The sequence below is a fragment of the Streptomyces curacoi genome, assembly GCF_001513975.1.
GTDB lineage: Bacteria > Actinomycetota > Actinomycetes > Streptomycetales > Streptomycetaceae > Streptomyces > Streptomyces curacoi.
In genome coordinates this window covers 455,359-511,743 of record NZ_KQ947988.1, presented here as the reverse complement: position 1 = coordinate 511,743, position 56,385 = coordinate 455,359, and the positions used below count along the sequence as shown (strand labels likewise).

Annotated in this window: 53 protein-coding genes (2 of these 53 cut by a window edge); 38 read left to right on the top strand and 15 right to left on the bottom strand. The window is 71.4% G+C overall.

The window, feature by feature from the left end:
- The 3 genes in view from AQI70_RS18965 to AQI70_RS18955 are tightly spaced (at most 30 nt apart) and all read left to right on the top strand, a layout consistent with a single transcriptional unit that may run on beyond the window.
- Positions 1-299 carry the final stretch of a glycosyltransferase family 39 protein gene (locus tag AQI70_RS18965; RefSeq protein WP_062151321.1) on the top strand. The gene continues 1,510 nt to the left of window position 1, outside the view, so 299 of the gene's 1,809 nt are visible here — the last part of the coding sequence; the start codon falls outside the window, past its left edge; its stop codon occupies positions 297-299.
- Positions 300-315: 16 nt separating this feature from the next.
- Positions 316-1,626 carry a UDP-glucose dehydrogenase family protein gene (locus AQI70_RS18960; protein WP_062151318.1) on the top strand — a complete coding sequence of 437 codons (1,311 nt, stop codon included), beginning with the start codon at positions 316-318 and terminating at the stop codon, positions 1,624-1,626.
- Positions 1,627-1,656: 30 nt separating this feature from the next.
- Positions 1,657-2,430, top strand: a complete 774-nt coding sequence (locus tag AQI70_RS18955) for a polyprenol monophosphomannose synthase (protein ID WP_062151315.1) — start codon at positions 1,657-1,659, stop codon at positions 2,428-2,430.
- A 19-nt stretch (positions 2,431-2,449) separates the two neighbouring features.
- Here AQI70_RS18955 and AQI70_RS18950 read toward each other — a convergent pair whose 3' ends face one another.
- Positions 2,450-3,340, bottom strand: coding sequence for a hypothetical protein (locus AQI70_RS18950; protein WP_062151312.1), 891 nt, complete (start codon positions 3,338-3,340; stop codon positions 2,450-2,452).
- A 70-nt stretch (positions 3,341-3,410) separates the two neighbouring features.
- On the opposite strand from AQI70_RS18950, the gene AQI70_RS18945 reads away from it, so the two are divergent.
- From AQI70_RS18945 to AQI70_RS18925, 5 genes are all read left to right on the top strand, one after another.
- Positions 3,411-4,778: a glycosyltransferase family 87 protein gene (locus AQI70_RS18945; protein ID WP_244181716.1), complete on the top strand. Its 1,368-nt coding sequence runs from the start codon at positions 3,411-3,413 to the stop codon at positions 4,776-4,778.
- A gap of 231 nt (positions 4,779-5,009) precedes the next feature.
- Positions 5,010-5,453 (top strand): 50S ribosomal protein L13, encoded by a 444-nt coding sequence (gene rplM / locus AQI70_RS18940; protein WP_003998796.1) that lies wholly within the window; start codon positions 5,010-5,012, stop codon positions 5,451-5,453.
- A gap of 42 nt (positions 5,454-5,495) precedes the next feature.
- Positions 5,496-6,008 (top strand): 30S ribosomal protein S9, encoded by a 513-nt coding sequence (rpsI, locus tag AQI70_RS18935; RefSeq protein WP_003998795.1) that lies wholly within the window; start codon positions 5,496-5,498, stop codon positions 6,006-6,008.
- A 196-nt stretch (positions 6,009-6,204) separates the two neighbouring features.
- On the top strand, positions 6,205-7,563 hold the full coding sequence (glmM, locus tag AQI70_RS18930; protein ID WP_062151309.1) for a phosphoglucosamine mutase: 1,359 nt from the start codon (positions 6,205-6,207) through the stop codon (positions 7,561-7,563).
- 255 nt (positions 7,564-7,818) lie between these two features.
- Positions 7,819-8,154 carry an SH3 domain-containing protein gene (locus AQI70_RS18925; RefSeq protein WP_244181715.1) on the top strand — a complete coding sequence of 112 codons (336 nt, stop codon included), beginning with the start codon at positions 7,819-7,821 and terminating at the stop codon, positions 8,152-8,154.
- 85 nt (positions 8,155-8,239) lie between these two features.
- Here AQI70_RS18925 and AQI70_RS18920 read toward each other — a convergent pair whose 3' ends face one another.
- Positions 8,240-9,178 carry a DUF389 domain-containing protein gene (locus tag AQI70_RS18920; RefSeq protein ID WP_062151303.1) on the bottom strand — a complete coding sequence of 313 codons (939 nt, stop codon included), beginning with the start codon at positions 9,176-9,178 and terminating at the stop codon, positions 8,240-8,242.
- Between the two features lie 65 nt (positions 9,179-9,243).
- Positions 9,244-10,212 carry a type I pantothenate kinase gene (gene coaA, locus AQI70_RS18915; protein WP_062151300.1) on the bottom strand — a complete coding sequence of 323 codons (969 nt, stop codon included), beginning with the start codon at positions 10,210-10,212 and terminating at the stop codon, positions 9,244-9,246.
- A gap of 180 nt (positions 10,213-10,392) precedes the next feature.
- Between coaA and AQI70_RS18910 the strand changes: the two genes are divergently transcribed.
- The 3 genes from AQI70_RS18910 to glmS all read left to right on the top strand — a co-directional run bounded on the left by AQI70_RS18910 (position 10,393) and on the right by glmS (position 14,302).
- The gene (locus AQI70_RS18910) at positions 10,393-11,424 is read left to right on the top strand and encodes an ATP-binding cassette domain-containing protein (protein ID WP_062151297.1); all 1,032 of its coding nucleotides are present in this window, start codon (positions 10,393-10,395) and stop codon (positions 11,422-11,424) included.
- Positions 11,421-12,236, top strand: a complete 816-nt coding sequence (locus tag AQI70_RS18905) for an ABC transporter permease (protein WP_062151294.1) — start codon at positions 11,421-11,423, stop codon at positions 12,234-12,236. The genes AQI70_RS18910 and AQI70_RS18905 overlap by 4 nt, the downstream gene beginning before the upstream one ends.
- Positions 12,237-12,454: 218 nt before the next feature.
- Positions 12,455-14,302, top strand: coding sequence for a glutamine--fructose-6-phosphate transaminase (isomerizing) (glmS, locus tag AQI70_RS18900; RefSeq protein WP_062151291.1), 1,848 nt, complete (start codon positions 12,455-12,457; stop codon positions 14,300-14,302).
- A gap of 28 nt (positions 14,303-14,330) precedes the next feature.
- Here the strand turns inward: glmS and AQI70_RS18895 are convergent, their stop codons facing one another.
- Together AQI70_RS18895 and AQI70_RS18890 are read right to left on the bottom strand one after the other, a co-directional pair.
- Positions 14,331-15,512, bottom strand: a complete 1,182-nt coding sequence (locus AQI70_RS18895; RefSeq protein WP_062151288.1) for an FAD-dependent monooxygenase — start codon at positions 15,510-15,512, stop codon at positions 14,331-14,333.
- A 177-nt stretch (positions 15,513-15,689) separates the two neighbouring features.
- Positions 15,690-17,126: a bifunctional ADP-dependent NAD(P)H-hydrate dehydratase/NAD(P)H-hydrate epimerase gene (locus AQI70_RS18890; protein ID WP_062151285.1), complete on the bottom strand. Its 1,437-nt coding sequence runs from the start codon at positions 17,124-17,126 to the stop codon at positions 15,690-15,692.
- Between the two features lie 214 nt (positions 17,127-17,340).
- On the opposite strand from AQI70_RS18890, the gene AQI70_RS18885 reads away from it, so the two are divergent.
- Positions 17,341-18,486, top strand: a complete 1,146-nt coding sequence (locus AQI70_RS18885; protein WP_107117040.1) for a hypothetical protein — start codon at positions 17,341-17,343, stop codon at positions 18,484-18,486.
- Positions 18,487-18,533: 47 nt separating this feature from the next.
- Here AQI70_RS18885 and AQI70_RS18880 read toward each other — a convergent pair whose 3' ends face one another.
- On the bottom strand, positions 18,534-18,905 hold the full coding sequence (locus AQI70_RS18880; RefSeq protein WP_037887003.1) for a holo-ACP synthase: 372 nt from the start codon (positions 18,903-18,905) through the stop codon (positions 18,534-18,536).
- A gap of 137 nt (positions 18,906-19,042) precedes the next feature.
- On the opposite strand from AQI70_RS18880, the gene AQI70_RS40800 reads away from it, so the two are divergent.
- From AQI70_RS40800 to AQI70_RS18855, 5 genes are all read left to right on the top strand, one after another.
- Positions 19,043-20,230 (top strand): L,D-transpeptidase family protein, encoded by a 1,188-nt coding sequence (locus tag AQI70_RS40800; protein WP_341845959.1) that lies wholly within the window; start codon positions 19,043-19,045, stop codon positions 20,228-20,230.
- An 83-nt stretch (positions 20,231-20,313) separates the two neighbouring features.
- Positions 20,314-21,519, top strand: coding sequence for an alanine racemase (alr, locus tag AQI70_RS18870; protein ID WP_062151281.1), 1,206 nt, complete (start codon positions 20,314-20,316; stop codon positions 21,517-21,519).
- A 239-nt stretch (positions 21,520-21,758) separates the two neighbouring features.
- Positions 21,759-23,000, top strand: coding sequence for an alpha/beta fold hydrolase (locus AQI70_RS18865; RefSeq protein ID WP_062151279.1), 1,242 nt, complete (start codon positions 21,759-21,761; stop codon positions 22,998-23,000).
- Entirely contained in the window at positions 22,966-23,478 is a 513-nt protein-coding gene (tsaE, locus tag AQI70_RS18860) for a tRNA (adenosine(37)-N6)-threonylcarbamoyltransferase complex ATPase subunit type 1 TsaE (protein WP_062151262.1), read from the top strand. Before AQI70_RS18865 ends, tsaE begins: the two co-directional genes overlap by 35 nt.
- 137 nt (positions 23,479-23,615) lie before the next feature.
- A complete protein-coding gene (locus tag AQI70_RS18855) occupies positions 23,616-23,804 on the top strand; it encodes a hypothetical protein (protein ID WP_062151259.1) in 189 nt (62 codons plus the stop codon).
- A 94-nt stretch (positions 23,805-23,898) separates the two neighbouring features.
- Here the strand turns inward: AQI70_RS18855 and AQI70_RS18850 are convergent, their stop codons facing one another.
- On the bottom strand, positions 23,899-24,453 hold the full coding sequence (locus AQI70_RS18850; RefSeq protein WP_062151978.1) for a hypothetical protein: 555 nt from the start codon (positions 24,451-24,453) through the stop codon (positions 23,899-23,901).
- A gap of 113 nt (positions 24,454-24,566) precedes the next feature.
- On the opposite strand from AQI70_RS18850, the gene tsaB reads away from it, so the two are divergent.
- From tsaB to AQI70_RS18830, 4 genes are read left to right on the top strand one after another with little or no spacing between them, the layout of a single operon-like run.
- A complete protein-coding gene (tsaB, locus tag AQI70_RS18845; RefSeq protein WP_062151257.1) occupies positions 24,567-25,223 on the top strand; it encodes a tRNA (adenosine(37)-N6)-threonylcarbamoyltransferase complex dimerization subunit type 1 TsaB in 657 nt (218 codons plus the stop codon).
- Positions 25,224-25,279: 56 nt separating this feature from the next.
- Positions 25,280-25,768, top strand: a complete 489-nt coding sequence (gene rimI / locus AQI70_RS18840; protein ID WP_062151976.1) for a ribosomal protein S18-alanine N-acetyltransferase — start codon at positions 25,280-25,282, stop codon at positions 25,766-25,768.
- Positions 25,761-26,858, top strand: a complete 1,098-nt coding sequence (gene tsaD, locus AQI70_RS18835) for a tRNA (adenosine(37)-N6)-threonylcarbamoyltransferase complex transferase subunit TsaD (protein WP_062151254.1) — start codon at positions 25,761-25,763, stop codon at positions 26,856-26,858. Before rimI ends, tsaD begins: the two co-directional genes overlap by 8 nt.
- Entirely contained in the window at positions 26,855-27,112 is a 258-nt protein-coding gene (locus tag AQI70_RS18830) for a hypothetical protein (RefSeq protein ID WP_062151239.1), read from the top strand. Before tsaD ends, AQI70_RS18830 begins: the two co-directional genes overlap by 4 nt.
- A gap of 65 nt (positions 27,113-27,177) precedes the next feature.
- Here the strand turns inward: AQI70_RS18830 and AQI70_RS18825 are convergent, their stop codons facing one another.
- Positions 27,178-29,484: a beta-xylosidase/alpha-l-arabinosidase gene (locus tag AQI70_RS18825; RefSeq protein ID WP_062151237.1), complete on the bottom strand. Its 2,307-nt coding sequence runs from the start codon at positions 29,482-29,484 to the stop codon at positions 27,178-27,180.
- Between the two features lie 121 nt (positions 29,485-29,605).
- Here AQI70_RS18825 and AQI70_RS18820 point away from each other — a divergent pair, with 121 nt between their 5' ends.
- The 4 genes from AQI70_RS18820 to AQI70_RS18805 all read left to right on the top strand — a co-directional run bounded on the left by AQI70_RS18820 (position 29,606) and on the right by AQI70_RS18805 (position 34,820).
- Complete coding sequence (locus AQI70_RS18820; protein WP_062151234.1) at positions 29,606-30,721, top strand: LacI family DNA-binding transcriptional regulator; 1,116 nt, start codon at positions 29,606-29,608, stop codon at positions 30,719-30,721.
- A gap of 108 nt (positions 30,722-30,829) precedes the next feature.
- A complete protein-coding gene (locus AQI70_RS18815) occupies positions 30,830-32,197 on the top strand; it encodes a glycoside hydrolase family 10 protein (RefSeq protein ID WP_062151231.1) in 1,368 nt (455 codons plus the stop codon).
- 97 nt (positions 32,198-32,294) lie between these two features.
- Positions 32,295-33,350, top strand: coding sequence for an LCP family protein (locus AQI70_RS18810; RefSeq protein WP_062151228.1), 1,056 nt, complete (start codon positions 32,295-32,297; stop codon positions 33,348-33,350).
- A 75-nt stretch (positions 33,351-33,425) separates the two neighbouring features.
- Entirely contained in the window at positions 33,426-34,820 is a 1,395-nt protein-coding gene (locus AQI70_RS18805) for an FG-GAP-like repeat-containing protein (protein ID WP_062151224.1), read from the top strand.
- A gap of 87 nt (positions 34,821-34,907) precedes the next feature.
- Here AQI70_RS18805 and AQI70_RS18800 read toward each other — a convergent pair whose 3' ends face one another.
- Positions 34,908-35,600 (bottom strand): helix-turn-helix domain-containing protein, encoded by a 693-nt coding sequence (locus tag AQI70_RS18800; protein ID WP_062151221.1) that lies wholly within the window; start codon positions 35,598-35,600, stop codon positions 34,908-34,910.
- Positions 35,601-35,684: 84 nt separating this feature from the next.
- Here AQI70_RS18800 and AQI70_RS18795 point away from each other — a divergent pair, with 84 nt between their 5' ends.
- From AQI70_RS18795 to AQI70_RS18780, 4 genes are all read left to right on the top strand, one after another.
- Entirely contained in the window at positions 35,685-37,193 is a 1,509-nt protein-coding gene (locus AQI70_RS18795) for an MFS transporter (protein ID WP_062151218.1), read from the top strand.
- 41 nt (positions 37,194-37,234) lie between these two features.
- Complete coding sequence (locus AQI70_RS18790; RefSeq protein WP_062151214.1) at positions 37,235-37,591, top strand: YciI family protein; 357 nt, start codon at positions 37,235-37,237, stop codon at positions 37,589-37,591.
- A 47-nt stretch (positions 37,592-37,638) separates the two neighbouring features.
- Positions 37,639-38,904: an RNA polymerase sigma factor gene (locus AQI70_RS18785; protein ID WP_062151211.1), complete on the top strand. Its 1,266-nt coding sequence runs from the start codon at positions 37,639-37,641 to the stop codon at positions 38,902-38,904.
- 119 nt (positions 38,905-39,023) lie between these two features.
- Positions 39,024-41,039, top strand: a complete 2,016-nt coding sequence (locus AQI70_RS18780; RefSeq protein WP_079051362.1) for a cell wall-binding repeat-containing protein — start codon at positions 39,024-39,026, stop codon at positions 41,037-41,039.
- Here AQI70_RS18780 and AQI70_RS18775 read toward each other — a convergent pair.
- Positions 41,029-42,207 carry a class I SAM-dependent methyltransferase gene (locus AQI70_RS18775; protein WP_062151205.1) on the bottom strand — a complete coding sequence of 393 codons (1,179 nt, stop codon included), beginning with the start codon at positions 42,205-42,207 and terminating at the stop codon, positions 41,029-41,031. The two genes, AQI70_RS18780 and AQI70_RS18775, sit on opposite strands and share 11 nt — an antisense overlap.
- Before the next feature lie 120 nt (positions 42,208-42,327).
- On the opposite strand from AQI70_RS18775, the gene AQI70_RS18770 reads away from it, so the two are divergent.
- The 4 genes from AQI70_RS18770 to groL all read left to right on the top strand — a co-directional run bounded on the left by AQI70_RS18770 (position 42,328) and on the right by groL (position 46,429).
- A complete protein-coding gene (locus AQI70_RS18770; protein WP_244181713.1) occupies positions 42,328-43,305 on the top strand; it encodes a polysaccharide deacetylase family protein in 978 nt (325 codons plus the stop codon).
- Complete coding sequence (locus AQI70_RS18765; RefSeq protein ID WP_062151196.1) at positions 43,302-44,135, top strand: polysaccharide deacetylase family protein; 834 nt, start codon at positions 43,302-43,304, stop codon at positions 44,133-44,135. The genes AQI70_RS18770 and AQI70_RS18765 overlap by 4 nt, the downstream gene beginning before the upstream one ends.
- A 237-nt stretch (positions 44,136-44,372) precedes the next feature.
- Entirely contained in the window at positions 44,373-44,681 is a 309-nt protein-coding gene (gene groES, locus AQI70_RS18760) for a co-chaperone GroES (RefSeq protein WP_003998759.1), read from the top strand.
- A gap of 122 nt (positions 44,682-44,803) precedes the next feature.
- On the top strand, positions 44,804-46,429 hold the full coding sequence (groL, locus tag AQI70_RS18755) for a chaperonin GroEL (RefSeq protein ID WP_062151193.1): 1,626 nt from the start codon (positions 44,804-44,806) through the stop codon (positions 46,427-46,429).
- 63 nt (positions 46,430-46,492) lie between these two features.
- On the opposite strand, the gene AQI70_RS18750 is transcribed toward groL, so the two are convergent.
- From AQI70_RS18750 to AQI70_RS18735, 4 genes are all read right to left on the bottom strand, one after another.
- Positions 46,493-47,185 (bottom strand): ester cyclase, encoded by a 693-nt coding sequence (locus tag AQI70_RS18750; RefSeq protein ID WP_062151190.1) that lies wholly within the window; start codon positions 47,183-47,185, stop codon positions 46,493-46,495.
- A gap of 650 nt (positions 47,186-47,835) precedes the next feature.
- A complete protein-coding gene (locus AQI70_RS18745; protein ID WP_062151187.1) occupies positions 47,836-48,609 on the bottom strand; it encodes an SDR family NAD(P)-dependent oxidoreductase in 774 nt (257 codons plus the stop codon).
- 43 nt (positions 48,610-48,652) lie between these two features.
- On the bottom strand, positions 48,653-50,176 hold the full coding sequence (locus tag AQI70_RS18740) for a multicopper oxidase family protein (RefSeq protein ID WP_062151184.1): 1,524 nt from the start codon (positions 50,174-50,176) through the stop codon (positions 48,653-48,655).
- 171 nt (positions 50,177-50,347) lie between these two features.
- Positions 50,348-51,016: an MOSC domain-containing protein gene (locus AQI70_RS18735; RefSeq protein ID WP_062151181.1), complete on the bottom strand. Its 669-nt coding sequence runs from the start codon at positions 51,014-51,016 to the stop codon at positions 50,348-50,350.
- A gap of 80 nt (positions 51,017-51,096) precedes the next feature.
- Here AQI70_RS18735 and AQI70_RS18730 point away from each other — a divergent pair, with 80 nt between their 5' ends.
- Positions 51,097-52,002, top strand: a complete 906-nt coding sequence (locus AQI70_RS18730; RefSeq protein ID WP_062151178.1) for a LysR family transcriptional regulator — start codon at positions 51,097-51,099, stop codon at positions 52,000-52,002.
- Between the two features lie 69 nt (positions 52,003-52,071).
- Here AQI70_RS18730 and AQI70_RS18725 read toward each other — a convergent pair whose 3' ends face one another.
- On the bottom strand, positions 52,072-52,401 hold the full coding sequence (locus AQI70_RS18725) for a WhiB family transcriptional regulator (protein WP_037886981.1): 330 nt from the start codon (positions 52,399-52,401) through the stop codon (positions 52,072-52,074).
- A 381-nt stretch (positions 52,402-52,782) separates the two neighbouring features.
- Here AQI70_RS18725 and AQI70_RS18720 point away from each other — a divergent pair, with 381 nt between their 5' ends.
- From AQI70_RS18720 to AQI70_RS18705, 4 genes are all read left to right on the top strand, one after another.
- Positions 52,783-53,394 (top strand): response regulator transcription factor, encoded by a 612-nt coding sequence (locus AQI70_RS18720; RefSeq protein ID WP_003948568.1) that lies wholly within the window; start codon positions 52,783-52,785, stop codon positions 53,392-53,394.
- 304 nt (positions 53,395-53,698) lie between these two features.
- Entirely contained in the window at positions 53,699-54,286 is a 588-nt protein-coding gene (locus tag AQI70_RS18715) for a sigma-70 family RNA polymerase sigma factor (protein ID WP_003998749.1), read from the top strand.
- A gap of 153 nt (positions 54,287-54,439) precedes the next feature.
- Positions 54,440-55,942, top strand: a complete 1,503-nt coding sequence (gene guaB, locus AQI70_RS18710) for an IMP dehydrogenase (RefSeq protein ID WP_062151175.1) — start codon at positions 54,440-54,442, stop codon at positions 55,940-55,942.
- 116 nt (positions 55,943-56,058) lie between these two features.
- On the top strand, positions 56,059-56,385 hold the beginning of the coding sequence (locus AQI70_RS18705; protein WP_062151172.1) for a GuaB3 family IMP dehydrogenase-related protein. Its footprint extends 798 nt past the window's final position; the window shows 327 of its 1,125 coding nt (coding positions 1-327); it begins with the start codon at positions 56,059-56,061; its stop codon lies off the right edge, out of view.

Sequence of the window (56,385 nt, the reverse complement as noted above, 5' to 3'; positions counted from 1 at the left end):
CCGAGGTGCCCGTGTACTACCTGCGGGACAGGACCACCCACCGCCAGTGGCAGGGCGTCTTCGGCATGGAGTACACGGACGAGAAGGGCAAGTACCGCACCGGCGACGACGCCTACCGCGCGGCGCTGCGCGAGGGCGAGTTCGACCTGATCGTCCTTGACGGGCTCACCAACCCGCGCGCCGACGACGTCATCGCAGCCGCCGTCAAGGGCAACCCGCACTACCGGCTCCTCGGCGAGGTGCCGTTCCGCAACTCCAGCGGCACGGGCACCTACCGCATCTGGATCAAGACCTCCTGAGAAAGGAGCCGTACCCATGCGGCTCACCGTCATCGGCACCGGCTACCTGGGTGCCACCCACGCCGCCTGCATGGCGGAACTCGGCCACGAGGTGCTCGGGGTCGACGTGGACCCGGACAAGGTGGCCGCGCTCCGGGCGGGCCGCGTGCCATTCCACGAGCCCGGGCTGCCCGAGCTGATCGCGCAGCACACGGCGAGCGGGCGGCTCCGGTTCACGGGCGACTACGAGGAGGCCGGGGCCTTCGCCGACGTGCACTTCGTGTGCGTCGGCACGCCCCAGCTCAAGGGCTCCGAGGGCGCGGATCTGACGTACGTCGACGCGGCCTTCGCGGCGATCGCGGAGCACGCCGGGCCGGACGCGCTGCTGGTCGGCAAGTCGACGGTGCCGGTGGGGACGGCGGGGCGGCTCGCGGACACGCACACCGGTGCCGAGGTCGCCTGGAACCCGGAGTTCCTGCGGGAGGGCTTCGCCGTCGAGGACACGCTGCGGCCGGACCGGCTGGTGTTCGGGGTGCGGTCGAAGCGGGCCGAAACGATCCTGCGGGCGGTGTACGCCCCCGTTCTCGCCGCCGGCACCCCGCTCGTCACCGCCGACCTCCCGACCGCCGAGCTGGTCAAGACGGCCGCCAACGCCTTCCTCGCCACCAAGATCTCCTTCATCAACGCGATGGCCGAGATGTGCGAGGTGGCCGGCGGCGACGTCGGCGTGCTCGCCGAGGCCATCGGCCACGACGACCGGATCGGCCGCAAGTTCCTGCGCGCCGGGATCGGCTTCGGCGGCGGCTGTCTGCCCAAGGACATCCGCGCCTTCGCGCACCGCGCCGACGAACTGGGCGTCTCGCTGGCCTTCCTGCGCGAGGTCGACGCCATCAACATGCGGCGCCGCGACAAGGTGGTCGAACTGGCCCGGGAGCTGTGCGGAGGATCCGTACTGGGCGCCCGGATCGCCGTACTCGGCGCCGCCTTCAAACCGGACTCCGACGACATCCGTGACTCACCGGCCCTCAACGTCGCCGCCCGCCTGCGCCTGGACGGCGCCGACGTCACGGTCCACGACCCCGAGGCGATGGACAACGCCCGCAAGGTGTTCCCGCTCCTCGGGTACGCGCTGTCGGCCGAGGAGGCGCTGCAACGTGCCGATCTCGTGCTGCATCTGACCGAGTGGCCGCAGTACCGGGAGATCGACCCGGTGCGGGCCCGGTCGACGGTTTCCCGTCCCCGGATCGTGGACGGGCGGGGGGTGCTCGACGCGGACCGCTGGACCGCGGCGGGCTGGCAGTTCCGGGCACTGGGGAGGCCCGGATCCGTAGGGGAGGAGCTCCGGTAGGGGCTTTTCAGGGGAGGGAAAGAGAAAGCCATGACGGAACGCGACAGCCACGACGGACACGCCGGTCCACCGGTCACCGTGGTGATGCCGACGTACAACGAGGCCGCGAACCTGCCGCGGATGGCGGAGCTGGTGCTCGGCCTGCCGGTCGACGGGCTGCATCTGAAGGTCGTCGACGACTCCAGCCCGGACGGCACCGGGCGGCTCGCCGAGGAGCTCGCCGAGAAGTACAACGCCGACCAGCCCGCCGGGCGGCGCCGGATGAGCGTGCTGCACCGCACCGAGAAGGACGGCCTGGGGCGGGCGTACGTCGCGGGCATGACCGCCGCGCTGGCGGAGGGCGCCGGGTACGTCGTCCAGATGGACGCCGACGGCAGCCATCCGGTGGAGGCGGTGCCGCGGATGCTGGACGCGGCGGTGGCCCGCGGAGCGGGCCTGGTCGTCGGCAGCCGGTACGTGGAGGGCGGCTCGCTCGACGAGGACTGGGGCCTGCACCGGGTGCTGCTGTCCCGGTTCGCCAACCGCTACGCCCGTGCCGTGCTCGGCACCGAGATCCGGGACATCACGGCCGGCTTCAACCTGTGGTCGGCGGCCACCCTGCGCGAGCTCGACCTGGCCACCCTGGACAGCGCGGGCTACAGCTTCCAGGTCGAGCTGAAGTACAAGGCCGTGCGGGCCGGGCACCGCGCCGTCGAGATCCCGATCCGCTTCGGGGAGCGGACGGAGGGCGTGTCGAAGATGACGCTGAGGACCCAGCTGGAGTCGGCCGTCGTACCGATCAGGCTGCGCCTGAAGCACAGGTGAGCCCGCGGGCGGCGGCCGACTACTCGTTGGCCGCCGCGGACGCCTGTGCCTCGCCCCGCCGGTGGATCTGGTCGAACGTGAACTTGGCCAGGTTGTTGCTCATCCGGAGGACCGGTGTGTCCTTGTTCGTGACGTCCTTGCCGTTGGTGAAGCCGGCGATGGTGAAGTAGGCGTAGCGGCCGTAGGAGTTGGCGTACGACTGGCAGACGGCGGCGTTGCAGAACTCCTTGACGCCCTTGCCGTAGAGCGGGTCGACGTGGTCCTGCTGGGTGTTGACCTGGCTCTTGACCTTGGTGGCCTGCGCCGCGGTGTCGAAGACCGCCACGCCGACCGTCACCGCGACACCGTCCTTGGTGTAGCTGACGCGTATGAAGCGGGTGCAGTCGTTGGCGGTGAGGATCTTCGGGAGGCCGCCCTTGGTGGCCGCGGAGCAGTTCTTCGTGTCGTCCGTCGCGCCCTTTTTGTAGACCGTCTCCTCACTCACGGTCAGCTGCGTGCCCCGGAAGAGGATCTCGGCGCTGAGCGGAGCGGTGTCCTTGCTCTTGCTGGAGATGAAGTCCTTGGGGTCCAGCGGCGGCGGCGCGCTCGTCGGCTCGAACGACGGCTCCGCGGCCTTGGACTCGCCCGGCAGACCCGCTGTCCCGGAGAGCTCGGAAGTCGGCTTGTTCGAGGCGGAGTTGCTGTCGTTCGCCGAGACCACCGCCGCGGCGACGGCGGCACCGATCGCGACGGTGGCGAGCGCGCCGCCGCCGATGAACAGCAGCCGACGCCGCTTGTTGCGGGTCTCCGAGGCCTCGGCGAGCGCGGCCCAGTCCGGGGTCCCGTCGTCGCCGCTGTTCCACGGCTGCTGGGAATGCGGTTTCCAGGGATCCCACTGGGACTGGGGTCCCCCCTGCTGCCCAAAGCTCATGGGGCGCATCTTAGACGGGCCGAGGGCGTGCCGGTCCGCCTCAAGAGACCCACGGGCACCTAGCGTTCACATGGTGAGCGAGCACAAAAGCGACATCTCCGGGTGGTTGGTGCGACGTGCCACCTGGCATCTGTGGGTGGTGCTCGGGGCCGTGCTGGGAGCCCTCGTGGCCCGTACGGCGCGTGTGACCTCGGACGGAGGGATGGACAACGCCATCGTCGTGCGGGCGGCACGGGTGTGGCTGGCCGGGGGGTCGCCGTATGACGACTCCCACTTCCTCTATTTGCCGAGCGCGGTACTGGCGGCGGCTCCGCAGGTGCTGATTCCGCGGAGTGTGCTGAGCGTGCTGGTGCCGGTGGTGGTGACCGGGTGTCTGGTGGGGGGCTGGGTCTGCGCGCTACGGCTGCACGGTGTCGCACTGCGCAGCCGCTTCGCGGCGCTCGGCCTGACCGGCCTGGCGGTCGGGTTCGCCCCGTTCGCCCACCTGGTCCTGCTGGGCAACTGGACGGCGGCGGCGGTGCTCGCCCTGCCGCTGGGGTTGTTGCTGGCCGGGCGGGGGCGGTGGGTGGCGGCCGGGCTGGTGATCGGGGCGGCGGTCGCGGTGAAGCCGTTGCTGGCGCCGGTGGGGCTGCTGTTCGTCTTCGCGGGGCGGTGGCGGGGGCTGGCGGTGATGGCCGCAGTGCCGGTGGTGATGTCCGCGGCGGCGGCGCTGGTGCTGCCGGATCCCGCGGGGTTCTTCACGCGCACCCTGCCGTTTCTGCTGCGCGGCGGCGACAGCTTTGTACGGCTCTATGAGGCGTCGCCGGCCGCGGTGCTGCCGAGGGTCGGGGTGCCGGGCGTGGTGGCCGGGGGGATCGCGGTGGCGGCGGCCGGGGCGGGGGTGGGGTGTGCGTATCGGCGCTGGCGGTGTGGGGATCGCGGGCCGCTGCGGCTCGCGGAGACGGCGGGGATGCTGATGCTCTCGGCGTTCCTGGCCTCCAGGCCGTCGTACGACCACTATCTGCTGGTCGTCGTGCCGGTGCTGCTCGCTGGGCTGCCGTACGAGGGGGCGGTCGTGCGGGGGGTGTGGTTCTGGCTGGCACTGGTTCCGCAGGTTCCGGGGGTGACCTGGCCTTATCTGGAGACGGGGCAGCGGCGGGCCTTCCGGGATGCGGTCACGTTGGGTGGTCTGGCGATGACGCTGGCTGCCCACTGCTTGCGGTTCGGCCGGGTTTCCCCGCCCCCGCCGCCCCTGCCCGTCCCATCCTCCAGGGGCGCTGCCCCTTCGACCCCGCCGGGGGCTGCGCCTCTGGACGGGAGTGAGCGGTCACTTTCTGGCGCCGGTCAGGCAATCTCAGCCCGTCCGGCGTTTGAGGACGAGGCCCCTTCAGGGCCGAAGCGGGGGTCCGGGGGCGGCAGCCCCCAGGGCGGGGCGGCTACGCTGGGTGCTGAACAGTAGGCGTCGCACGAGGCAACCCGTTTTGACCCGGCTATGGCGCCGCAGGTATCCTGCATGTTCGTTGTGTATTGGCTTGCTCATTCTCACGGGACGGGCCCTTACACCGGTCCACCGGGCCGATGACCAGCGACCCCACGTACGCGGTTTGCGTCGCCGCCGTGCGGTCAAGGCTGTCGTGATCGTTTCGGTGACCTGTTCAGGACCATTCACTCGAAGCGAAGGCTACGAACCGTGCGTACGTACAGCCCCAAGCCCGGCGATGTGACGCGCCAGTGGCACGTCATTGACGCTCAGGACGTTGTCCTGGGCCGTCTCGCCACCACTGCCGCCACCCTTCTCCGGGGCAAGCACAAGCCGATCTACGCGCCGCACGTCGACGCTGGTGACTTCGTCATCATCATCAACGCCGACAAGGTGCACCTGTCCGGCAACAAGCGGACGCAGAAGATGGCGTACCGCCACTCCGGCTACCCGGGTGGTCTGCGTTCCGTCCGTTACGACGAGCTGCTCGACAAGAACCCCGAGAAGGCCATCGAGAAGGCCGTCAAGGGCATGCTCCCCAAGAACTCCCTGGGCCGTCAGATGCTCTCGAAGCTGAAGGTCTACAAGGGTGACCAGCACCCGCACGGCGCGCAGCAGCCGCAGCCGTACGAGATCACCCAGGTCGCGCAGTAAGTCCGGCCACCCCCTAAGACTGAAGAGAATCTGAGGAGAATCGTGGCCGAGACCACTGCCGAGCAGCCGCTCGAAGAGCTTGACATCGACAGCTACACCACCGAGTCCGAGGTTCCGGTGGAGGGTGAGTACACCTCCGAGTCCCTCGCCTCGCGCTTCGGTGAGCCCCAGCCGGCCGCCGGCCTGGGCCGCCGTAAGAACGCCATCGCCCGTGTCCGGATCGTTCCGGGCACCGGCAAGTGGAAGATCAACGGTCGCACCCTTGAGGACTACTTCCCGAACAAGGTGCACCAGCAGGAAGTCAACGAGCCGTTCAAGGTTCTCGAGCTCGAGGGCCGTTACGACGTCATCGCCCGCATCGCCGGTGGCGGTGTCTCCGGCCAGGCCGGTGCGCTGCGTCTCGGTGTCGCCCGCGCGCTGAACGAGGCCGACGTCGACAACAACCGCGGCCCGCTGAAGAAGGCCGGCTTCCTCCGCCGCGACGACCGTGCGGTCGAGCGCAAGAAGGCCGGTCTGAAGAAGGCCCGCAAGGCTCCGCAGTACAGCAAGCGCTAACCTTCGCTGCCTGTACGTCCGAACGCCCCGGCGGCACGCCACAGTGCCGTCGGGGCGTTCGTTTTAGCACAGCCTTGGGCGTATAACGGCACAAGGCGCTCAAAGGATCGTGTGCTCGTGTGCTCGGGTGACTGGTTCCCCGGCTCCTTGGCCGATCGGCCGGTCTTCGACAACTGACGCTTCCTCAGGAGGACAAGTGGGACGACTCTTCGGCACGGACGGCGTGCGTGGCGTCGCCAACGCGGATCTGACGGCCGAGATGGCGCTTGGTCTGTCCGTGGCGGCGGCGCACGTACTGGCCGAGGCGGGCACCTTCGAGGGCCACCGGCCGACGGCAGTGGTCGGACGGGATCCGCGCGCGTCCGGGGAGTTCCTGGAGGCCGCCGTGGTCGCGGGCCTCGCGAGCGCCGGTGTGGACGTCCTGCGCGTCGGTGTGCTGCCGACGCCCGCGGTGGCGTATCTCACGGGCTCGCTCGGCGCCGACCTCGGTGTCATGCTCTCCGCCAGCCACAACGCCATGCCCGACAACGGCATCAAGTTCTTCGCCCGCGGCGGCCACAAGCTCGCCGACGAGCTGGAGGACCGTATCGAGGCGGTCTACGACGAGCACCGGCACGGTGAGCCGTGGGAGCGGCCGACCGGCGCGGCCGTCGGGCGGGTGCGGTCGTACGACGAGGGGTTCGAGGAGTACGTCGCCCACCTCCTCGGCGTGCTGCCCAACCGGCTGGACGGGCTGAGGATCGTCCTCGACGAGGCGCACGGCGCCGCCGCGGGGGTCTCGCCGGAGGCGTTCGCGCGGGCCGGGGCCGAGGTCGTCACCATCGGGGCCGAGCCGGACGGGCTCAACATCAACGACGGCTGCGGGTCCACCCATCTGGAGAAGCTGAAGGCCGCCGTCGCCGAGCACGGCGCCGACCTCGGTATCGCGCACGACGGGGACGCCGACCGCTGCCTCGCCGTGGACCACACCGGTGAGGAGGTGGACGGCGACCAGATCCTGGCCGTGCTCGCGCTGGCCATGCGGGAACGCTCCGCGCTGCGTGCCGACACCGTCGTGGCGACCGTCATGTCCAACCTGGGCTTCAAGCTGGCCATGGAGCGCGAGGGCATCGCGCTGGTGCAGACCGCGGTCGGTGACCGCTATGTGCTGGAGGAGATGAAGGAGCACGGGTACGCCCTTGGCGGCGAGCAGTCCGGGCATGTCATCATCCTCGATCACGCCACGACCGGTGACGGGACGCTGACCGGGTTGCTGCTGGCCGCTCGGGTCGCGGAGACCGGTCGTACGCTGCGGGATCTCGCCGCCGTGATGGAGCGGCTGCCACAGGTGCTGATCAATGTGCCGGACGTGGACCGGTCGCGGGTCGGGGAGTCGGCCGAGCTGGCTGCCGCCGTTGCCGAGGCGGAGCGGGAACTCGGCTCTACGGGTCGGGTTCTGCTGCGGCCGTCCGGGACCGAGCCGTTGGTGCGCGTGATGGTCGAGGCGGCGGACATCGAGCAGGCTCGCTCTGTGGCGGGGCGGTTGGCCGATGCCGTGAAGTCCGCGCTTGGGTAGATGCGTCCGCATCCGCTTCGGAAAGCCGTCTCCGGCTGAGTGTTCTCCTGCCTGAGGTCGGGCCCCCGGCCCGCCAAGGCCGCTGAGTCGAAAGGGAGTTGGGCGAAGGGCCTTCTCCATGATCGGGTAGGGTCTGCTTTGCGCCAGCGAGAACCATGCCTGGCGCAACCTCATACCTTCTGGCGGCCAGATGGATTCCGTCCCGAATGGTGTTGAGGACTTTTTCAGAGTCTGACCAACTCAAGGAGACGAGAAGTGCGAATCGCCCGGCGCATAGCAGCGGCTGCCGTATCCGGTGCCGTAATCCTCGGGGGCGCCGTGCTCACCGCCCCGACCGCCTCGGCGGCGTCCCTGCCGAGAGCGTGCAACCTGATCCTCACGCAGACCAAGGACGTTTCGGATGCCGTGCACCTGCGCAGCGGCCCCGGCACGAGCTACACCTCCCTTGGAGTCCTGTACAACGGTGCCGGGTTCACCGAGTACTGCACCAAGGATTACAAGTGGAGCTACGGCAAGGTCACCAGCGGGGCCAACAAGGGGAAAAAGGGCTGGGTGAAGTACGCCCACCTCAACCCCGTCGAAAAGGGCTGACCCGCGCTCCACATCATTCTCGCCGGCCAGAACTGTCCGGCTTCACTGCCCGCCTGCTTCATGATCTGCAGGCGGGCAGTGCTTTTCAGGTTTGCCGCCGCTGACGGCGCTGGGTCGACCAGAACCATTTCTGTGCCAGCAGCGTCAGTGTCCCGGCCAGGACGATGCCCAGGAGGTTCAGCAGCAGCTGGCCCGTCGAGAGCCAGGTCTGCTTGGCATCGTCGTAGATCAGGGCCACGGCCGCGTTGGCGGCGGCCGGGACGGTCGTCACGGAGATGGCGACGCCGACCAGGGCGCCGGACTTGGCGGAGGTCAGGGAGAGGGTGCCGGCGGCGCCGGCGAGTACCGCCACGACGAACGAGAACCAGTCCGGGGCGTAGATGAAGCCGGTGTTGGGCCGGTCGCCCTCCAGCCTGGCCTCGGTGAACAGGCCGACGGCGTCCATGAAGAGGCTGAAGCCCACCGTCACCGCCATCGCCACGGCGAAGCCCACCAGCAGGGCGATCAGCGAGCGCAGCGCGAGGCGGGGTGCCCGCTGCACCACCGCCGTGCAGATGCCCGCCAGCGGCCCGAACTCCGGGCCGACCGCCATCGCGCCCACGATCAGGATCGCGTTGTCCAGCACCACACCGCAGGCCGCGATCATCGTGGCCAGCGTGATGAAGGCGACGTAGGTGATGGAGAGGGTCGACTCCTCGTGCGTGGCGTCCGCGAGGTGCTCCCACAGCACCGCGTCCGCCCCCTCGCCCGGTGCTTCCTCCTTGGCCTTGTCGGCCCGCTCGGACAGCGACAGGTCGATCTTCTCGACGGCGATCGAACCGGCCTGGTCCAGGTCCAACTGCCGGAGCGCGCCGATGAGTTCGTCGCCCGCCTCGCGCGCCACGTCACACTGGACGACGTCCCCGGACGGGTTGCGGGCGACGCCCGGCAGCACGACGAGGTGGGTGGCGCCGACCGTGTTCTCGATCAGGCGGACCACGTCGTCGGTCCGGTCGGCCGGGGTGATCAGACGCAGATGCAGCATGACGTCTTTCTAACAGGCCCGCAGGAGGGTGAGGGTGCCGGCTCCGGCAGGCCGGTGCCGCGGCTCTACAGCTTGCGCAGGCTCAGCCGCTGCACCTTGTGGTCCGGGCCCTTGCGCAGGACGAGGGTGGCGCGGCCGCGGGTGGGGGCGATGTTCTCCACCAGGTTGGGCTTGTTGATGGTGCGCCACATCGTGCGGGCGTAGGCGAGGGCCTCCTCCTCGGAGACCTGCGTGTACTTGCGGAAGTACGAGGAGGGGTTCTGGAAGGCGGTCTCGCGCAGCCTCTTGAACCGGTTGAGGTACCAGTGCTCGATGTCCTCGGTGCGGGCGTCGACGTACACGCTGAAGTCGAAGTAGTCGGCGAGGCCGACCCGGGTGCGGCCGTCCTTGCCGGGGAGGGCGGGCTGCAGGACGTTCAGGCCCTCCACGATCAGGATGTCGGGGCGGCGGACCGAGAGCCTCTGGTCGGGGACGATGTCGTAGATCAGGTGGGAGTAGACGGGGGCCGTGACCTCGCCCTTGCCCGCCTTGATGTCGGCGACGAACCGGGTGAGCGCGCGACGGTCGTAGGACTCGGGAAAACCTTTCCGCGACATCAGGCCGCGGGCCTCCAGCTCCCGGGTGGGAAGGAGGAACCCGTCGGTGGTGACCAGCTCGACGCGCGGGTGCTCGGGCCAGCGGGAGAGCAGGGCCTGCAGGAGGCGGGCGACCGTGGACTTGCCCACGGCGACCGAGCCGGCGACCCCTATGACGAACGGGGTGCCGGACTGGGAGCCCTGCTCGCCGAGGAAGGTGTTCAGCGCGCCTCTCAGGCCGTCGGTGGCGCCGACGTAGAGGTTGAGGAGGCGGGAGAGCGGGAGGTAGATGTCCCGCACCTCGTCGAGGTCGATGACATCGCCGAGGCCGCGCAGCTTCTCGACCTCCTCCGCGGTGAGCGGCAGCGGGGTCTTGTCGCGCAGCGCGCTCCACTCCGAGCGGGTGAGGTCGACGTAGGGAGTCGCCTCCGGCCTGGGCCGGTGGGCGCTCCGGGGCATCGAGGGGACCGGAGAGATCACAGTCCATTGTTACGGGCGGACGAACGGACTGTGGCGTGGGATCCGTCACCCCGCAGCTTTCGGGAGGAATCGGGGCAAACGCGGAATGTCAGTGCCGTGCGTCACAGTTGTGGGAGAGGTGGGCCCAGGCCGGGGCCACCGACCCCGAGGGGGTGACCCATGACATATGCGATCGAGGCGGAAGGCCTGGTCAAGCGGTTCAAGGAGACCGAGGCGCTGGCAGGGGTCGACCTGGGGGCCCGCAGGGGCTCGGTCCTCGGGCTGCTCGGTCCCAACGGCGCGGGGAAGACGACCGCGGTGCGGATCTTCGCGACGCTGCTCAGGCCCGATGCCGGCAGGGCCCGGGTGGCCGGGCACGACGTCGTCCGGGAGGCCGGGGTCGTACGCGCCATGGTCGGGCTGACCGGGCAGTACGCGGCGGTGGACGAGAACCTGACCGGCACGGAGAACCTGCTGCTCATCGGCCGGCTGCTGGGTCTGCCGAGGCGGGCGGCCCGGGCGCGGGCGGCCGAGCTGCTGGACCGGTTTCAGCTGTCGGAGGCGGCCGGGCGGGCCGTCAAGACCTTCTCGGGCGGTATGCGCAGGCGCCTGGACCTGGCCGCGAGCCTGGTGGGCCGGCCGAGCATCCTCTTCCTCGACGAGCCGACCACGGGGCTGGACCCGCACAGCCGCGGTGAGCTGTGGGACCTGCTGCGGGGCTTGGTCGCGGACGGCGCGACGGCCCTGCTGACCACGCAGTACCTGAACGAGGCCGATGTGCTCGCCGACGACATCGTGGTGATCGACAAGGGCCGGGTGATCGCCGAGGGCACCCCGGACCAGCTGAAGTCGCAGGTCGGCGGGCAGGTGCTGGAGCTGCGGCCGGTGCTGGCGCAGGACCTGGCGCGGGCGCACACGGTGGTGGCCGGGGCCGCCGGTCCGCAGGCCCGGATCGAGGGCGAGACGATCACCGCCCCGGTGAAGGACCCCGAGCTGATGCCGGCCGTCGTGCGCACGCTCGACCGCGAGGGGATAGCCGTGGGCGAGCTCGCCCTGCGCCGTTCGTCGCTCGACGAGGTCTTCCTGGCCCTGACCGGTCACCGAGCCGAACCCGGCGCACCCGAGGGCAACGGCGGCGCGTCCGTCCGGGACGACGAGAGCGAGCCGCGGAACGCCGACGGCGAGCTGCGGAAGGCGGTGACCGGGCCATGACCGCCACCACCACGACCATCACCGCCCCGATCGGCAAGTCGGGGCGGGTGCGGCCGCTCGACGGGCTGCGGCAGACCTTCACGATGGCCTGGCGAAGCCTGGTCGCGGTCAAGCACAACCCGTTGGAGCTGGTCGACTACAGCATCACGCCCATCATGTTCGTGTTCCTCTTCACGTACGTACTGGGCGGGCAGATGGCCGGGTCGCCGGAGGCGTATCTGAAGTACGCGCTGCCCGGGATCATCGTGCAGAACACCCTGTTCATGACGATGTACACGGCGATGGCCCTCAACACCGACCTCACCAAGGGCGTCTTCGACCGGCTGCGCAGCCTGCCGATAGCCCGCTCCGCACCGCTCATCGGCCGGATCACCGCGGACCTCGCCAAGCATGTCTGGGCGATGCTGCTGATGATCGGCCTCGGCCTGCTGCTCGGCTTCCGGATCACCGGGGGACCGGAGGGGTTCCTGCTCGGGGCGGTGCTGCTGGTGGTGTTCGCGGCGGCGGTGTCGTGGTGCGCGGTGCTGATCGGCATGCTGGCGGGGGACGTGGAGAAAGTGCAGGCGTTCGCGTTCACGCTCATCTTCCCGATCACCTTCACCAGCAGCGCGTTCGTCAGGGTGGAGACCATGCCGGGGTGGCTGCAGGCGTGGAGCGACGTCAATCCGGTGACCCATCTGTCCGACGCGTTCCGCGGGCTGCTGCTGGGCGGGCCGGTGGCGGAGCCGGTGGTGTGGTCGCTGGTGTGGGCTGCGGGGATAGCGGTGGTGTTCTATCCGTTGGCCATGCGGGCTTATCGGGCGAAGACGTGACTCGGGCGAAGACGTGACTCGGGCGAGGACGTGACTCGGGTGAAGACGTGACTCGGGCGAGGACGTGACTCGGGTGAAGACGTGACTCGGGCGTTGTGCGCGGCTGCCCGTCCGGGCGGGAAGCGACGCCGTCGGAGCGTTCGTACCGGGGCGGGAATTTCCGAAATCGGGCACGCGGAGGCCGTTTCGGACGCCGAATCGGTCGTAGGCTGCCCCGCATGTGCGGAATCGTGGGATACGTGGGGTCGCAGTCGGCGCTGGAGATCGTGACGGCCGGACTGAAGCGGCTGGAGTACCGGGGGTACGACTCGGCGGGTGTCGCCGTACTGGCGGACGGGGGGCTGGCGGCCGCGAAGAAGGCCGGGAAGCTGCTGAACCTGGAGAAGGAGCTGGTCGATCGGCCGCTGCCGACGGGCACCACGGGCATCGGCCACACGCGGTGGGCCACGCACGGCGGGCCGACGGACGCGAACGCCCATCCGCATCTCGACAACGCCGGGCGCGTGGCCGTCGTGCACAACGGGATCATCGAGAACTTCGCCGCGCTGCGGACCGAGTTGGCGGAGCGGGGGCATGAGCTGGCCTCCGAGACCGACACGGAGGTCGTCGCGCATCTGCTCGCCGAGGAGTTCTCGTCGTGTGCCGATCTGGCCGAGGCGATGCGGCTGGTGTGCCGGCGGCTGGAGGGCGCCTTCACGCTGGTCGCCGTGCATGCGGACGAGCCCGATGTGGTGGTCGGGGCGCGGCGGAACTCGCCGCTGGTGGTGGGCGTTGGAGAGGGTGAGGCCTTTCTGGCCTCGGACGTCGCCGCGTTCATCGACCACACGCGGTCGGCCATCGAGCTGGGGCAGGACCAGGTCGTCGAGCTGCGGCGGGACGGCGTGACCGTCACCGGGTTCGACGGGCGGGCGGCGGACGTCCGGCCGTATCACGTCGACTGGGACGCCTCGGCCGCGGAAAAGGGGGGCTATGACTACTTCATGCTCAAGGAGATCGCCGAGCAGCCCAAGGCGGTCGCCGATACGTTGCTGGGGCGCATCGATGCCGCTGGTTCGCTGACTCTGGACGAGGTGCGGATCCCCGCCGGGGTGCTGCGGGAGGTCGACAAGATCGTCGTCGTGGCCTGCGGTACGGCCTTTCACGCCGGGCTGATCGCCAAGTACGCCATCGAGCACTGGACCCGGATTCCGTGCGAGGTGGAGCTGGCGAGCGAGTTCCGGTACCGGGATCCGATCCTCGACCAGCAGACCCTCGTCATCGCCATCTCCCAGTCCGGCGAGACCATGGACACGCTCATGGCCCTACGGCACGCACGCGAGCAGGGCGCCAAGGTGCTGGCCATCTGCAACACCAACGGGTCGACCATTCCGCGTGAGTCGGACGCGGTGCTGTACACGCATGCCGGGCCGGAGGTGGCGGTCGCGTCGACCAAGGCGTTTCTGACGCAGTTGGTGGCGTGTTATCTCGTCGCGCTGTATCTGGGGCAGGTACGGGGCACCAAGTGGGGGGACGAGATCCACGCGGTGATCCGGGACCTGGCGCATATCGGCGGTGAGGTCGAGCGGGTTCTGGAGACCATGGAGCCGGTGCGGGCGCTGGCGCGGAGCCTGGCCCACAAGAACACCGTGCTGTTCCTGGGGCGGCATGTCGGTTATCCGGTGGCGCTGGAGGGGGCGCTGAAGCTGAAGGAACTCGCCTATATGCACGCCGAGGGGTTTGCGGCGGGCGAGTTGAAGCATGGGCCGATCGCCTTGATCGAGGACGATCTGCCGGTGGTCGTGGTCGTGCCTTCGCCGCGGGGGCGGTCGGTTCTGCACGACAAGATCGTGTCCAACATCCAGGAGATCCGGGCAAGGGGCGCCCGGACCATCGTGATCGCCGAGGAGGGGGATGAGGCGGTGGTGCCGTACGCCGACCATCTGATCCGGATTCCGGCGACGCCGACCCTGCTCCAGCCGCTCGTGGCGACGGTGCCCTTGCAGGTGTTCGCCTGTGAGTTGGCCACGGCCCGGGGCAACGAGGTGGATCAGCCCCGGAACCTGGCGAAGTCGGTGACGGTGGAGTAGCCGGGCCGGGGAGCCCGCGCGGAAGGCCCTACGGTTCCGGCTGCTCGTCCAGTAAGTCCGCCCGCCACGCCGTCGCCTGGGGCATGAACCCGTGCTCGGCCGCGTACGCCGCCATACGGGCGTTGCGCGCCTGGGCCTCGGGGCCGTCCGGCAGGTGGAATTCACTGCCCGCCTGCGCGGAGCGGGCCTGCATGCTCGTGGCCGCCGCGAGCCGTCGGCGTACGTACCGGTCGAGCGCCCCGGGTACCTCGGCCGGTGTCGCGTCCGTCAGGACGTCTCCCAGTACGGCCGCGTCCAGGATCGCCTGGGCCGCGCCCTGGGCCTGGAACGGCACCATGGCGTGGGCGCTGTCGCCGAGGAGGGTCACCCGGCCGATGTGCCAGCGCCTCAGCGGGGTCCGGGTGTAGATGCCGTAGCGGTACACCTGGCCCGCGCGTTGCAGGACCGTGCGCACCCGGGAGTCCCACCCGGTGAACTCGCGCAGCTGCTCTGCCGGTTCCGCCCGCGCGGTCCAGGACTCCTGTGCCGCCGCCCGGGTGGAGAACACGGCCACGACGTTGAGCAGTTCGCCACGGCGCACCCGGTAGTGGACGAAGTGGCGGTCCGGGCCGAGCCAGGCGGCGAGCGGGGGCAGGCCCAGATCGGCCACCTCGTCGGACGGGAGCAGTGCCCGGTATGCGGCGGTTCCGGAGAACACCGCCTCGTCCTCGCCGAAGAGCCACTGGCGGGCCGCGGAGCGGATACCGTCGGCGGCTACGACCACGTCCGCGGTCAGGCGTTCACCGGTCGCCGTCGTCACGTGGGCGTACCGGTCGTCCTGGTCGATTCCGATGACGGTCGTGTTCAGGCGTACGGAGCAGGGCGGCACCCCCGCGGCCAGCGCCTGGTGCAGATCGGCCCGATGGAGCAGCAGGTACGGCGCCCCGAACTCGTCCTCGGCCGCGCGGCCCAGCGCGTAGCGGCAGATCTCCGCCCCGTCCGACCAGGTACGGAAGCTCACGTGGGCGGGGCGGACGGCCTGTGCGGCGACCTCGTCGAGCACGCCGAGCCGGCGCAGCACCCGCGTGGCGTTGGGGGCGAGCTGGATTCCGGCGCCGACCTCGGTGAAGCGGGGCGTCTGCTCGACGAGCGTGACCTCCCAGCCGGCGCGGCGCAGGCTCAGCGTCGCGGCCAGTCCGCCGATGCCGGCCCCCACGACGACCGCCCTCATGAGCCGACCTCGCCCGGACACCGGCATGGTGACGCGGGCCGGCGTCGTCGTAACGCGCTCCCTTTACTCCCGTATATCCCGCTTCCCCCCGTACGTCCGCCAGGTCCCTACCCCCGTACATCCCGGTTACCCCCGTACGTCCCGCCAGGCCCTACCTCCGTACGTCCCGCCAGGCCCCTACCCCCGTACGTCCCGCCAGGCCCCCGGAATCCCCTCAGCCACGTCATGCGCCCCCACCGGCGCCCCGTCCGCCGCGAACCTCGCCGACAGGCCGTGCAGATACGCCGCCACGCTCGCAGCATCCACCGCCGTGAGCCCCGCCGCCAGCAGCGATCCCGTCAACCCCGACAGCACGTCCCCGCTCCCGGCCGTGGCCAGCCATGACGTGCCCGTCGGGTTGACCCGGACCGGACCGGTGCCCCCGGCCCCCGCCACCAGCGTCGTCGACCCCTTCAACAGCACGGCCGCCGCATAGCGCGCCGCCAACTCCCGCACCGAAGCCAGCCGAGCCCCCTCGACCTCCTCCCGCGAGACACCGAGCAGCGCCGCCGCCTCCCCGGCGTGCGGGGTCATCAGGGTCGGTGCCGTACGCCCCCGCACCGCCTCCGGGTCCGCCAGCCGCAGCCCGTCCGCGTCGATCAGCACCGGCACGTCCGTGGCCAGCACCTCCGCCACCGTCGCCGCGTCGTCCCCGGCGCCGGGGCCCACGACCCACGCCTGCACACGCCCGGCCTTCTTCGGACCCCGGTCCGACACCAGCGTCTCGGGGAACCGGGCGATGACCGCGTCCCCGGCCGGGCCGACGTACCGTACGGCGCCCGCGCCGCCCCGCAACGCCCCCGCGACCGCGAGCACGGCGGCGCCCGGATACCTCGCCGATCCCGCCGCGATGCCGACGACCCCGCGCCGGTACTTGTCCGTCTCCGCCGCCGGCAACGGCAACAGCCGTGCCACGTCCGCGTGTTGCAGCGCCTCCAGCTCCACCGCCTCGGACGGCAGCGCCAGACCGATGTCCACCAGCCGCACCACCCCGGCGTACTCCCGCGCCGGGTCGATCAGCAGCCCCGGCTTGTGCGTGCCGAAGGTGACGGTGAGGTCGGCCCGCATCGCCTCGCCGCGCACCTCGCCCGTGTCCACGTCCACACCGCTCGGCAGGTCCACGGCGACCACGGCGGCCCCGGACCGCGCGGCCGCGGCGGCCAGCGGTGCCACCTCCGGCCGCAGCCCGCCCTTGCCGCCGATGCCGACGATCCCGTCGACCACGAGATCCGCGCGCTCGATCGAGGCCTCGGCGGCATCGACACCCGCCGTTCGGCCGCCCGCCCGGCGCAGGGCCGCCAGCCCTCCGGTGTGCGCGCGCTCGGGCGTCAGCAGGATCGCCGTGACGCCCGCCCCGCGCCTGGCCAGTCGGGCGCCGGCGTACAGGGCGTCGCCGCCGTTGTCGCCGCTGCCGATCAGCAGGACGATCCGGCTGCCGTACACCCGGCCCAGCAGATCGGCGCAGGCGGCGGCGAGTCCGGCCGCCGCCCGTTGCATCAGCGCCCCGTCCGGAAGCCGTGCCATGAGCTCCCGTTCGGCCGCCCTTACCGTCTCCACGCTGTACGCAGTCCGCATGCGACCGAGTCTCCCGTACCCGGCGAACCTCGTCGCATCCATTGACGCTTTGCCGTGCCTTTGCCAAACTCACCGACCCCCACAGGATGAATCGATTCAGTCGAATGTGGTTCGACGATCGTCCGGCGAAACGGTTCGACGATCGCCCGGCGACATGGTTCGACGAAATCGTTCGGCGAAATCGGTTCGACGAGAGGAAGTCGTCATGCCCTTCATGGGACGCAGAGCCGCACTCCTCGCCGCCGTCGGTGCCACCGCTCTCCTCACCGCCGTCGGTACTCTCACCGCCCCCACCCCCGCCGTGGCAGCCGCCTGCGGCGAAGGCTCCTACCAGGCCGAGGCCGTCCTCAACGGCAGTACCTGGACCGCCCGGCGCGGCGGCAGCACCGTCTATACCGGCGGTGACATGCGGGCCGCCGTCCAGGCCGCCGTCAACAGCCTGACCGCCGGGCGCACCGCCAAGGAGCGGGTGGTGGTGCGGGGTTCGGGATCCGTGTCCGCCGGGTCGCGCATCTCCCTGCCGAGCTACACGGTGCTCGACGTCTGCGGCACCATCAACGTCACCGGCACCGGTTCCGGCGACCAGGCGCCCGTCTACTCACGCGGCACTCGGGACGTGGAGGTCCAGAACCTCAAGCTCACCGGCACCCCGCTGTACGGCATCTTCATGCGCAACGTCCAGAACGTGGTCCTCGGCCAGATCGACATGCGTCTCTCCCGCGGGCTGGGGATACGCATCGACAACCGCGGGGACACCAGCCAGTGGACCCGCAACGTCCGGATCGACAACGTGTATGTCTCCGGCGCCTCCAGCCACGCCGTGGAGACCTACGGCGTCGACGGCATCACCATCGGGACCGTGACCGCGCGGAACGTGGGCGAGTCCGGGCTGCTGCTCAACCAGACCATCAACGCCAACGTCACCAAGGTCGACGCGGAGAACGCGGGCACGGGCACCGGGTACGCCGCCTTCCGCATGGCCAACCGCAACGGACGGGTCGGCAGCTCCTACCCGACCAACATCCGGGTGGGCGAGGTCATCGCGCGCGGCGGCGGGCGCGGCGTGTTCTGCGTCTCGGAGAGCGGCGGGGCGGTCATCAACAAGGTGACCCTCTCCAACACCGGCAACAACTCGGTCCTGATCGAGAACTGCTACAACGTGAACCTCGCCGCGCAGAGCGGCACCATTTCGGGCGGCGGCGAGCTGCGGCTGGCGGCTCGCTCGGAGTTCCCGAACAACAGGGACATCACCATCCAGAACCTGACGGTGACCAACTCGGCCATCAGGGAGAGCCCTTGCGGTGAGAACACCACCTTCCGCAACATCACCCGGGTGAACACCGGTCAGTCGATCTGCTGACCGCAGGGTGTGCGGTGGCGGAGGTTCCCACCTGGCTCACCCCTGGCTCACCCCTCCGCCACCACCACCGCCGACGCCACCCCGGCGTCATGGCTCAGCGACACATGCCAGGACCGTACGCCCAGTTCGGCCGCCCGTGCCGCCACCGTGCCCGTCACCCGCAGCCGTGGCCGGCCGCTGTCCTCGACGAAGACCTCCGCGTCCGTCCAGAGCAGGCCCGCCGGTGCGCCCAGCGCCTTGGCGAGGGCCTCCTTCGCCGCGAAACGGGCCGCGAGCGAGGCCACGCCCCGGCGTTCGCCGCTGGGCAGCAGCAACTCGCTGTCCAGGAAGAGCCGTTCGGCCAGCCCAGGTGTGCGTTGCAGCGCCGCCTCGAATCTGTCGATCTCGGCCACGTCGATACCGACCCCGATGATGCTCATGCCGAGCACCCTATGGTCCGCATGGTCCTCACAAGACGGCTCCTCGAAAGAGTGACCCCGCCGCGCGGCACCTGCCGACCGGCAGGCCCTCACGCTTCCCTGTGCGCATGATCAGCGGACGTATCGCATGTAGGACCATGGCCGTAGTGCTCGCCGCGGCCGCCCTGCTGCCCGTCGGCAGCGCCTCGGCCGACCCCGTCCCCCCGGGCTCCGGACCGCAGGCCGAACTCGCGCCGCAGGATTCCGAGCCCCAGGCCGAACTCGCGCGGCAGGATTCCGAGCCCCAGGCCGAACTCGCGCCGCAGGATTCCGAGCCCCAGGCCGAACTCGCGCGGCAGGATTCCGAGCCCCAGGCCGGCCCCGTCCCCCCGGGCTCCGGACCGCAGGCCGAACTCGCGCGGCAGGATTCCGAGCCGCAGGCCGGCCCGGTCTCCCCGGACTCCGAGCCGCAGGCCGGCCCCGTCTCCCCGGACTCCGAGCCGCAGGCTGAACTCGCGCGGCAGGATTCCGAGCCGCAGGCCGGCCCCGTCCCCCCGGACTCCGGACCGCAAGCGGGACTCGTGCCCGGAATCCCCCTGGGCCTGCCCCCGCTCTGGCAGACGGACACGCCCGACCAGGCGCTGGCGCCGGAGGTGTACACGCCCAGCGCCGAGGAGGACGCCGTCGAGCCGGAGGACGCGCCGCAGGAGGCGTACGACAGCGTGGAGTACGTCGATCCCATCGACGCCCTCGGGGGCGTGAAGTGCAGCGAGGAGACGGGCCCGCGGCAGCGGCAGGTCGAGCAGTGGCTGAAGCTGCCGGTGGACGGGGAGCAGTCGGCCGCCGACTGCCGGGCCATCCGCGCCTTTCAGAAAAAGCACGGCATCAAGCCCGCCATCGGGTTCGCCGGGCCTCTGACCTGGTCCACCATGCAGCTCGTCACCGCCCGCAAGAACCCCAACGCCGACAAGAAGTGCCCGGTGCGGGCGTACCGGGTCGCCTGTGTCGACCTCGACCGGCAGCTGACCTGGGTGCAGGACGGCAAGAAGGTCGTGTTCGGGCCCGCGCCCATCCGGAGCGGACGGAAGGGGTACGGGACGCGCACCGGGTGGCACGCGGTCTACTGGCGGCACAAGAACCACGTGTCGACGCTGTACAAGAGCCGCATGCCCTACGCCCAGTTCTTCAGCGGGGGCCAGGCCTTCCACGGCGTCTACGGCAACATCTTCAGCCCCGTCGGCTCGATGGGCTGCGTCAACATGCGCCTCGCCGAGGCACGGCGGCTGTGGCGCGTGCTGAAGCAGAACGACCGGGTGTACGTGTGGGGGCACCGGCAGGAGGCGTAGATCCGGTGGCCGGGACCGGTGGCCACGTGTGGGGGCCCCGGCGCGGCGGCGCTGTCGTACCCCTCTGAGACACTGGGGGCGCGATGACAGAGACAGCAGCCCTGCGGACCGCGCCCCTGCGTGCCCGCGCCGAGATCGATCTGGCCGCCCTGCGGGCCAATGTGCGGACCCTGCGCGCCCTCGCGCCGGGCGCGGCCCTCATGGCCGTCGTCAAGTCGGACGCGTACGGCCACGGGGCGGTGCGCTGTGCCCGCGCGGCCGTGCAGGCGGGCGCCGCCTGGCTCGGCACCGCCACGCCCGAGGAGGCACTCGTACTGCGGGCCGCCGGGCTGGACGACGTACGGATCATGTGCTGGCTGTGGACACCCGGCGGGCCCTGGCGGGAGGCCATCGAGGCCGATCTCGACGTCTCGGTCAGCGGGATGTGGGCCCTGCGGGAGGTCACCGAGGCCGCCCGGCAGGCCGGCGCTCCCGCGCGGGTGCAGCTCAAGGCCGACACCGGGCTCGGGCGGGGCGGCTGCCAGCCGGGGGACGACTGGGCCGAGCTGGTGGGTGAGGCCCTGCGGGCCGAGGCCGACGGGCTGATCCGGATCACCGGACTGTGGTCGCACTTCGCCTGCGCCGACGAGCCGGGGCATCCGTCCATCGCCGCCCAGCTCTCCCGCTTCCGGGAGATGGTCGCGTACGCCGAGGCCCAGGGCGCGCGGCCCGAGGTGCGGCACATCGCCAACTCGCCCGCCACGCTCACCCTCCCGGACAGCCACTTCGACCTGGTGCGCACCGGGATCGCCACCTACGGCATCTCGCCCAGCCCCGAGCTCGGCAGCCCGGCCGACTTCGGGCTGAAGCCCGTGATGACGCTGTCGGCGTCCCTCGCGCTGGTGAAACACGTACCGGGGGGCCACGGCGTCAGCTACGGCCATCACTACCTCACCCCGGGCGAGACCACCCTCGGCCTCGTGCCCCTCGGCTACGCCGACGGCATCCCGCGGCACGCCTCCGGCGCGGGGCCGGTCCTGGTGGGTGGCAAGTGGCGGACGGTCGCGGGGCGGATCGCGATGGACCAGTTCGTCGTCGATCTGGGCGGGGACGAGCCCGAGGCGGGCGCGGAAGCGGTGCTGTTCGGGCCCGGCGACCGCGGTGAGCCCACCGCCGAGGACTGGGCGCAGGCCGCGGGGACCATCGCGTACGAAATCGTCACGCGGATCGGAACGCGCGTTCCACGCGTCTATGTGAATGCGACCACGGATGCGACCCCGGACGAGACCGGGATGCGACCACGGACGTGACCAGGGATGTGACCACGGACGTGACCACGGATGTGACCAGGTACCTGACCACGGATGTGACCAGGTACCTGACCACGGATGCGCCGATGTGACGCGTCCATGTGATGCGTCCCTGCGCATGCGGCTATGTGAATGAGGAACGAGACGGGTAACCCGTAGCGGAACACCGCACCGAACACCGGCACCACCGATCACCTACGTCACACCAGCACCACCCGACCAGCGAAGAGGAGCGGTACGTGAGCGAGAGCAGCGCGGAGGTCGTCGCGGCCGTCGCCTCCGCCACGGGGGCGGCCGCGAACTGGCGCAGGGCGACCGGTATCGCCGGTGCGGCGATAGGCGTGATCGCGGCGGGCGCCGCCGCCGGCGTCGCCATAGAGCGGATGACCGTGGGCCGCGGCATGCGGCAGAAGGCCCGCCTCGCCCTGGACTCGGCGGGACCGTACGGCTCGCTGCGCGGCACGCCCGGCAGGGCGTACGCCGACGACGGCACGGAGCTGTACTACGAGGTCGACGACCTCGACCCCGAGGCCGCCCTCGCCCTCACCCCGCGGCGCCGGCGGCTCTTCGGACGCAAGGCCCCCGCCCCCGTCACCGTCGTCTTCAGCCACGGCTACTGCCTCAACCAGGACTCCTGGCACTTCCAGCGCGCCGCGCTCCGGGGTGTCGTCCGCACCGTGCACTGGGACCAGCGCAGCCACGGCCGCTCCGGGCGGGGCGTCGCCCAGACGCAGGAGGGCACCCACGTCGACATCGAGCAGCTCGGGCGCGATCTGAAGGCCGTCATCGACGCGGCCGCGCCGGAGGGGCCGCTCGTGCTGGTCGGCCACTCGATGGGCGGGATGACGGTGATGGCGCTGGCCGACCAGTACCCCGAGCTGATCCGCGAGCGGGTCGTCGCCACCGCCTTCGTCGGTACGTCGTCCGGGAAGCTCGGCGAGGTCAACTTCGGGCTGCCCGTCGCCGGCGTGAACGCGGTGCGGCGCGTTCTGCCGGGCGTGCTCAGAGCGCTGGGGCAGCGGGCGGAGCTGGTGGAGAAGGGGCGCCGGGCCACCGCCGACCTGTTCGCCGGGATCATCAAGCGGTACTCGTTCTCGTCCCGGGACGTCGATCCGGCCGTCGCCCGGTTCGCCGAGCGGATGATCGAGGGGACGCCCATCGACGTGGTCGCGGAGTTCTACCCGGCCTTCGCCGACCACGACAAGACCGAGGCGCTCGCCCACTTCACGGACATGCCGGTGCTCGTCCTGGCCGGGGTGGGCGATCTCGTCACGCCCAGTGAGCACAGCGAGGCGATCGCCGATCTGCTGCCGGACGCCGAGCTGGTCCTGGTGCCGGACGCCGGGCACCTGGTGATGCTGGAGCACCCGGAAGTGGTCACCGACCGTCTGGCCGACCTGCTCACCCGTGCGGGCGCGGTACCCGCAGGAGCTACCGTAAGTGGCTATGGAAGCACCAGCAGCACCGCACAACGCGGGTGACATCGAGCTGACCGTCACTTCTCCCGACCAGATGCGGGAACTGGGCCGCCGACTCGCCAAGCTGCTGCGCGCCGGCGACCTCGTGATGCTCAGCGGGGAGCTCGGCGCGGGCAAGACGACGCTGACCCGGGGGCTCGGCGAGGGGCTGGGGGTCAGGGGAGCGGTCACCTCCCCGACCTTTGTGATCGCCCGTGTGCACCCCTCCCTCGGCGACGGCCCGCCGCTCGTCCACGTCGACGCCTACCGGCTCTCCGGCGGCCTGGACGAGATGGAGGACCTCGACCTCGACGTCTCGCTGCCCGAGTCGGTGATCGTCGTGGAGTGGGGCGAGGGCAAGGTCGAGGAGCTGACCGAGGAGCGGTTGCAGGTCGTGATCCACCGGGCCGTCGGAGACACGACCGACGAGGTGCGGCACATGACCGTGACCGGGCTCGGGGAGCGCTGGGCGACGGTGGACCTGAGCGTGCTGGCCGCCTGAGCCGGCACCGCCTGCATGAACATTCCGACAAGACGTCGGCAAGATATTGCCATCGCGGTCTTGCGCGTGGTCACATGGTACCCAGTCCGTAGTTAGGTCTACCTAACTACGTCCGCCCCCGGCCCCAGGAGGCGTCCATGTCGGCATCGGAGAGCAAGGCACCGAGCGAGGTACGGCCGCGGCCGTACGCGCCGGTCGCCGGGGTGTCCGTGCGGGACCTGCTGGCGGCGAACGCCGCCGCCACCCTGATCTCGACGCCGCCGCGCGAGCCCGAGGCCGGGCAGCAGCGGGCTGAGCCGGCCGAGCGACACCGCGAGGCGGCCTAGCGGGTCCCGGGGCTGCTCGGAGAGCGCGGCGGTCTTCCGGGGGATGGCCCGCCGCCTCAGGGGTGCCTCGCCGCCTCAGGGGTGCCTCGCCGTTCTACGGGATCACGGCGACGGTGCGTCCGATCGTCGCGAACTCCCACATCGCGTTGCCGTCCGCCCGCGACTCGCGGATGCCGCCCGTCTTCACGGCCGGGTTGGGCTGGGGTGCCGAGCCGTCGACGGGTGCGCTGAAGCCGATGGTGATGCCGTCCACGTCGGTGAAGCGGACGACGTGCTCGATGGGGGTGCCGTCGGTGCCGGTGACCGCGCTGGAGCGGGACGTGACGCTGTAGACGCCCGGCGCCGGGTCGACCGATCCGGGGGTCACGCGGAACGTCCGTTTGACCATGTCCCCCGCGCCGACCAGCCACACCCGGTCGGCGCCCAGCGAGTACACGACCCGTTCCCCGGCACCGGACGCGACGGGCAGCGCGGCGGGGCCCTGCTGGGCGTGGGGCGCCCCCGCGGTACCCGCCTCGGGCGAGCTGCTCGCACCGGGCTTGCCCAGATCGGCGTGGACGCCGGCCGAGGCCTGGTAGGCGAGGAAGCCGACGGTCGCGAGGGCGGCCACGGTCAGCCCCACCACGAATCCGGAGCTGCTGCCTGCCACCGTCGCCACCTCAGCGTTCGCGTCGTACGTCGTGATCAAGCCCGACCGTAGCAGCCGTCAAGCGCTCCACCCGGGCGGCGCTTCTCGGGGCGCGAGCGCCGTAGGCTGTTTGCGTGCTCTTGCTCGCTCTGGATACCGCCACCCCCGCAGTCACCGTCGCGCTGCACGACGGTACGGACGTCATCGCCTCGTCGAGCCAGGTGGACGCCCGCCGGCACGGTGAGCTGCTGCTGCCGGCCGTCGACCGCGTCCTCGCCGAGGCCGGTGTGAAGCTCGACGCCGTCACCGGCATCGTCGTAGGCGTCGGCCCCGGGCCGTACACCGGGCTGCGCGTCGGTCTGATGACCGCCGACACCTTCGGACTCGTCCTCGGCGTCCCCGTGCACGGCGTGTGCACGCTGGACGGCCTCGCGTACGCCGCCGACATCGAGAAGGGCCCCTTCGTCGTCGCGACCGACGCCCGGCGCAAGGAGGTCTACTGGGCGCGGTACGCCGACTCCCGCACCCGCCTCACCGACCCGGCCGTCGACCGGCCCGCCGACATCGCCGACCAGGTCGCCGGACTGCCCGCCGTCGGCGCGGGCGCGCTGCTGTACCCCGACACCTTCCCCAGCGCCCACGAGCCCGAGCATGTGTCGGCGGCGGCCCTCGCCGCTCTGGCCGCCGAGAAGCTGGCGGCGGGCGAGGAACTCGCCGCGCCCCGGCCGCTGTATCTGCGCCGGCCCGACGCCCAGGTCCCCAAGAACTACAAGGTGGTCACCCCCAAGTGACAGGACAGCCGACCGGACCGCAGTCCGGGCCGCCCGTGACTCCTGTGCTGCGCGAGATGCGCTGGTGGGACATCGACCCCGTGCTGGAGCTGGAGAAGGACCTCTTCCCCGAGGACGCCTGGTCCCGGGGCATGTTCTGGTCCGAGCTGGCCCACTCGCGCGGGCCCGAGGCCACCCGGCGCTATGTCGTCGCCGAGGAGGGCAAGCGGATCGTCGGATACGCGGGGCTCGCCTCCTCCGGGGAACTGGCCGACATCCAGACCATCGCCGTGGCCCGCGACCACCAGGGAACGGGTCTCGGCAGCCGACTGCTCACCGAGCTGCTGCGTGCCGCGACCGCCTTCGAGTGCGCCGAAGTGATGCTGGAGTGCCGTGTGGACAACGTCCGCGCGCAGAAGCTCTACGAGCGCTTCGGCTTCGAGGCCATCGGCTTCAGGCGCGGCTACTACCAGCCGGGGAACGTGGACGCCCTGGTGATGCGACTGACCGACCCTTCCACTTCCGTACCAGGAACTTCCGCACAAGGAACCGAGATCAATGGCTGACGAACCGCTCGTCCTCGGCATCGAGACCTCCTGCGACGAGACCGGCGTCGGCATCGTCCGCGGCACCACCCTGCTCGCCGACGCCGTCGCCTCCAGCGTCGACGAGCACGCCCGCTTCGGCGGTGTCGTGCCGGAGGTCGCCTCCCGGGCGCACCTGGAGGCGATGGTCCCGACCATCGACCGCGCGCTGAAGGAGGCGGGGGTGAGTGCGCGGGACCTGGACGGTATCGCCGTCACCGCCGGTCCCGGGCTCGCGGGCGCGCTGCTGGTCGGTGTGTCGGCGGCGAAGGCGTACGCCTACGCGCTGGGCAAGCCGCTCTACGGCGTCAACCACCTCGCCTCCCACATCTGCGTGGACCAGCTGGAGCACGGCGCGCTGCCGGAGCCGACGATGGCGCTGCTGGTGTCCGGCGGCCACTCGTCGCTGCTGCTGTCGAGCGACATCACCTCCGACGTCCGGCCGATGGGCGCCACCATCGACGACGCGGCCGGCGAGGCCTTCGACAAGATCGCCCGCGTGCTGAACCTGGGCTTCCCCGGCGGCCCGGTCATCGACCGGTACGCGCGCGAGGGCGACCCGGAGGCCATCGCGTTCCCGCGCGGTCTGACCGGGCCGCGCGACCCGGCGTACGACTTCTCCTTCTCCGGCCTCAAGACGGCGGTCGCCCGCTGGATCGAGGCCAAGCGGGCGGCGGGCGAGGAGGTGCCGGTGCGCGATGTCGCGGCCTCCTTCCAGGAGGCGGTCGTCGACGTGCTGACCCGCAAGGCCGTGCGCGCCTGCAAGGACGAGGGCGTCGACCACCTGATGATCGGCGGCGGTGTGGCGGCGAACTCCCGGCTGCGGGCGCTGGCCCAGGAGCGCTGCGAGGCGGCCGGGATCCGGCTGCGGGTGCCCCGCCCGAAGCTGTGCACGGACAACGGGGCGATGGTGGCCGCGCTGGGCGCGGAGATGGTGGCGCGGGGCCGGCCCGCGTCCAGCTGGGACCTGTCGGCGGACTCGTCGCTGCCGGTGACGGATCCTCATGTTCCCGGCCATGACCATGGGCACGACCATGTGCACGAGGTCAGCAAGGAGAACCTCTACTCGTGACGGTCGCGTTGATGTGGGAGGCGCGGGCGGTTCCCGGGCGGGGGGAGGAGCTGCTGGCCTGGGCGCGGAAGCAGGAGTTGCCCGAGCGCCCGCTGCGCCGGGAGGCCTTCCGGGCGCCGCAGGACCGGGTGCTGGTGATCACCTGGTGGGACGCTCCGTACGAGGCCGGTCTGCCGGAACTTCCGGAGCCCGCGGCCGAGTTGGTGACCCGGGCCGTGCATCGGTGGCGGTTCGAGTCGGTGGGCTCCGACTGACCGGCCTAGAGCCGGTGCCGGGTGCCCGGTGCCCGGTGCCCGGTGCCTGGAGGCGGGGCGGGGGCTCACCCCGCCGCGGACACCTCCGCCTCACACAGCAGCCGCCGTTCGGCCCCCAGTACCCGCGTCGGCCCCGTCAGCGTCAGCCGAGCCGTGTGCCGTACGTCCGCGCTGGACGCCGCCAACCGCAGCTCCAGCGCGCCCGGTTCGACCACCCTGCGCCCCGAGCGGTCGGTGAACGACGACAGGTCCGCGTGGAAGCGGAAGGTCACCCGCCGCGCCTCGCCCGGTGACAGCTCCACACGCCGGTAGCCGATCAGCCGCACGTCCGGGCGCGTGACGCTCGCCACCGGGTCGTGCAGATAGAGCTGGACGACCTCCGCGCCCGCGCGCTCCCCCGCGTTGCGGACCGTCACCGTCACGTCGTACGAGCCGTCCGTGCCGATCTCCGCCTCCGGCGACTCGGCGGGCTCCCAGGCGAACGACGTATAGGAGCGCCCGTGCCCGAAGGCGTACAACGGCGTCGGATCCAGGTTGCTGACCTCGCCCGCCAGCCCCAGCGGCGGCTGGAGGTACGTCCACGGCTGCCCGCCCGGCACCCGCGGCACGCTCACCGGCAGGCGGCCCGAGGGGTTGACGCGGCCCGACAGCACTCCCGCCACCGCCGGGCCGCCCTCCTCCCCCGGGAAGAACGCCTGGACCACCGCGGCCAGGCGTCCGTGCCAGCGGCCCAGGGCGTACGGGCGGCCGGTCAGCAGGACCAGCACCACCGGTACGCCGGTGGCCACCAGCGCGTCCAGGAGCTCGCCCTGCGCGCCCGGCAGCCGGAGGTCCGTCACATCGCAGCCCTCGCCCGAGGTGCCCCGCCCGAAGAGCCCCGCCCGGTCGCCCAGGACCGCCAGGCACACATCCGCCTCCGACGCCCGCGCCACGGCCTCCTCGAAGCCCGCCGTGTCCGGGTCGGACACCCCGCAGCCCTCGGCGAAGGCCACCTTGGCGTCGGGGAGTTCGGCGCGCAGCGCCTCAAGGACCGTCGGGATCTCGATGCCGAGCGGGACCTCGGGGTGGTGGGGCAGGACGTGGGAGGGGAAGGAGTAGCAGCCCAGCATCGCCAGGGCGTCGGCCGCGCGCGGGCCCACGACCGCGATTCTCGTGTCGGGGGCCAGCGGCAGCACACCGTCCGGGTTGTCGAGCAGGACCACGGACTCCTCGGCCAGCCGGCGGGCGACGGCGCGGTTGGCGGGGGAGTCGAGGTGGACCGGGCCGGTGGGCTCCGGGTTCCAGTCCTCGTCCAGGAGGCCCAGCTCGCACTTCTGCAGCAGCACCCGGCGGGCCGCCCGGTCCACCAGTTCCTCCGGGACCTCGCCCGCCCGGACGGCCTCCACCAGCGGTGTGCCGTAGCACTTCACGGTCGGCAGTTCCACGTCGATACCGGCGGCCAGCGCCGCGTGCGCCGCCTCGGCCGGGCCGTCCGCCACGCGGTGGAGGGTCTCCAGGAAGCCGATGCCGAAGTAGTCGGCCACCACCGTGCCCGTGAAACCCCACTGGTCCCGCAGGAGTTCGGTGAGCAGCGCCGGGTCGGCGGAGGCCGGCACGCCGTCCGTCTCGTTGTACGCCGCCATCACCGAGCGCGCGCCGCCCTCGCGCAGCGCCATCTCGAACGGGGAGAGGGTGACGTCCGCGAACTCACGGACGCCTGCCCGTACCGGCGCGAGGTTGCGTGCGCCCGCCGAGGAGGCGTACCCGGCGAAGTGCTTGAGCGTGGCGACGATCCCGGCCGACTCCAGGCCCCGGACGTAGGCCGCGCCGATCGTGCCGGTCAGGTACGGGTCCTCGCCGATGGTCTCCTCGACCCTGCCCCAGCGCGGATCGCGTACGACGTCCAGGACGGGCGCGAGGCCCTGGTGGACGCCGGCCGAGCGCAGGTCCCGGCCGATGCGCCGGGCCATCTCCTCGACGAGCGGGGGGTCGAAGGAGGCGCCCCACGCCAGCGGCACCGGGTAGGCCGTGGCCTGCCAGGCCGTGAAGCCCGCCAGACACTCCTCGTGGGCCACCGCCGGGATGCCGAAGCGGCCGGCCTCGGCGATCCGGCGCTGGGCGCGGGCCAGTGCCTGCGCGCCCAGCGCCGGGTCCACGGGAGCGGTGCCGAAGGAGCGGGTGAGCTGGCCGAGGCCGTGGGTGATGAGTTCGTCCCAGTCGTGGTCGGCGGTCATGTCGTGCTGGTGCGGGGCGACGCCCTCGCCGTCCGTGGCGGCGCCCACCCACACGCCGTAGAGCTGGGCGGTCTTCTCCTCCAGGGTCATCCGGGAGAGGAGCGCGTCGACGCGGGCGGCGGCGGGCAGGGCGGGGTCGCGCCAGGGGGCGGTGGTCATGAAACTCCTGTCGGGGCGAAAGCCACTCGCGAATGTTTCGTTCTTCACCTCGAATGTTCCGGGAACCTAGGGGTGGTGAGAAGGGTTCGTCAAGAGGTCGCGCAGGGATACGATCGCCGCCATGACAGCCCGTGAGCCCGCTGAAAGCCGGACGCCACCGGGGGAAACCCGGAAGACACAGTCGGAAACCCGGACGACAACGACGAGGACGCCGACGACCGGCCGGTCCGCGCAGACCGCGACGCTCGCCGAGATCGCCCGCGAGGCCGGCGTGTCCGCGCCGACTGTTTCGAAGGTCCTCAACGGGCGCGCCGACGTCGCCCCCGCCACCCGCAGCCGCGTCGAGGAACTGCTGCGCGCCCACGGCTACCGGCGCCGCCGCGCCGAGGCCAGCCGCTCGCCGCTGATCGACCTGGTCTTCCACGAACTGGAGAGCGCGTGGGCGATGGAGGTCATCCGGGGCGTGGAGAACGTCGCCCGGGACGCCGGGCTGAGCGTCGTGCTGAGCGAGAGCGCCGGGCGGCTCACCCCCGGCCGGACCTGGGCCGACCAAGTCGCCGCCCGCCGCCCGCACGGCGTGATCCTGGTCCTGTCCGGCCTCGACGAGTCCCAGCGCGCACTGCTGACCAGCCGGTCGATCCCGTTCGTGGTGATGGACCCGGCGGGCGACCCCGGCGCCGACGTCCCCTCCATCGGGGCGACCAACTGGCAGGGCGGGCTCGCCGCCACCCGGCATCTGGTCGAGCTGGGGCACCGCAGGATCGGCGCGATCACCGGACCGTCCCGGATGATGTGCAGCCGCGCCCGGATCGACGGCTACCGGGCCGCGCTGGAGACGGCCGGGCTCCCGGTCGAGCAGGACCTGATCCGGCCCGGCGACTTCCACCACGAGACCGGCTACCGGCAGGGCCTGGAGCTGCTGCGCCGCCCGGACCGGCCCACCGCCGTCTTCGCCGGCAACGACCTCCAGGCGCTCGGGCTGTACGAGGCGGCGCGCGAGCTGGGGCTGCGGATTCCGGAGGACCTGAGCGTGGTCGGGTTCGACGATCTGCCGGTCGCCCGCTGGGTGGGGCCGCCGCTGACGACCGTACGGCAGCCGCTGACGGAGATGGCGGAGGCGGCGGCGAAGCTGGTCCTCGACCTCGCGCGGGAGGCGGGGGAGCAGGCGGCGACGCGCGTGGAGCTGGCGACCAGCCTGGTGGTGCGGAGCAGTACCGCGGCGCCCAGCGGGGCCTGAGCGGCCCGGCGTGGCCGGAAGTTGACGTATTGACGGCTGGGGCGGGCGCCTCCACACTCCACCGAAGTCAATCGGTTGCACGACCGAAACTTTCGGAGGCACCCCGCCATGAGAACCTCCAGATCGTTGCGTGCACGTCTCACCGCCCTCGTCACCGGGGCCGCCACCGCAGCAGCCGCGGCCCTGCTGACACTCGGCGCCGCCCCCGCCCAGGCCGCTGGCACGCCCCTGCGCGATCTCGCCGCCGCCAAGGGCAAGGTGATGGGCACGGCCGTCACCGGCTCCAAGCTCACCGGCACCTACGGCGAGATCGCGAGCCGGGAGTTCAACGCGCTGACCCCCGGCAACGCCATGAAGTGGGGCTCGGTCGAGCCGACCCGCGGCAACTTCGACTGGGCCGAGGCCGACCGGATCGTGACCTTCGCCGAGGCGCACGGCCAGCAGTTGCGCGGCCACACCCTGGTCTGGCACAGCCAGAACCCGAGCTGGCTGACGAACGGCAGCTGGACGTCCGCCGAGCTGGGCCAGTTGATGAAAGACCACATCGCGTTGGAAGTCGGCCGGTACAAGGGCAGGCTGGCGACCTGGGACGTGGTGAACGAGCCGTTCAACGAGGACGGCACCTACCGGCAGACCCTCTGGTACAACGGCCTCGGCGCCGACTACATCGCCCAGGCCCTGACCGCCGCACGCGCCGCCGACCCGAGCGCCAAGCTGTACATCAACGACTACAACGTCGAGGGCGTCAACGCGAAGAGCACCGCCCTGTACAACCTGGTCAAGTCACTGAAGGAGCGGGGCGTCCCGATCGACGGCGTGGGCCTGCAGGCCCACCTGATCCTCGGCCAGGTCCCGTCGACCATGCAGCAGAACATCCAGCGGTTCGCCGATCTCGGCGTCGACGTGGCGATCACGGAGCTGGACATCCGTATGCAACTGCCCGCCGACAGCGCCAAGCTGACCCGGCAGGCCGCCGACTACAAGGCGGTCATGAACGCCTGCCTGGCGGTGTCCCGGTGTGTCGGCGTGACCGTCTGGGGCTTCACCGACTCCGACTCCTGGATCCCGGACACCTTCCCGGGGCAGGGCGCGGCGACGCCGTACGACGAGAACTACGCGCCGAAACCGGCGTACCACGCGATCGCCGAGGCGCTCGGCGGTACGACCACGCCCCCGCCCACCGGCGCGTGCACGGCGACCTACAGCGTCACCAGCCAGTGGAACACCGGCTTCACCGGGCAGGTCAGGATCGCCTGCTCGGGCGCGGCGCTGTCCTCCTGGAAGGTGGGCTGGACCTTCGGGGCGGGCCAGCGGATCACCCAGGCCTGGAACGCGGGCTGTACGCAGTCGGGGGCGGCGGTCACCTGTTCCAACGCCTCGTACAACGGGACGGTTCCCGACGGCGGTTCGGTGACCTTCGGGTTCAACGGGTCGTGGAGCGGGAGCAATCCGGTGCCGACGGTGAGCCTGGGCTGAGTGCGGGGCGCGAACCCGGCCGGGAAGTCTGAGAATCTCCGAAGAAAACCCGGTCTGACGTTCCTGCCCGTAATAATTCGGACTTACGTTCCTCCCTGTGACCGGACGAGACGAGAACGGGGACGACGGCAGACGAACGGGCCGGCGGTCGAGAGCGCTGAAGACCGCCGGCCTCGTCCTGGCGGGCGCCCTGGTGCTGGGGGTGGGCGCGGCGGGCTGGGCCTACTGGCAGCTGAACGCCAACATCAAGAGCGTCGACATCAACAACGCGCTCGGCGACGACCGCCCCGCGAAGGCGGTCACGACACCGTCGCCGTCGGCCGCCGCCACGGCGTCCCCGCTGCCCACCGAGGCGCTGAACATCCTGGTCCTGGGCTCGGACTCGCGCAGCGGCGGGGAGAACCAGGAGCTCGGCGGCGGCAGCGGCGCCGGCGCCCGCTCGGACACGGCGATGGTGGTGCACATCGACGCGGGCCGCACCGGGGCCACCGTCGTCAGCATCCCGCGCGACACGCTGGTCACGCGCCCGCCCTGCCCGCGGGCGTCGGGCGGTTCGACGGCGGTGGCGTACAACTCCATGTTCAACAGCGCGTACTCGGTGGGCGGGCCGGTGTGTGCCGTGAAGACGGTCGAGTCGCTCACGAACGTCCGTATGGACCACTACATCGAGATCGACTTCTCCGGCTTCGCGAATCTCGTGAACGCCCTGGGCGGTGTCACGGTGACCGCGGACGAGGACATCGATGACGACGACAGCCATCTGCGTCTGAAGGCCGGCACCCATCACCTCGACGGCAAGACCGCGCTCGCCCTGGCCCGCACCCGGCACGGCATAGGCGACGGCAGCGACCTGGGACGCATAGGCCTGCAGCAGAAGCTGGTGAAGGCCCTGCTGGACCGGATCTCCGCCACCGGCCTGCTGACCGACCCCGCCAGGCTCTACCGGGTCGCCGACGCGGTGACGGGCAGCCTGACCACCGACACGGGCCTGGACTCGCTGAGCGAGCTGATGTCCCTCGGGCAGAGCCTGAAGGTGCTGTCGTCCGACACGGTGCGGACGGTGACCATGCCCGTGGTGACGGCCCCCTCGGACCGCAACCGGGTGGTGGCGGACGAGCCGGAGGCGAGCGAGCTGTGGCGGTCGCTGCGCTGACGGGCCGAGGACAACCCTCGTGGCGGGTGGGGAGTCAAGAGGGGTGACTTGTCGCCGTAACGGGGGAGTGTGTCGGTGTTCCCGCTTCGTTCATATGCCGGTTGGGTCGTTCCGCTCCTGGCGGGTCTGCTCGCACTGGGAGCGGTCCCGTCGGACCTGACGCCCCGTGCCGAGGCCGCCGCCTCCGCCCCCGTCCGCGACGACTTCGACGGCGACGGCTACCAGGACCTCGCCGTCGGCGCCCCGCGCGCGACCGTCGGCGGACAGCGCGGCGCGGGCTACGCGGCCGTGCTCTACGGCGGCCCGCACGGCCTGTCGGCCGACCGACGAACCGTCATCAGCCGCGCCACGACCGGTGTTCCGGGCAGCCCGGTCAAGAACGAGGAGTTCGGGGCCCAGCTGGCCAAGGGCGACCTGAACGCCGACGGTTACGCCGACCTGGTCATCGGGTTCGTCTCCGGGACCGGCGACGCGGTGATCGTCTGGGGCGGGCCGCGGGGCCTGTCCGGCAGCGGCAGCGTCGCGCTCCCCGCCACCGACACCCAGACCGGCGACTTCGACGGTGACGGCAAGCTCGACCTGGCCCTCTTCCGCACCGGCCGCGCCCCGGGCGACGACCCCTTCGGCACCACGGGCAGCGTCTGGACGGGCCCGCTCACCCGCACGGGCACCCCGGTCCGCAAGGCGCCCCTCGACCCCGAGCGCCTCCGGTACGTCGACGTCAAGGACGGCGCGGTCGGCGACGTCAACGGCGACGGCCGCGACGACCTCGCACTGCACGCGTACTGCGGCGAGGGCGTGTACTGCACGAAGTTCTACACGGCCTCGGCCACGGGCCTCACACCCGCCACCGCCCCCGCGGGAGACGGCGGCGTGGCGCTCGGCGACGTCAACGGCGACGGCTACGACGACGTGGTGGTCGGCTTCCGGTACGACGAGAAGATCGAGGTCGCGTACGGCTCGGCGGCCGGCGTCACCCCCAGCGGCACCTGGAAGCCGTACAGCCAGGACACCCCCGGCGTCCCGGGCACACCGGAGCCCCATGACGCCTTCGGCTCCGCCGTCGCGGTCGGCGACATCACCGGTGACGGCATCGACGACGTGGCCGTCGGAGCGCCCGGCGAGGAGTTCGGCCACGGCGACGCCGCGGGCGTCGTCGACATCCTGCGCGGCAGCCGCACCGGCCTGACGGGGTCGGGCGCCCAGGCCTTCACCCAGAACACCGCCGGGATCCCCGGCACCGCCGAACTCGGCGACACCTTCGGCAGCGCCGTCCGGCTCCTCGACATCAACGGCAACGGCTACGCCGACCTGTCCGCCGCCGCGGTGGGCGAGGACAACGACAACGGGGCCGTATGGGAGCTGCGCGGGCGCCCGACGGGCATCGTGACGGACGCGGCGCTGGTGCTCGGGGGCCGGGCGATCGGGGCGCCGTACGCCAGGGTGGGGTTCGGGGCGGAAGCGGAGTAGGCGGCACGCCGGGGGACGGGCGCGGAGGGCCGCCCCGCGGCGACGCCGGACGACTCCATGGGGCAGTGCCACGCCCTGACCGCGGACCTACCCCTCGGTGACCGGGCGCTTCCCCAACAGCCCGTCCACCACCCCGGCCAGCTGCTCGGCCACGTCGTAACGCCCCTTCAGCTCCTCCCACCTCGCCGCCAGCTCGGTCATGCGCGGCAGCGCCTCGGTGTCCTCCTTCGTGAGGTGTGTCGGGAAGAACGGCCTGCGGTCGGGGTCGGCGGCGCGGCGGGCGTCGGCGCGCTGGAAGACCAGGGCGCCGTAGACGACGTACCAGATGGTGCGGTAGGCGTGCAGCGCCTGTTCGGCGGTCAGGCCGCAGGCCATCGCCGAGTCGATGATCTCCTCGGGCATCCACAGGGCGGCCTTGTCCGTGAGGTCGCCCAGGCTCAGTACGTCGATGACCCAGACCACCTCGCTGAGGATCGCGTGCATATGGACGGCGGTCGTGAGGATGCGGTCGCGGGGGTCGGCGGGCAGCGTCGGACGCGGGAACGTCGCCGCCATGCCCCGCAGGGTGAGCAGGAGCAGCTCGTCCTTGTCGCGTACGTGGTGGTAGAGCGCCATCGGCGTCGCTCCGACCTCCTTGGCGACCCGGCGCATGGACAGTGCCTCGACGCCCTCCTCCTGGATGATCCGCCGGGCCACGTCGACGATCTGCTCCGCCGCGATACGGGGCGGGCGGCCGCGTCTGCGGCCCTGAGCGCTCGGTTTCTCTGCCACGAGGGTCATTCTCGCGCGCCGGAACGCGCCGGAACGCGCCGGTACGCGGGCGGCCCTGGTTATTTTCTATACGCGTATATTAATCTGCCTCGCATGGTGGATACGCTGAACTCCCAGACGCGCCAGGGCCGTTGGTTACTGCCGGTGCTGCTCACCGTGCAGTTCCTCGTCTCCCTCGACATGTCCGTCGTCAACGTCGCCCTGCCGGACATCGGCGGCGGCCTCGGCTTCGCCCCCGAGTCGCTGGCCTGGGTCGTCAACGCCTACGCGCTCACCTTCGGCGGGCTGCTCATGCTCGGCGGACGGCTCGCAGACGTGGCCGGCCGGCGACGGGTCCTCGTGGCCGGCTTCGTCCTCTTCGGGCTCGCGAGCCTCCTCGGCGGACTCGCCCAGGCGCCGGGCCAGTTGATCGCGGCCCGGGCCGCACAGGGCGTCGGCGCGGCCCTGCTGTCGCCGGTCGCGCTCGCCCTCATCACCGTCAACTTCCCGGCCGGAGCGGCCCGTTCGCGGGCCCTCGGACTGTGGGGTGCCGCCGGTGCGGCCGGTGGCGCGGTCGGGGTGCTCGCGGGCGGGCTGCTCACCGACTGGTTCGGCTGGCGCGCGGTCATGCTGGTCAACGTGCCGGTCGTGGCCGCCGTACTGGCCCTCGTACGCCCCGCGGTGCCCGCCGACGACCGGCCGGGAACCGGGAGCAGGCCACGACTCGACGCGCTCGGCGCGCTCCTCGTCACCGCCGGTACCTCGCTCCTCGTCCTGGGCCTGGTGCGGACCGAGACCCATGGCTGGGTGTCCTGGCAGACCGGCGGCGCGCTGGCCGCGGCCGCCCTCCTGCTGGCGCTCTTCACGGCGGCCGAGACGCGCGTACGGCAGCCGCTGCTGCGGCTCGGGATCCTCGCCCAGGGACCGGTGCTCGCGGCGAACGTCTTCGCACTGCTGATGTCGGCGGGCCAGTTCGCCGCCTTCTACTTCACCTCCCTCTACCTGCAACAGGTCCTGGAGTACGGGCCCACCGCCGCCGGAGGCGCCTTCCTGCCGTTCTGCGCCGGGGTCGTGGCCGGCACGGTGATCGCCGCGCGGACGGTCGGGCGGTTCGGGCCCGGGGTCCTGCTGGTGGCGGGCGGGCTGCTCGGAGCGGCGGGGTTCGCGTGGTTCGCGGCGGCCATGGCGGTGGACGGCGGGTTCCTGCTCTCCGTCCTCGGACCGTCGGCGGTCGCCAGCGTCGGCATCGGCATGTGCTTCGTACCGCTGGGGACGGCGGCCACCGAGGGGGTCGCCCAGGAGGAGACGGGAATGGCCTCCGGGCTGCTCAACACCTCGCGGCAGGTGGGCGGGGCTGTGGGGCTGGGCGTGCTGGTCACGGTCGCGGCGAGCGCGAGCGCGGGCTCGGGCGGGGAGGGGGCCGAGGGGCTCGTCGCGGGGTACGCGGCGGCGTACTGGGTGGCGGCGGGGCTGCTCGCGGTGGCCGCGCTCGCCGCCGGACTGCTGTCCGGGAAGGGGGCCGACCACGGGGGCCCACCTGCACAGACGCCCGCCGGAAAAAAATCTCGGAAGAATTCCGGGGAGCGTGTCGATCCGGCGGCCTCCCGATCGACGCAGGGGTGAGAGGCCGGGAGGGACCCGGTCGCCGACCCCGAGGAGTCACCATGCCGCGCTATATGTCGCTGGTCCGCGTCGACGAGGCCAACGCCCCCGCCGAGGGCCCCAGCCCCGAGCTCATGCAGCGGATGGGGGAGCTGCTGGAGGAGATCACCAAGGCCGGGGTGATGCTCGACACCGCGGGGCTCACCCCGTCGTCGCAGGGCACCCGCGTGCACTGGGACGGTGCGAAGATCTCGGTCACCGACGGGCCGTTCACCGAGACCAAGGAGGTCATCGGCGGCTACGCGATCATGCAGTGCAAGGACAAGGCCGAGGCACTGGAGTGGGCCTCGCGGTTCCTGAAGGTCCACGGGGAGGAATGGCAGGTCACCTGCGAGGTCCGGGAGATCGCCGAGGGCTGACCTGCCCTCCTTGGATCCCCGGTCGTACGGGTGTTGCATGGTGGGCTGTGACCCCGCAGCCCACCGCAGACCCGCACGGCTCCATCGAGACCGTCTTCCGTATCGAGTCCCCCCGCGTCATCGCCGCCGTGACCCGCGTCGTCCGGGACGTCGGCATCGCCGAGGAACTCGCGCAGGACGCGCTGGTCGCCGCCCTGGAGCAGTGGCCCCGGGACGGCGTCCCCGACAACCCCGGCGCCTGGCTGATGGCCACCGCCAGGCACCGCGCCGTGGACCTGATCCGGCGCCGCGAGAACTACGCCCGCAAGCTCCAGGAGATCGGCCGCGACCTGGAGACGACGGCACCGCCCGAGGAGCCCGCCGACCCCGACGACATCGACGACGACCTGCTCCGCCTCGTCTTCACCACCTGTCACCCGGTGCTGTCGCCGCAGGCCCGTATCGCCCTCACGCTCCGGCTGCTGGGCGGCCTGACGACTCCCGAGATCGCCCGGGCGTTCCTGGTGCCGGAGTCCACGGTCGCCCAGCGCATCGTGCGGGCCAAGCGCACCCTCGCCACCAAGAACGTCGCCTTCGAGGTCCCCTACGGCCCCGACCGCGAGGCCCGCCTCGGCTCGGTCCTGGACGTCATCTACCTGATCTTCAACGAGGGGTACGCCGCCACCGCCGGCGACGACTGGCTGCGCCCGTCCCTGTGTGAGGACGCGCTGCGCCTGGCGCGTGTGCTGTCGTCCCTGATGCCGAAGGAGCCGGAGGTCCACGGCCTCACCTCGCTGCTGGAGTTCCAGGCGTCCCGCACGGCCGCCCGCACCGGCCCCGACGGCGCGCCGATCCTCCTCAAGGACCAGAACCGCCGCCGCTGGAACCGCATGCTCATCGCCCGCGGCATCAACGCACTGGGCCGCGCCGAGGCCACGGCCGCGGGCGCCCCGGGCCCCTACGCCCTCCAGGCCGCCATCGCCGCCTGCCACGCGCACGCCTACACGTACGAGGAGACCGACTGGCGGACGATCTCGACCCTGTACGGCCTGCTCGCCGCCCGCACCCGGTCCCCGGTCGTCGAACTCAACCGCGCGGTCGCCGTGTCGATGGCGGAGGGGCCCGGGGCGGCCCTGGAGATCGTCGAGACCCTCGCCGCCGAACCCGCCCTCCAGGAGTACCACCTGCTGCCGAGCGTGCGCGGCGATCTGCTCGCCCGCCTCGGGCGTACGACGGAGGCGCGCGCGGAGCTCGCCCGGGCGGCGGAACTGACGGTGAACGAACGCGAGCGGGAGCTGCTGCGGGCGAAACTCCGTTCACTTCCCGCACAGTGATTGCTCGGTAAACCATTCCCTTCCTGGTCAGGGACGGTTTACAGTTGCGCGGCTGCCGCAGCCGGCGTGACACCTTCCGCGGTCGGGCAGCCGTTCCGACACCCGTGGGGGGTACACGCATGGGATCTTCAGGATCCGCCACATCAGCCGCGCGCCGCAGACTCGTCGCGCTCACCGCCGTGACGGCCCTCGCCGCCGGCACCGCCGTCGCGCTCGCCCCGGGCGCGTCGGCCGACGTCGCCGGATGGCCGGCCACCGACGGCGCCATCGCCGTGATCAACGACGGCATCTCCCTGGTCGACGCCGAGGGCGCTGGCGACAAGTACGTCTACCGGGGCTCGGACGCCGAGACGCCCGCCTGGGCGCCCGACGGCAGCCGCGTGGCCTTCGAGGAGGCCGGAACCCTGCGCACCGTGAGCGTCGCGGGCGGCACGCCGACCACGCTCTACGACGGGACCGACAACGGCCGCGCTCCGTCCCGCCCGACGTACTGGGCCGCGGGCCGCGGCATCGTCTTCTCCGCGGCCAAGAAGCTGTACTCCATCGCCCCCGACGGCAGCAGCCGCCCGACCGCCCTGCTGGCCGCCGGCGGCTGCGACACCTACCCGAGCGGCGCCGCGGCCGGCCGGATCGTCGCCTTCCAGCGCGGCGGCCCGGGATGCACCACCACGACGCCGTCGGTCGTGCTCTACGACGCCGGCGCCGGCACCCAGACCACGCTGGTCACGAACGGTGCCGCGCCCGCTCTGTCGCCCGACGGCACCAAGCTCGCCTTCCTCCGCCGCGTCGACGGCCACGACCAGCTGTTCTCCATCAACACCGACGGCACGGGCGAGCGCCGCCTCACCAACGACAGCGGCACCTACTCGTCCCCCTCCTGGGCGCCCGCGAGCGACCGGCTGGTCGTCCACTACGACGGCCCGACCGAGACCGGCAGCTGCTGCATGGAGAGCAACCTCGTCCTCACGGTCACCGCGGACTCGGTGACCAGGGGCACCCCCTTCCCCTACGGCGGCCGCTCGCCCGCCTGGCAGCCGCTGCGCGAGAACGGCGTCGGCCGGGTCTGGGGCGCCGACGTCCACGGCACCAACATCGCCGGGTCCCGCTGGACCTGGAACACCGTCGGCCAGAGCGAGGCCGGTCTCATGAACGCCTCCTCCGCCGTCCTGGTCTCCAAGGACAGCGCGCCATACGCGCTGACGGCCCCGGCCCTCGCCGGCAAGAAGGGCGGTCCGGTGCTGCTGACGCCGGCCACCTCCCTGTCCTCCGCCGTGCAGACCGAGCTCAAGCGCATCCTGAAGCCCGGTGCGACGGTCTACCTCGTCGGCGGCACCTCCATCCTGAGCAGCGGCGTCGCCTCGAAGGTCTCCTCGCTCGGCTTCACCCCCAAGCGCCTTGCGGGCACGTCCCGTTACTCGACCTCGGTCGCCGTCGCCAAGTCGATCACCAGCGCCCCCGAGAGCGTCTTCCTCGCCACCGGCACCGACCACCACTCCGCGCTGGCCGCCGCCTCCGCCGCCGGCGCCCAGGGCCGGACCGGCAGGTCCGTCGTCGTCCTCAACGACGGCAACAAGCTGACCTCGTCCGTGAAGTCGTACCTGAACGGCCTCGACCCGCGTGAGACGTACATCATCCCGGTCGGCGGCTCGGCGAAGTACGCGCTGACCCACACGACCTTCTCCAACTGGCCCTCGACGTACAGCTACTACCCGATCACCGCGAGCACCCACGAGGCCACGGCGGCCACGCTCGCCCGCTTCTGGTGGCGCGGCCCGAGCAACGCCGCGCTCGCCTCCGTCGACAGCTGGCGCGGCGGCACCACGGCCGCCGCGGCGATGAACGTCTTCGGCCCGCTGCTGTGGACGAGGGTCGACGCCCTCTCCACCGACACCAGGTCGTACCTGGTCAGGGGCGCCGCGAACGTCAACTACCTGGCTGTCTTCGGCGGCACCGGCTCGGTGTCCACGGCGGCGGCGAACGCCGCGGGCACGGCGATCAGCGCGAGCGGCAGCCTGTGGGACTACACGCCGTACTACAACGGCCAGGAGCCGGCGACGAGTTCGAGCACCCCCATGAAGGCGGAGCCCACCACCCGCCCGGACCTGACCGCGCTGCGGGCGACGGTCACCCGGTAGCCGGTCCCGCGGGGGCGCCGATCAGCATGGTCGGCGCCCCCGCGACCCGGGTCAGGAACACGGTCGCCGAGTGGGGGCCGGACGGCTTGACCTTCTTGCGCAACTCCTCCGGCTCGACCGCAGAACCGCGCTTCTTCACGGTCAGGATCCCGACCTCCCGCTCCCGCAGCAGGGCCTTCAACTTCTTCACGTTGAAGGGGAGTTGATCAGTGATCTCGTATGCCGTGGCGTACGGGGTCGGACGCAGCTCGTCGGCGGTGACGTAGGCGATGGTCGGGTCGAGCAGCCCGCCCTGAAGCTCCTCGGCCGCCTCGGCGACCAGGTGGGCGCGGATGACGGCGCCGTCGGGCTCGTACAGGTACCGCCCGACCGGCCGCACCCGGGGATCGGGGAGCCCCTTCCCGAGCAGGCTGCGCGGCCCGGGCAGCAGCGTCGCCCGCACCGCACCGGGCGCGGTACCGAACCACAGCACCGCCTCCTTCACGTCCCCGCCGTCGGAGATCCACTCGGCCTCGGCCTCGGCCGGAACCGCCTCGTGCGGCACACCGGGCGCGATCTTCAGCGCGGCGCGCGGAGCCTTGAGCGCCGCCTCGACGGCCCAGGACAGCGGGGGCGAGTAGGCCTCGGGGTCGAAGATCCGGCCGCGCTTGGAGGAGCGCCGGGCCGGGTCGACGAACACGGCGTCGTAGCCGTCGGTGTCGACCTCCGTGACATCCGCCTCCCGCACCTCGATGAGGTCACCGAGCCCCAGCGCCTCCGCGTTCGCCCGCGCCGCAGCCGCGGTCTGCGGATCCCGGTCCACCGCCAGCACCCGGATCCCGGCCCGCGCCAGCGCGATCGCGTCGCCGCCGATCCCGCAGCACAGGTCGGCGACCGAGCCGACCCCCAGCTCCGCCATCCGCGCGGCCCGGTACGCCGCGACACTCGCCCGCGTCGACTGCTCGACCCCGTTCGGCGTGAAGAACATCCGCCCCGCGTCCGCGGCCCCGAACTTCGCCACCGCCCGCTGCCGCAGCCGCGCCTGGCCCAGGGCGGCCGACACCAGCTCGGCGGGGTGTTCGCGGCGCAGCCGGGTGGCGACGGCGAGTTCGTCGGCGGGGTCGGTGTCACGTACGGCGTCGAGGAGGGCGCGGCCCTCGGGAGTGAGGAGGGAGGCGAGGTCGTTCACCGGGCCATTGTCGGCCAGCCGGTCAACGGTCCGCTCACTGTGGGCCAGTCGGTGGATGGTCCGGCCGCGGCGGCGGTGTCGGCCCGGCTTCGGGACGGGTGCCTGCGAAGATCCCGCACCATGCGAGTAGTAGGAAAAAATGACAAAAGTCGCCTAATTGGAGCAGCCCGGAGGCGTCGTGACCGGACGGCCGGCCGTTCGCGGCTCCGCGGCGGAATCGCCGTGCTGGCCGTCGCCGCCATCGCCTCCGGCTGTGCGCAGGGCACCGGAGTCGAGACCGCCCGCCCCTCCCCGAGCCGGCCGCCCCTCAAGGCCCCGCCCCCGGCGGCCACCCCGGACCCGCCCGCGAAGAAGTTCCGCTCCGCCCAGGCCGCCCGCGCCGCCCGGGTCGCCGCCGCGAGACGCTGGCGCCTGGCCGCCGTCCCGCTCACACCCCCGCCGCCCCCGGCCAGAAAGCCGAAGATCACCACTCGGCGGGGCTTCGAGGTCGCCGGACACGAGGAGCTCGGCCTCCCGCCGGTCTTCACCACCGTCCCCACCAAGCAGCGGGTCGTCTTCCTCACCATCGACGACGGCGCCGAGAAGGACCCGGCGTTCCTGCGGATGATGAGCGACCTGCAGGTGCCGTACACCGCCTTCCTCAGCCACTACCTGATCAAGGAGGACTACGGCTACTTCGAGCGGATGCGCAGACAGGGCGTGGTCCTGAACAACCACACCCTCAACCACCCCTACCTGCCGTCCCTGTCCTACCTCGGCCAGAGGCGCGAGATCTGCGGCATGCAGGAGGTGATCGAGCGGCGCTACGGGCAACGCCCGCTGCTCTTCCGCCCGCCCTTCGGCAACTACGACCGCAACAGCCTGCGCGCCGCGAAGTCCTGCGGCATCAAGTACGTCCCCCTGTGGAACGAGGAGGTCTTCGTGGACCGCTGGGAGTACCGCGAGTGGGACCGGCGGATCCGACCGGGTGACATCGTCCTCAGTCACTTCCGGGGCCGGGACGACTGGAAGGGCACAATGCCCGACATGATCCGCCGGTTCCTGAACAAGGTGACGGCCGAGGGCTATGCGGTGGCCCGGCTGGAGGACTACCTGTGAGGCCGGCGCCGGGGGTGCGGGCTCTGGCGGCGGTGCTCACGGCGTTCGTCCTGCTCGCCGGCTGCGCCCAGTCGGCCGGGTCGGTCGATGCGCGCGGCGGGACGGGCGAGAGGACGGCCCAGGGCGCACGGGCGGCGGCGGGCCCGGCGCCCACGGCGCAGCCGTACCGCCGCTGGGGCCTGACCGCCCCGCTGCCCGCGCCCCCGTCCCCGCCCGCCCGGCGCCGGCCACTGCCCGGCGGCCACCCGCTGCCGGTCGTGGACCGCGTCCCCACCCGCGACAAGGTCGTCTTCCTCACCTACGACGACGGCGCCGAGAAGGACCCGCGCTTCGTCGACATGGTGCGTGAACTGCGGCTTCCCGTCAGCATGTTCCTCACCGACAGCGTGGTGGGCCCGGGCTACGGCCACTTCGCACGCCTGCGCTCGGTGGGCGCGTCGATCCAGAACCACACCCTCGACCACGCCGCCCTGCGCGGTCTGCCGTACGCCGGCCAGCGCGCCGAGATCTGCGGCCAGCAGAACAAACTCCGCGCCCGCTTCGGCATCCGCCCGCGCCTCTTCCGCCCGCCCTACGGCACCTACGACACCACCACGCTGCGCGCGGCGGCCCACTGCGGTGTGACGGCGGTGGTGCTGTGGCGGGCGGCGATGGAGGGCGACGGCGAACTGACGTACGCCGAGGGCCCCGCCCGGCTGAGGGCCGGCGACATCGTGTCCGTCCCTTCGGGCGAGCCGGTGGGTCTGAGCCTCAGGGAACGCACGACACGGCTGCTGAGGGAGATCCAGGCAAGCGGGCTGACGGTGGGTCGTCTGGAGGACTACCTCTAGAGCCCCTCCGGACGGCCGCAACCGACGCCGGTCACCCGAAACGCGGCTCGGTCAGCGCAGCGAATTGGCACTCCGCTTGACCGAGTGCTAATCGCGGTCATAGTCTCGGCTCTGGCACTCCCCCCTGGAGAGTGCCAACAACGCGACGGGCAGGTCCGGCACCCGCGACGACGGATCCACCTGGTCGCCACCTCAGACAGTTAACCCCGTGAGATCTCCGAAGGGGGAGGTCGGATCGTGACGACCACCAGCTCCAAGGTTGCCATCAAGCCGCTTGAGGACCGCATTGTGGTCCAGCCGCTCGACGCGGAGCAGACCACCGCCTCTGGCCTGGTCATCCCGGACACCGCCAAGGAGAAGCCCCAGGAGGGCGTCGTCCTGGCCGTGGGCCCGGGCCGCTTCGAGAACGGCGAGCGTCTTCCGCTCGACGTCAAGACCGGCGACATCGTGCTGTACAGCAAGTACGGCGGCACCGAGGTGAAGTACAACGGCGAGGAGTACCTCGTCCTCTCGGCTCGCGACGTGCTCGCGATCATCGAGAAGTAAGACCACCTCGAAGCATTTGCTTCAAGCTGCGCCCCTGGCCCCCGCGACCACTCTAAAGAAGCCGGGCGCCCGGGGCGCAGTGTCTTTTTTAACCCACAGATTCCGAGAGGGCTCCCGCTGTCATGGCGAAGATCCTGAAGTTCGACGAGGACGCCCGTCGCGCCCTCGAGCGCGGCGTCAACAAGCTGGCCGACACGGTCAAGGTGACGATCGGCCCCAAGGGTCGCAACGTCGTCATCGACAAGAAGTTCGGCGCGCCCACCATCACCAACGACGGTGTCACGATCGCCCGCGAGGTCGAGGTCGAGGACCCGTACGAGAACCTCGGCGCCCAGCTGGTGAAGGAGGTGGCGACCAAGACCAACGACATCGCTGGTGACGGCACCACCACCGCCACGGTCCTCGCCCAGGCGCTGGTCCGCGAGGGCCTGAAGAACGTCGCCGCGGGTGCCTCCCCGGCGCTGCTGAAGAAGGGCATCGACGCGGCCGTCGCCGCCATCTCCGAGGACCTCCTCGCCTCGGCCCGCCCGATCGACGAGAAGTCCGACATCGCCGCCGTCGCCGCGCTGTCCGCCCAGGACCAGCAGGTCGGCGAGCTCATCGCCGAGGCGATGGACAAGGTCGGCAAGGACGGTGTCATCACCGTCGAGGAGTCCAACACCTTCGGTCTGGAGCTGGACTTCACCGAGGGCATGGCCTTCGACAAGGGCTACCTGTCGCCGTACTTCGTGACGGACCAGGAGCGCATGGAGGCCGTCCTGGAGGATCCGTACATCCTCATCAACCAGGGCAAGATCTCCTCCATCGCCGACCTGCTGCCGCTGCTGGAGAAGGTCATCCAGGCCGGCTCCTCCAAGCCGCTGCTGATCATCGCCGAGGACGTCGAGGGCGAGGCCCTGTCGACCCTGGTCGTCAACAAGATCCGCGGCACCTTCAACGCGGTCGCCGTCAAGGCCCCCGGCTTCGGCGACCGCCGCAAGGCGATGCTGCAGGACATGGCGGTCCTCACCGGCGCCACGGTCATCTCCGAGGAGGTCGGCCTCAAGCTCGACCAGGCCGGCCTGGACGTGCTGGGCTCCGCCCGCCGCGTCACCGTCACCAAGGACGACACCACCATCGTCGACGGCGCCGGCAAGTCCGAGGACGTCCAGGGCCGCGTCGCCCAGATCAAGGCCGAGATCGAGAACACCGACTCCGACTGGGACCGCGAGAAGCTCCAGGAGCGCCTCGCCAAGCTGGCCGGCGGCGTGTGCGTGATCAAGGTCGGCGCCGCCACCGAGGTGGAGCTGAAGGAGAAGAAGCACCGTCTGGAGGACGCCATCTCCGCGACCCGCGCCGCGGTCGAGGAGGGCATCGTCTCCGGTGGTGGCTCCGCGCTCGTCCACGCCGCCAAGGTGCTGGAGGGTGGCCTGGGCAAGACCGGCGACGAGGCCACCGGTGTCGCCGTCGTCCGCCGCGCGGTCGTCGAGCCGCTGCGCTGGATCGCCGAGAACGCCGGCCTGGAGGGCTACGTCATCACCTCCAAGGTCGCCGAGCTCGACAAGGGCCAGGGCTTCAACGCCGCCACCGGCGAGTACGGCGACCTGGTCAAGGCCGGCGTCATCGACCCGGTCAAGGTCACCCGCTCCGCCCTGGAGAACGCCGCCTCCATCGCCTCCCTCCTCCTCACGACCGAGACCCTGGTCGTCGAGAAGAAGGAAGAGGAGGAGCCGGCCGCCGCGGGCCACGGCCACGGCCACGCCCACTGAGGCACGCACCACCCGAAGAAGCCCCCCGCTGCGGTCAGCGGGGGGCTTCTCCCTTCGCGGGCGTCACTGACCGAGTACCCCCAACTGCTCCAGCAGCCCCGCCCGGTCGTAGAGCCAGTGGCTCTCGCAGATCTTCCCGTTCCGGAACCGCTGCCAGGTCATGCCCTGCATGGCCACGTCCTGCCCGGTCGCCGGGATCCCCAGGAACTCGCCCTTGTGCCGCGCGGTCCACATCCACCGGGTACACACCTGGTCGCCCTGGGCCAGCTGGTCGTCGATCCGGAACGTGAAGTCGAAGGCGGCCCGCCAGCCCGCGTACTGCTCGCGCACCCCGGCGACGCCCTGCACGGGCTGCGGGTACGACGGATCGTGATCCACGTAGTCGTCCGTGAGGTGGTCGCCGATCCGCTCCGGCTCCATCCTGCCCATGGCCTCGAAGAAGGTCCGCGCGGCCAGCGTGTTCAGCTGCTCGTCCCGCACCACGTCCAGATCCGTGAACGTCGGCGTCTCGTCACAGAGCGCCACCATCTCCTGGAAGATCCGGTCGGTCTCGGGCAGGCTGGAGTTGCGCATCGCCTCCTCGTACGACGGAAACTCCACGATCTCGATGAAGTGCGACGCGTCGGACCGGTCCTTCCCGATGATGTCGTGCGTCGCCGTCCGCTTCCCCTTGGTCTGCTCGACCCACTGGTCCAGCAGCCGGTTCATCTCGTCGAAACGGCTGGTCCTGCAGTCGATGAGCTGTACGAAGGTCATGACGTCATCGCCTCCCGGCCCCCCTGGGTGCGGCTGGACAGCACCATTCTCGCCACTGTGACGGCAGGGCGCCTCTTCGCCGCTTTGGCATCATGACGCCATGCGCTGTGTCGGCCTACCGGGAGCAGGCCCGCAGGATCGCCCGCCCGAGCCGGTCGACAGGAAAATGAGTTGGCCGAGCTGTCCGCCTTCTGCACCGACGATCCGGGCCCGCGTATGCCTGCTGGTCCCGCGACGGCGGAAACGACCCGTGCCCTGGCCGAACGAGGACTACGGGAGGAAGCGCGCGGCCTTCTGACCGCGCTGCCGACAGAGCGCTGCGCGTCTGCGGCGTCAGCGAAGAGCTGACCGTGGGGTGGCGGATGGTCCGCGCCCTCATGCGTGCCGGACTGCGCCAGAGGGCCGCGTGGTTCGTCCGCCGGCTGCCGCCCGGTGACGCTCACGCCAGTGCCCGGGACACTCTGGCCCAGTGCCTCGCCGAGCAAGGCGAGCCCGCAGCGGCACTCAACTGGGCCAGGCCCTTGCTCAACGACGACGGCGCACTCCTCGATGCCGCCATGACCCTCGTCCGTGGTCGGACGCCCTCCCCGGCGTGCTGCACCTCGAACCCGCCGCCGTGCCGATCCTCGTCGAGGCCCTCCGGCAGGGGCCTACTGCGGCCCGTACTTGCGCCCCGTCCTCGACGTGATTCCCCCCAGCACCCCCCGCGGCACCACCTTCACCACCCCCATCAACGCCTTGTACCGAGGATCCGGAACCGACACCGTCTTCCCGCGCGCCAGATCGTTGAGCGCCGTCGCCACGAGCTTGTCCGCGTCCAGCCACATCCACCCCGGAATGTTGTCCGTCCCCATCCCCGCCCGCTGATGGAACTCGGTCCGCACGAACCCCGGGCACAGCGCCATCAACCGCACCCCACTCCCCGCCAGATCCCGCGCCGCCCCCTGCGTGAACTGCACGACCCACGCCTTGGACGCGCCGTACGTCCCGCGCGGTACGAAGGCCGCCACGGACGCGACGTTCACGACACCGCCCCGCCCCCGCTCCCGCATCGCCTCGGTCGCCGCCGACGTCAGGCGCAGTACCGCCTCGCAGTGCACCTTGAGCATCTTCAGCTCGTCGGCCATGGACACATCGAGAAAGCGTCCCTTGTTGCCGAAGCCGGCGTTGTTGACCAGCAGGTCGACGGGGTTCCTGCGATCGCCGAGGCGGGCGGCGACCGCCTCGATCCCGGTGTCCTCCGCCAGGTCGGCCGTCAGCACCTCGGCCTCGATGCCGTGCCGGTCGTGCAGCTCGGTCGCCTGCTCCCGCAGCCGCTTGGTGTCCCGGGCCACCAGGACCAGGTCGTGTCCGTCGGCCGCCAGCCGCCGCGCGAACGCGGCGCCGATGCCCGCGGTCGATCCCGTAATCAATGCCGTTGTCATGGCGCAAGATTAGTGACCCGGACCGTGCGCTTCCGCTCCCCGCTCAGCCATGCTCGTGCCCCGGACGGCCCGATTGGCCCGACGGCGCCTGTGCCTGCTGCCCCTTCTCCACCACAACGAACTGGCCCATCATCCCCTCGTCCTCGTGGTACAGCAGATGACAGTGGTACATGTACGGAGTGGCCGGATCCGCCGGTCCGCTGAAGCGCAGCGCCAGCCTCATGGTCGTCCCGTTAGGCAGGAACACCGTGTCCTTCGGCCCGCGCAGCGCCGCGGGCGGAATCTCGCCGTTCACCTCCAGCACCCGGAACTGCACGTCGTGCACATGGAAGTTGTGCGGCATGCCGTTGCCGTTGCGGACCGTCCACACCTCCGTCGTCCCCCGGGTGACCGTCTCGTCGACGCGGCCCAGGTCCATCGCCCGCCCGTTGACACCGGACCGTTTCAGATCGAAATGCCGTCCCCGCACCGCGTCCGTGCCGTCGGGTGTCTCCAACTCGCCCAGCGCGGCCGGCAGGTCGGGCGAGGGCCGCAGCTCCCCGGCCGCCCGCAGCTCCAGCACGTCGAAGGAGTCGTCACCCCCACCGAACCGGCGCTGCCAGCCGTCCCCGTAGTTGTCCTGCGGAAAGCTGCGCAGCATCACGCGCTCACCCGCCCGCATCCGTACGACGATCTCGGCACGCTCACCCGGCGACAGCTGGACGCGGTCCATGGGCGCGGGTCGTTCCAGCAGGCCTCCGTCCGTCGCCGTCAGCGAGAAGGAGCGGCCGTCCGGGAAACCGAAGGCGTACGTGCGTGCCGTCGAGGCGTTGAGCAGCCGCAGCCGTATGAGCTCGTCGGCGACGTCCCGGTAGGGGCGCAGCGTGCCGTTGACCATCGTCCGGTCGCCGAGGAAGCCCACGTTCTGCATGATCCTGCGTTCGCCGTCGAGCCGCGCGCCGTCGAAGCGCATGTCCTGCACGATGACGGGCAGGTCGTCGACGCCGTACCGCTTGGGCAGGGCGAGTTCCTCGGACCTGTCGTCGTCGAGGATGAACATGCCGGCCAGGCCCCGCCGTACGTGCCTCTCCGTCGCGCCGTGCGGGTGCGGGTGGTACCAGAGCGTCGCGGCCGGCTGGTCCACGGTCCAGTGAGGGGTCCAGGTGCCGCCGGGTTCGATCATCTGGTGCGGGCCGCCGTCCATGCGTGCGGGCAGGTGCATGCCGTGCCAGTGCACGCTGGACGCCTCGTCGAGTCCGTTCTCTATGCGCACCCGGACCTTCTCGCCGCGCGCCGCGCGCAGGGTCGGGCCGAGGTAGGAGCCGTTGAACCCCCAGGTCGGGGTCCTCAGCCCGTCCTCGAACTCCGTCTCGCCGGCGCGCATGCGCAGGTCGAAGACGCGCGTGCCGTCCTTGTCGACGGACGACTCGGCCAGGGGCGGTATCGCCAGGGCGTTGTCGAAGGACGCCTTGCCGACCGTGCTGACGTCGGCGCCGGTCCACAGCCAGGCGAACAGGCCGCCGACCGCCAGCACGAGGACCGTGACGACGGAGCCCAGGGTGATGAGGACGCGCCTGAAGCGAGACATGCTTCGAGCGTCCTCGACCCCCGCCCGCCAGACATCGGGGGCGTCCCCCGGCCGACCCCGAGCCAACCCCTGCTGTACCTCGGGGGTTTCCCCTAGGGCCTGTCCGGCCAGGGCCGGTCCGGCAGATCCCCGCCTGCCCCGGCGGCCCCCGGCCCATCGGCTGATGTCCCGTCAGACCCCGTACTTCGCCACGTACTCCCGCGCCGCCTCCAACGACTCCGGATGCAGCGCCTCACCCGCCGCCAGCAGCCGCGGCAGCAGCTTCCGCTCCGTCGTGACCGCCCGGAACTGCAGCGCCACCGTCACCTCGTGACCGGGCCGGTGGATGATCTCCATCGCGTCGCCCGCACGGATCTCGCCCGGTTCGATCACCCGCAGATACGCACCCGGCGCCCCCTTGGCCGTGAACCGCTTCACCCACTGCTTCTCACCCAGATGGCCCTGGAAGGTGAGACAGGGAATACGGCTGCACGTGACCTCCAGCACGACGTCGGACCCGATCCGCCAACGCTCGCCGATCAGCGCGCCGGACACATCCAGACCGGATGTCGTGAGGTTCTCGCCGAACCCGCCGTTCGCCAGCGGCCGTCCCAGCTCGCGCTCCCAGTCGTCGAGGTCCTCGCGTGCCATCGCGTACACGGCCTGGTCGTCGCCGCCGTGGTGCTGCCGCTTGCACACCGCGTCCCCGGCCAGCCCGCTGCCGGCCACACCCTTGGGGCCGGGAGCCGCCACCCGCACCGGCCCCTCGACCGGCCGTTTGTCGATGCCGGTCACCCCCTCCGGGTTGTCCGTGTACGGCACGGCCTTCGGGCGTCCCAGGTTCACAGAGAGAAGCTTCATGGCGGCACGGTAGGCGACCGGCAGCCAAAGCGTCGACGCATTATTCGGCGTCGTATCAAAGGCTGGCTTATCCTCGAAGTGTGATCGAAGCCCGCCATCTGCGCGTCCTGCGTGCCGTCGCCGCCACCGGATCCTTCTCCGCGGCGGGGCGTGAACTGGGCTGCACCCAGCCCGCCGTCAGTCAGCAGATGAAGGCCCTGGAAGCATCCGTCGGCACACCTCTGCTGATCCGCAGCGGACGCGAGATGCGGCTGACCCAGGCCGGTGAGGCGCTGGTGCGGCACGCCGCCGGGATTCTCGCGGGACTCACGGCCGCCGAGGAAGAGGTCGCCGCCATCGCGGGACTGCGGGCGGGCCGGGTCCGGCTCGTCTCCTTCCCCAGCGGCAGCTCCACGCTCGTCCCGACCGCCCTCGCCGCCCTGCGCGCCGCGCACCCCGGCACCCGGGTCTCCCTGGAGGAGGCCGAGCCGCCGAAGTCCGTCGAGATGCTGCGCGAGGGCGACTGCGACGTGGCCCTCGCCTTCCGGTACGAGGGTGCCGCGGGCGCCGAGGAGTGGGACGACCTCGTCGTACGCCCGCTGCTGACGGACCGTCTCGTCGCCCTCGTACCCGAACGGCACCGCCTGGCGCGCACCGCGCCCTCGAGGGCTGTCGCCATCGGGGACCTCGCGGCCGAGCCGTGGATCGCCGGGTGCCCGCGCTGCCGAGGGCAGTTGATCGAGGTGTGCGAGAGCGCCGGCTTCACTCCCCGCATCGACTTCGCCACCGACGACTATCCGGCGGTCGTCGGACTGGTGGGCGCCGGCCTGGGCGTGGCCGTCCTGCCCCAGCTGGCCGTCGAGTCGGTACGGCCGCGCGGGGCGCGCATGGTGGCGCTGGAGCCGGTGGTGCGGCGGGAGATCGTCGCGCTCACGCTGCCCGATCTGGCGCAGGTGCCTGCGGTGGCGGCGACGCTGGAGCAGCTGGCGCGAGCCGCCGCCCGATAGCGACAAGGCCACTGCCCCCTGGCAAAAGTAAGGGCACGCGTGCGCGTGCCCGGTTGCAGAAACGTTCCTTCAGCTGTTCGAGCCGGCCTCCGCGCTGGTCGTCGACGCCGACACCAGCCGGTTGCGTGCCCGCCCCATGAGCTCCTCGCGCTCGTCCTCGGTCAAGCCGCCCCACACGCCGTACGGTTCCCGTACCGCCAGCGCGTGCGCCGCGCACTGCGCGCGCACCGGGCACCTCATGCAGACCTCCTTGGCCGAGTTCTCTCGAGCACTCCGAGCCGCACCGCGCTCACCCTCCGGATGAAAGAAGAGGGAGCTGTCCACCCCGCGACATGCAGCCAGCAGCTGCCAGTCCCACAGGTCCGCGTTCGGTCCGGGAAGGCGGGAGAAATCTGCCATTGCGTGACCCCTTGTAGCCGTTCTGGGCGGATACGGTGTCTACGACCGTACATCTACGATCTAAGGAGATGAAAATATGACTCATTGCGAATCTAGCCCCAAACGCCAACAAACGGGAAGAAAAAGGGCTGAATGGGGCATGGGTTGTGATGAAACATTGAGGGTCCGTCGTGCATGTCTGCCCCGTGTCCACCCCCTCACGTAGAGTGCCGAAGATGGCACACAGCCCCGTAACTCTTTCGAGTGACCGTCGTTGAGAGGGCGGAGGCGGTTGAAAGAACAAGCGCTCGGGCAGGTGTCCGAGACGGTCGACCGCACAGGTGACGATTTCGTACCAGCCTGGAGGCTCAAGGTGACGTGCATCAGCTGCGGAGGGCGGCCATGACATCCGTCCTCGTCTGCGACGACTCCCCGCTTGCCCGAGAGGCGCTCCGCCGCGCGGTCGCGACCGTGCCCGGCGTCGAGCGTGTGACGACGGCGGCCAACGGCGAGGAAGTCCTCCGCCGCTGGGGCGCCGACCGCTCGGACCTGATTCTGATGGACGTACGCATGCCCGGCCTGGGCGGCGTCGAGACCGTGCGGCGGCTGCTGTCCGCCGACCCCGGTGCGCGCATCATCATGCTCACCGTCGCCGAGGACCTGGACGGCGTGGCCCTCGCGGTCGCCGCGGGTGCCCGCGGCTATCTGCACAAGGACGCCTCGCGCGCCGAGCTGCGCGCCACCGTCACGCAGGCCCTCGCCGACCCCACCTGGCGGCTCGCCCCGCGCCGGCTGCGCTCCGCCGAGATGGGCGCCGCGCCGACGCTCACCGCGCGTGAGATCCAGGTGCTGGAGGGCATGAGCCACGGCCGCTCCAACGCCGAGATCGGCCGCGAGCTGTTCCTCTCCGAGGACACCGTCAAGACGCACGCCCGACGCCTGTTCAAGAAGCTCGGCGCCTCGGACCGGGCGCACGCGGTGGCGCTCGGCTTCCGGTGGGGCCTGGTCCGGTAGGTGGGCCTCAGCGGGGGCACGGGGATCCCCGCCTGCCGTGCGGCGGGCGGGGCTGCTTTTCCAAGGGCCGGCCGGCGCGCGTACCGCAAGGTGAGCGGGGGTGGCAAGGCGGCCCGTCGGGTGCCCGCTGCTCGTTTCGGCGCGGATGCCGCATCCTTGAGATGTGGAGTCTCTCGGGGACGAGTCGGTCGAGCGGAAGGGGAGGGCGCAGGGGATGAGTGCCGGCGCACCTGCTCATAACGCTTCGGTGCACAACATCGGGCGCGATGCCACGGACCGCACGGCCGCAAGGCACCATGGACCGATGCGCGACGACGAGGCGGCCCAAGCCGCAGGGGCGATCGGTGCGCTCGTCCATCGCGCCGTGGACGGGGACGAGCAGGCCACGCACGATCTGCTCGCGCATGTCCACCCCCTGGCCCTGCGCTACTGCCGGACCCGGTTGTCCCGCCTTCCGGGCGACGCCCGCCACTTCGTGGAGGACCTCGCCCAGGAGGTGTGCGTCGCCGTCCTCCTCGCGCTGCCGCGCTACAAGGACACCGGCCGCCCCTTCGAGGCGTTCGTCTTCGCCATCGCCGCGCACAAGGTGGCGGACCTGCAACGGGCGGCCATGCGGCATCCGGGATCCACGGCAGTCCCGTCCGACGAGATGCCGGAACGCCCGGACGACTCCCTCGGCCCGGAGGAGCGGGCGCTGCTGAGCAGCGACGCCGAGTGGGCCAAGAAACTGCTGGCCAACCTGCCCGAGAACCAGCGGGAGCTGTTGCTGCTGAGGATCGCGGTGGGGCTGACGGCCGAGGAGACGGGTCAGATGTTGGGAATGTCACCCGGTGCTGTGCGGGTTGCCCAGCACAGGGCGCTGAGCAGGCTGCGCGCGCTGGCCGAGCAGTGACGCCCCCTTGGGGCGCCCCCGGATGAACAGGTGACCCCCCGGTTCCGTACGAACATACGAAGCCCGAAGTCACCCAGAACCGTGGAATGAGTGAGCCATGCTTCCCGTTAGCATGGACATCCGCACCGATCAAGGCCATTTGGGGAAGGTGTCATGACTGCCAACGTCGACGGAGTGCCCGACAAATTCGCAACCCTCGGGCTGACCTACGACGACGTGCTGCTGCTGCCGGGCGCATCCGAGGTGCTCCCCAACGCGGTCGACACCTCGTCCCGCATCTCCCGCAATGTCCGGGTCAACATCCCCCTGCTGTCCGCCGCCATGGACAAGGTCACCGAGTCCCGGATGGCGATCGCCATGGCCCGGCTGGGCGGCGTCGGTGTGCTGCACCGCAACCTCTCCGTCGAGGACCAGGTCAACCAGGTCGACCTCGTGAAGCGGTCCGAGTCCGGCATGGTCACCGACCCGATCACGGTGCACCCGGAGGCGACGCTCGCCGAGGCGGACGCCCTGTGCGCCAAGTTCCGCATCAGCGGCGTCCCGGTCACCGACCCGGCCGGCAAGCTGCTCGGCATCGTCACCAACCGTGACATGGCCTTCGAGACGGACCGCTCCCGTCAGGTGCGCGAGGTCATGACGCCGATGCCGCTGGTCACCGGCAAGGTGGGCATCTCCGGCGTCGAGGCCATGGAGCTGCTGCGCAAGCACAAGATCGAGAAGCTGCCGCTGGTCGACGACGCGGGCGTCCTCAAGGGCCTCATCACCGTCAAGGACTTCGTCAAGGCCGAGAAGTACCCCAACGCCGCCAAGGACGCCGAGGGCCGCCTCCTCGTCGGTGCCGCCGTCGGCGCCAGCCCCGAGGCGCTGGAGCGCGCCCAGGCGCTCGCCGCGGCCGGCGTGGACTTCCTGGTCGTCGACACCTCGCACGGCCACAACAGCAACGCCCTCAGCTGGATGTCGAAGATCAAGTCGAGCGTGGACGTCGACGTGATCGGCGGCAACGTCGCCACCCGCGACGGCGCCCAGGCACTCATCGACGCCGGCGTCGACGGCATCAAGGTCGGTGTGGGCCCGGGCTCGATCTGCACCACCCGCGTGGTCGCCGGTATCGGTGTCCCGCAGGTCACCGCCATCTACGAGGCCTCCCTCGCGGCCCGTCCGGCCGGCATCCCCGTGATCGGCGACGGCGGCCTGCAGTACTCCGGCGACATCGGCAAGGCGCTGGCCGCCGGCGCCGACACCGTGATGCTGGGCAGCCTCCTCGCCGGCTGTGAGGAGTCCCCGGGCGAGCTGCTGTTCATCAACGGCAAGCAGTTCAAGTCGTACCGCGGCATGGGCTCGCTCGGCGCGATGCAGTCCCGCGGCCAGGGCAGGTCGTACTCCAAGGACCGCTACTTCCAGGCGGAGGTCGCCTCCGACGACAAGCTCGTCCCCGAGGGTGTCGAGGGCCAGGTGCCCTACCGCGGCCCGCTGGCCAACGTGCTGCACCAGCTCGTCGGCGGTTTGCGCCAGACCATGGGCTACGTGGGCGCCGCCACCATCGAGGAGATGGAGTCCAAGGGCCGCTTCGTGCGCATCACCTCGGCGGGCCTCAAGGAGAGCCACCCGCACGACATCCAGATGACGGTCGAGGCGCCGAACTACAGCAGCAAGTGACGCGCACGCGCGCGTGAGCCGTACCGAGGGCGGCCCCGGAGCATCCGGGGCCGCCCTTGTCGTACCCGTCGGCGATACTGGAAGACGCTGAAACGCATCAGGGAAAGGCCACAGACGTGACTGAGATCGAGATCGGGCGCGGCAAGCGCGGCCGCCGGGCGTACGCCTTCGACGACATCGCCGTCGTCCCGAGCCGTCGTACGCGGGACCCGAAGGAGGTCTCGATCGCCTGGCAGATCGACGCCTACCGCTTCGAGCTGCCGTTCCTGGCCGCCCCCATGGACTCGGTCGTCTCCCCGGCCACCGCGATCCGCATCGGCGAGCTCGGCGGCCTCGGCGTGCTGAACCTCGAAGGGCTGTGGACGCGGTACGAGGACCCGCAGCCGCTCCTCGACGAGATCGCCGAGCTGCCCACCGAGGCCGCCACGCGCCGGCTCCAGGAG

Excerpts from the sequence above, each read along its gene's own strand:
- AQI70_RS18795 (WP_062151218.1), top strand. The coding sequence starts at position 35,685 with ATGGTGGATACGCTGAACTCCCAGACGCGCCAGGGCCGTTGGTTACTG.
- AQI70_RS18825 (WP_062151237.1), bottom strand. The coding sequence starts at position 29,484 with ATGACCACCGCCCCCTGGCGCGACCCCGCCCTGCCCGCCGCCGCCCGC.
- AQI70_RS18720 (WP_003948568.1), top strand. The coding sequence starts at position 52,783 with ATGACATCCGTCCTCGTCTGCGACGACTCCCCGCTTGCCCGAGAGGCG.
- AQI70_RS18855 (WP_062151259.1), top strand. The coding sequence starts at position 23,616 with ATGTCGGCATCGGAGAGCAAGGCACCGAGCGAGGTACGGCCGCGGCCG.
- glmS (WP_062151291.1), top strand. The coding sequence starts at position 12,455 with ATGTGCGGAATCGTGGGATACGTGGGGTCGCAGTCGGCGCTGGAGATC.
- AQI70_RS18750 (WP_062151190.1), bottom strand. The coding sequence starts at position 47,185 with ATGACCTTCGTACAGCTCATCGACTGCAGGACCAGCCGTTTCGACGAG.
- AQI70_RS18780 (WP_079051362.1), top strand. The coding sequence starts at position 39,024 with ATGGGATCTTCAGGATCCGCCACATCAGCCGCGCGCCGCAGACTCGTC.
- AQI70_RS18770 (WP_244181713.1), top strand. The coding sequence starts at position 42,328 with ATGCGAGTAGTAGGAAAAAATGACAAAAGTCGCCTAATTGGAGCAGCC.
- AQI70_RS18800 (WP_062151221.1), bottom strand. The coding sequence starts at position 35,600 with ATGACCCTCGTGGCAGAGAAACCGAGCGCTCAGGGCCGCAGACGCGGC.
- groL (WP_062151193.1), top strand. The coding sequence starts at position 44,804 with ATGGCGAAGATCCTGAAGTTCGACGAGGACGCCCGTCGCGCCCTCGAG.
- AQI70_RS18880 (WP_037887003.1), bottom strand. The coding sequence starts at position 18,905 with ATGAGCATCATCGGGGTCGGTATCGACGTGGCCGAGATCGACAGATTC.
- AQI70_RS18920 (WP_062151303.1), bottom strand. The coding sequence starts at position 9,178 with ATGCTGCATCTGCGTCTGATCACCCCGGCCGACCGGACCGACGACGTG.
- coaA (WP_062151300.1), bottom strand. The coding sequence starts at position 10,212 with ATGCCCCGGAGCGCCCACCGGCCCAGGCCGGAGGCGACTCCCTACGTC.
- AQI70_RS18735 (WP_062151181.1), bottom strand. The coding sequence starts at position 51,016 with ATGAAGCTTCTCTCTGTGAACCTGGGACGCCCGAAGGCCGTGCCGTAC.
- AQI70_RS18885 (WP_107117040.1), top strand. The coding sequence starts at position 17,341 with ATGGGACGCAGAGCCGCACTCCTCGCCGCCGTCGGTGCCACCGCTCTC.
- AQI70_RS18890 (WP_062151285.1), bottom strand. The coding sequence starts at position 17,126 with ATGCGGACTGCGTACAGCGTGGAGACGGTAAGGGCGGCCGAACGGGAG.
- AQI70_RS18790 (WP_062151214.1), top strand. The coding sequence starts at position 37,235 with ATGCCGCGCTATATGTCGCTGGTCCGCGTCGACGAGGCCAACGCCCCC.
- AQI70_RS18905 (WP_062151294.1), top strand. The coding sequence starts at position 11,421 with ATGACCGCCACCACCACGACCATCACCGCCCCGATCGGCAAGTCGGGG.
- AQI70_RS18955 (WP_062151315.1), top strand. The coding sequence starts at position 1,657 with ATGACGGAACGCGACAGCCACGACGGACACGCCGGTCCACCGGTCACC.
- AQI70_RS18910 (WP_062151297.1), top strand. The coding sequence starts at position 10,393 with ATGACATATGCGATCGAGGCGGAAGGCCTGGTCAAGCGGTTCAAGGAG.
- rimI (WP_062151976.1), top strand. The coding sequence starts at position 25,280 with ATGCGCTGGTGGGACATCGACCCCGTGCTGGAGCTGGAGAAGGACCTC.
- AQI70_RS18745 (WP_062151187.1), bottom strand. The coding sequence starts at position 48,609 with ATGACAACGGCATTGATTACGGGATCGACCGCGGGCATCGGCGCCGCG.
- AQI70_RS40800 (WP_341845959.1), top strand. The coding sequence starts at position 19,043 with ATGGCCGTAGTGCTCGCCGCGGCCGCCCTGCTGCCCGTCGGCAGCGCC.
- AQI70_RS18960 (WP_062151318.1), top strand. The coding sequence starts at position 316 with ATGCGGCTCACCGTCATCGGCACCGGCTACCTGGGTGCCACCCACGCC.
- AQI70_RS18715 (WP_003998749.1), top strand. The coding sequence starts at position 53,699 with ATGCGCGACGACGAGGCGGCCCAAGCCGCAGGGGCGATCGGTGCGCTC.
- AQI70_RS18725 (WP_037886981.1), bottom strand. The coding sequence starts at position 52,401 with ATGGCAGATTTCTCCCGCCTTCCCGGACCGAACGCGGACCTGTGGGAC.
- AQI70_RS18895 (WP_062151288.1), bottom strand. The coding sequence starts at position 15,512 with ATGAGGGCGGTCGTCGTGGGGGCCGGCATCGGCGGACTGGCCGCGACG.
- AQI70_RS18945 (WP_244181716.1), top strand. The coding sequence starts at position 3,411 with ATGGTGAGCGAGCACAAAAGCGACATCTCCGGGTGGTTGGTGCGACGT.
- AQI70_RS18820 (WP_062151234.1), top strand. The coding sequence starts at position 29,606 with ATGACAGCCCGTGAGCCCGCTGAAAGCCGGACGCCACCGGGGGAAACC.
- AQI70_RS18950 (WP_062151312.1), bottom strand. The coding sequence starts at position 3,340 with ATGAGCTTTGGGCAGCAGGGGGGACCCCAGTCCCAGTGGGATCCCTGG.
- AQI70_RS18740 (WP_062151184.1), bottom strand. The coding sequence starts at position 50,176 with ATGTCTCGCTTCAGGCGCGTCCTCATCACCCTGGGCTCCGTCGTCACG.
- guaB (WP_062151175.1), top strand. The coding sequence starts at position 54,440 with ATGACTGCCAACGTCGACGGAGTGCCCGACAAATTCGCAACCCTCGGG.
- AQI70_RS18815 (WP_062151231.1), top strand. The coding sequence starts at position 30,830 with ATGAGAACCTCCAGATCGTTGCGTGCACGTCTCACCGCCCTCGTCACC.
- tsaD (WP_062151254.1), top strand. The coding sequence starts at position 25,761 with ATGGCTGACGAACCGCTCGTCCTCGGCATCGAGACCTCCTGCGACGAG.
- tsaE (WP_062151262.1), top strand. The coding sequence starts at position 22,966 with ATGGAAGCACCAGCAGCACCGCACAACGCGGGTGACATCGAGCTGACC.
- alr (WP_062151281.1), top strand. The coding sequence starts at position 20,314 with ATGACAGAGACAGCAGCCCTGCGGACCGCGCCCCTGCGTGCCCGCGCC.